The sequence below is a fragment of the Frankia sp. AiPa1 genome (genome assembly GCF_023243075.1).
Taxonomy (GTDB): domain Bacteria; phylum Actinomycetota; class Actinomycetes; order Frankiales; family Frankiaceae; genus Frankia.
This window is the reverse complement of sequence record NZ_JALKFZ020000169.1, coordinates 1-50,411: the sequence shown is the minus strand read 5'-3', so window position 1 is coordinate 50,411 and position 50,411 is coordinate 1. Positions and strand designations below refer to the sequence as shown.

Genomic DNA, 50,411 nt, shown 5'->3' with positions numbered 1-50,411 from the left:
CGCCGGCCGCGGCGCGGGGGGCCGGACCCGGCCGCCTCCGCTCGCGCCGCGCCCACGCCCACCGCCCGACGGTCGGGACGTGGCCGTTCCCGTCTGCGCACGCGTCCGCGCGCCACTAGTCCCTGTGGCCACCGTCGAAACGGTACACAGAGCGGAGGCCGAGTCGCTGCAACCCCGACGAACCGGGCGTGCCGCGACACGTGCGGCGGCACGTGCCGATCAGACCTCCAGCACCACGGGAAGGATCATGGGGCGGCGCCGGTAGTGCTCGTTCACCCAGCGGCCAACGGTGCGCCGCACGAGCTGCTGCAGCGCCGCCGAGTCGTTCATCCCGGTGCGCATGGCGTCGGCGAGTACGTCGGAGATCTGCTTCGCGACCGCGTCGAAGGTGGTGGGCGAGTCACTGAAGCCGCGGGCGGACAGGTCCGGCCCGACGACGACCTTGCCCGCCGCGGCATCCACCACCACCGTGATCGTGATGAACCCCTCCTCGCCAAGGATGCGGCGATCCTTCAGGCTCGGCTCCCCGACATCGCCGACCGCGGCGCCATCCACGTAGACGTAGCCGCACGGGACCACCCCGGTGATCCTGGCCCGGCCGTCGAGCAGGTCGATGACCATGCCGTCCTCGGCAAGCACGACATGGTCGGCGGGAACGCCGGTGGCCTCGGCGAGCTTTGCGTGCGCACGCAGATGCCGCCATTCCCCGTGTACCGGCATGACGTTGGACGGGCGGGTGGCGTTCAGGACGTACAGCAGCTCGCCGGCCGGCGCGTGGCCGGAGGTGTGCACCTTCGCGACACCCTTGTGGACGACCTTGGCGCCATGCCGGGTCAGGCCGTTGATGACCCGGAAGACCGCGTTCTCGTTGCCGGGGATGAGGCTGGAGGCGAGCACGACCGTGTCGCCGGCCTCGATCCGGATCTGGTGGTCGCGGTTGGCCATCCTCGAGAGCGCCGACAGCGGCTCACCCTGCGAGCCGGTCGAGATCAGGCAGATGTTGCGGTCCGGCAGCGAGTCGACGTCGCGGGCGTCCACGACGAGGCCCGGCGGGATCCGCAGCAGGCCCAGGTCCCGGGCGACACCCATGTTGCGCACCATCGAACGCCCGACGAAGCACACGGAGCGCCCGTGCGCCTCGGCGGCGTCAAGCACCTGCTGGACCCGGTGCACATGGCTCGCGAAGCAGGCGACGATGATCCGCTTCGTGGCGTCCCGGAAGACCCCGTCGAGCACGGGCGCGATCTCCCGCTCGGAGGTGACGAACCCGGGCACCTCGGCGTTCGTCGAGTCGGACAGCAGCAGGTCCACGCCCTCCCGGCCGAGGCGGGCGAATCCGCCAAGGTCGGTCAGGCGGCCGTCCAGGGGCAGCTGGTCCATCTTGAAGTCGCCGGTGTGCAGCACGAGGCCCGCCTCGGTGCGGATGGCGACGGCGACCGCGTCCGGGATCGAGTGGTTGACCGCGAAGAACTCGCATTCGAACGGCCCGTAGACGCGGCGTTCCTCTTCTCGGATCTCCTGCGTGACCGCCTTGATCCGGTGCTCGCTGAGCTTGGCGGCGAGCAGCGCCAAGGTGAGCCGGGTACCGATGATGGGGATGTCTCGGCGCTCCCGCAGCAGGTAGGGAACGGCGCCGATGTGATCCTCGTGGGCGTGGGTGAGGATCAGCGCGTCGATGTCGTCGAGCCGGTCCCGGATCGCGGTGAAGTCCGGGAGGATCAGGTCGACTCCGGGCTGGAAGTCCTCGGGGAACAGCACGCCGCAGTCCACGATCAAAAGGCGGCCGGAGTGCTCGAAGACGGTCATGTTCCGGCCGATCTCGCCGACACCCCCGAGCGGGATGATGCGCAGGCCGTCGGCCCGCAGCGGCGGCGGGGGACCGTAGTCAGGGTGCGGGTGGCTCATGCGGACTCTCCCGCGGCGAGGACGGCGAACCGGTGGCCGCTTAGTTGGTCGGAGGCAAGGGTGATGTCCAGGCCGGGCACGGCGGCGAGGTCGGCGCACAGCCGGGCGACCTCGCCCGGGGTCGCATCGACCAGCGGCAGACGGACCGGGCCGGCCGGCAGGCCTGCCGCCGTCAGCGCCGCCTTCGCGAGGATCACCCCCTGGTTACGGAAGATGCCTTCGAAGGCCGGCAGCAGCGCCTTGTGCAGCGCCCGGGCGTGCGCGGCGTCACCGGCAGCGAAGGATTCGATCATGGTACGAATGGCGCGGGTTGCCACGTGCGACACGACGCTGACCACCCCGCAGCCCCCGATGGCCAGCAGGGGCAGGGTGAGCGCGTCGGTGCCGCAGTAGTAGGCCAGGTCGCTGTGCGCGCACACTCGGGACGAGGCGGACAGGTCGTCCTTGGCGTCCTTCACGGCGACGATGCGCGGATGCTCGGCCAGCCGCAGCAGCGTGTCGGACTCGACCGGCACGCCCGTGCGGCCCGGGATGTCATAGATCATGATGGGCAGATCGGTCGCGTCGGCGACGAGGGTGAAGTGCCGGGCCAGGCCCGCTTGGGGTGGCTTGCTGTAGTAGGGCGCCACGACGAGCAGGCCGTCTGCCCCAGCCGCCGCGGCGGCGCGGGCAAGCTCGACGGTGTGTGCGGTGTCGTTGGTGCCGACCCCGGCAAGGACCCTGGCACGCCCTTCTACGGCGTCCGCGACGACCCGGATCATGCGGGTCTTCTCGACGTCGCTGGTGGTCGGCGACTCGCCGGTGGTGCCGTTGACGACAAGCGCTTCGTTGCCCACCTCCACCAGATGTACCGCGAGCGCCGCGGCACCCGCCTCGTCCAGGGCACCATCCGCCCGGAACGGCGTGATCATCGCCGTGATCATGCGCCCGAACGGCGCCGGCGGCAACACTGACATACCGGTCACGCTAGAGCGCACCTCCGACAATCGTCTCTCCTGGCCGGCTCACACCGCACGGCCCACCGAACCGCATCCACCCGATTCCACCAGTCCGCGCGACGCCCGGCCGGCCCATCGTCCGTCGTGCCGGCCGCGCCGGCCATACCGGCGGGGGCACCCGCGGCGCATGGCCGCCCGCACATGGACCCACACCGGCACAACGAACCGGTTGGACGGCCCGCGGACCGACGGCGACGAGGACGTAACGACAACGGCCGACACGGCGCACCTCACTGCGCGCGAACGGACCCCCCGGTCACCCGACCGGACAAGCGCGACGCCGAGCCGGCTCCCCGCCCACCGTCACCCAGCATGTTGCGATCCAGACGCAGCCACAGTTCCCGGCGCCCGAGACGTACCAGCGACCGCAGCCCGCCAGCCCGCGGTGCGCCAAGCGCAACCCCCGGGCCGTAGTTCTTCGGCATCCGCCACCGTCCCGTCCGCCGCGCCAGAGCTTTCAGAGTACCGCCACGAAGCCGGTCGAGGACGGTGTCAACGGGTTATCCGGTTGGCGCGTGCCAGCCACCGGCCCGTGCCCCCGCCAGCATGGCCAGGGCGACCAGCAGCACGAGCAGGCCCGATTTGGCCGGGCCGAGCACCCAGGCCGCCAAACTGGAGCGCTCCCGCGTGAGCAGCAGCGTCGCCGCGAACGACGACGGCAGGGTGATTACGGCTACCGCGTCGGGAGAGAGCGTAACCGGCAGCGTCAGGAGAATCACCGTGAGTAGCATCAGTATACCGATCGCGGCGGTGACCCGTCCGACGTCGGCCGACACGCTCAGTCCCACCACCAGGCGGCATCGGGGCAGGCGACGCGCGTCCGTGGTGTAGAAGGCGAACACCTCCCGATTACGCTGCAGATCCTCGATGTAGGTGCGGGGCACCGGATCGCCGAACTGGTCGACCATGACGGGCGTGTCCAGCTCGATGGAGGTGTCGTCGGTGCCGATACTGACGTGGTAGCTGCCGGTGCCGCCCGAGTCGATGTCGATCAGTACGGCGGGATGCAACGGCGCGCGCCAGCGGGCCAGCCGTCTCACCGGGCCGGCACCGCTGGTGGGGGCGCTGTGGCCAGGAACGGTCCGCCCACGCGCCAGGATGGTCTTCAGCTCCTCGCTGGATTTGATCAGGAACGGTCGGTACGGATCGATGGTGACGGCCGCCAGCGCCTCCCAGCGCCGGCCGTATTCGGCGACGGTGGTCAGCACCGGTTCGGCGGGGGGGCCGGCGAGCACCAGGGCGTCGATCCAGACGGCGAAGGCATCGAGGTAGGCCTCGATCGCGTCCAGGTCCAGGCCGTCGGGGACGTCGGGGTCGCGCCAGAGCTCACCGACCGCGAGCAGCAGGGTGTCGGCGCTGCTCAGCGCGTCGAACGGCTCAGCGAGCGCGGTAGCCAGCACGCGTTCGGTGTCGGCGACGCGCTCGCCCCACCGCCGCAGCCGCGGCATCGGCACGGCGAGATCGGATCCACGGTCAAGGTAGATCGCGAGTGCCTCCAGGCGCAGCGGCCGGCCGGCGGGGGCGAGCAGGCTCGGATAGTTCCCGGACAGCCGACCAGGACGGAATCGGGAGATCGCGTCGACGACGCGGCGAGCCGGCATCCCCAGTGGCACCCCGGCGGCCTCGGCGAGCCGTGCGACCAGGTTGCCCTGCACGGCCACGGACGTCCCGTAGGGCATCAGGTGGGCATCGGATCCGCCCGGGCCAAGAAGGTCGAAGGCGACCAGGGCGCGCTTGGACAGCGTCGAGACCGGAACCAGAACCCCAACCTCAGCCGGCAGCCGGCCGGAGGTGTCCACCCGGGCGCCGTCGACGGTCGGGACGATCTCGGTGAGCACCGCGTCCAGCGGGCCCCAGTTGACCGAGCGAGAAAGCCGGCAGCGGTTGGCGGACAGCACAGTGAACTGATCGACCACCCGACGGCGCAGTCCCTGATAGCGCGCCGGCGGTGCGAGCAAGCTCATCGTGACCTCGTCGACGTCGGTGAGGTCGAGCACCGGCGCGTGCTCGGCATCGTCGCGCCGACGCCACCGCCAGGGCCAGCCACCGGCTGGCCAGCCCGCTGGGCCACCACCGCCCCCCGCTGCACCGCCCGGCAGTCCGGCCACGCATCAGGACATTACCGGACACACGGAGACCCCTCCACGGGACGCGGAGTCCGTTTTGCCCCTACAGGGCAACTGCCACGCCGCCGTTGGTGATGTTTTCCGTCCCGAGATCGCCGATCTCAGGGCTCGCCGGTCACCGAGAGCACCGGTCGCCACGCTGGGCCGTCATGACGGAAACCGGACGTCACGACATCATGGTCGACTACCGCGACCGGGCGACTGTGCCACCGTCGCCCGCCTCGCCCAGCAGGGCTCGGACCTCGCGGGCGATCTCGAGGTCCTCCCGGGCGGTGAGAACAAGCGTGCGCACCGCCGCCCCCTCGGCGCTGATCTCGCGGTCCGCCGCGGCGCCGGGCAGCGCACCGAATCGCGCACCTCGCGCCGGGCCGACCGCACCCACCCTGGCGGCCTTGCGATCGGGGTCGTTGCGATCGGGGTCGATGGCCACGCCGAGATACCCGAGGCTCGCCGCGGTCCGGGCCCGCACGGTGGCGGAGTTCTCGCCGACTCCGCCGGTGAACACCAGGGCGTCCAGGCCGCCGAGCGCCGCGGTCATCGCGGCGATCTGCCCGCGCAGCCGGTGCAGATAGACATCGAGGGCGAGCACGCAGTCCGGATCGCCGCCCACGGCGCCAGCCTCGACGGCACGCATGTCGCCGGTTCCGGCCAGGCCTCGCAGGCCCGCATCGTGGACGAGCAGATCGGACAGCTCGGCCGCGCCAAGCCCGGCCTCGGTCTGCAACCAGAGCAGCGCCCCGGGGTCGACGCTGCCCGAGCGGCTGGCCATCACCAGGCCATCGAGCGGGGTGAAACCCATCGTGGTGTCGATGGACACCGCGTCCAGAACCGCGGCGAGCGAGGCGCCCGCGCCCAGATGGCAGGTGACGATCCGCCGAGCGCCGGTGATCTGCGCGGCCCGGCGCGCGGCGTGGGCGTGGGACAGGCCGTGGAAGCCGTATCGGCGGATGCCGTGATGCTCACGCAGGCGAGGCGGCAGCGCGTAGGTGGACGCGGCTGCCGGCAGGGAGTGGTGGAACGCGGTGTCGAAACAGGCGATCTGGACGGCACCCGGCAGGGCTGACCGGGCAACGCCGAGGGCGGCGAGTGCCACCGGCTGGTGCAGCGGCGCGAGCGCCGTGAGCTCCCGCAGCAGGTCGGCCACCTCGTCGTCCACTCGAACCGGTCCGGCGAACCGGGTGCCACCGTGGACGACCCGGTGCCCCACGACCAGCGACGCCTCGCCGACGCCGGCCGCCGTGGCGCGGGCGGCTAGCTCGCGCAGGGCCGCGTCCAGGGCCCGCGGGTCGGCCCGGCCGGACGGCGCGTCCAGGTCGCGACCATCGAGCAGAACGTCGTCCGGACCAACCAGACGGAGCTTGAGGCTGGAGGACCCGGCGTTCACCACCAGAACCGCCACGCCACGGACAACGGGCGCACCAGCCGAGGCCTGCCTGCCGGGCGAGGCCTGCCCACCACCGCGGGACGACTCGCCGCTGACGGCTCAGCCCTCGCCGACGAGCGGGCTGGAGGCGACCTGGGTGCCGTCGTCGAGAGTGGAGATCCGGAAGTCGGCAAAGACGTTCGGGGCGATGGCCTGCAGCTCCCGAAGAATCGTGACCGCGAGGCCGCGGATCTCCACGTCGGCGTGCTCGCTGGCCCGCATCGCGATGAAATGCCGCCAGGCCCGGTAGTTGCCGGTCACGACGATCCGGGTCTCGGTCGCGTTCGGCAGGACCGAGCGGGCGGCCTGCCGGGCCTGCTTTCGCCGCGACGTCGGCGCCGACACGTCGGCGAAGTGCTTCTCCAGCCCTTCCAGCAGCTCGTTGTAGGCGGCCAGCGACGCGGCGGTGGCCTGGTGGAACAGCGTGTGCAGCGCGGGGTCGGCGGCGACCACCTCGGGTTCCACGACCGCCGCGTCCCGCTCGGGGACGTAGCGCTGGGACAGCTGACTGTAGGAGAAGTGCCGGTGGCGGACCAGCTCGTGGGTGAGGCTGCGTGACACGCCGGTGACGTAGAGGGTGGCGGTGCCGTGCTCGAGGACCGAGAGATGCCCGACATCAAGGATGTGGCGCAGGTATCCGGCATTCGTGGCGGTCGCCGGGTTCGGCTTGTTCCAGCTCTGATAGCAGGCCCGGCCGGCGAACTCGGCGAGCGCCTGGCCGCCGTCCGCGTCGGTGCTCCATGGCACGTCCGGCGGCGGGAGGAACTCCGTCCTCGCGATCACCTGCACCCGCACGCGGGCCGACGTGGGTGCGGCGGGCTGCTCCGGAGCCTGCCCGGGCACCGGTTCGACTGCCGGCTGCGACACTGCCACCTCCATCCGTCCCGCGACCCGCGATCGGGCGCGGACTGCCACCACGGTAGACGGACCACGCCAGACCGAACACGGCAGCCGCCGAAGCCGCCGACGATCGGACACCATACGGCGCACCTCGCGAGGCCCCCGCGCACGGACCCCGTACCCAGCGGATCGCCATGGGTCGCGAACCGCCGTAACCGGCCGAGCGCCCGACAATTCCGGCGGCAGTCCGGCGGCAGTCCGGCGGCAGTCCGGCAAGAGGCCAAGCCGACCAGCAATCCGCCGACCAGCTGCGCAATCGCCCAACCCGGCCGGTGTCGGCATCCACTTACCCGTCCGGTCACGCGATCGACGCGCGACGGTTGGGCGCCCGGCAGCACGTGGTACACCGGAGATGGACGCCTCGCCGCACCCCAAACGGCAAGGGGTTCGCGCCGCCCGCACCCGCGGTACGGCCCGGTCTGGCCGGGGGTCTCCGCCCCCGTCAATCCCCGGCCGCCGGGCCCGCCCATGGCGGGCGACCCTCCCGCGATGGCGCGGCGGCCCGCCCGCCGCGCGCATCCGGGCCCGCTCGTGGATGTCGCTGGAGACCGCCATCAGACGTTTGCCTCGATCGCGGTCAGGTCCGTGGCGGCGGCGTCCAGGCGGCGGGATCGGCGGCGGTCTGGGCGCCGGTGGCCATGTCCTTCACCTCATGCGCGCGGCCATCGTCAAAGGGCGGGAACCAGACGAAGCCGATGCCCTTACGAGCGGCATACTTCACCTGTTTAGCCAGCTTGTCGGCCTGGTGGTAGGTCTCCACCCGCAGGCCTCGCCCGCGCAGCTCGGTCGAGGTCGCCAGGGCCACCGCGCGACGGTCCGTGGACGGGACGACGACGAGCACGTCGGCGGGGCTCGCCGCGCCGACGGGTAGCAGCCCCTCGGCGAGCAGCTTGGCGAAGATGCGGGTGAGGCCGATCGAGATGCCGACGCCGGGCAGACTGCGACGGATGAACGAGCCGGCGAGGTTCTCGTACCGGCCACCGGAGCAGATACTGCCGAAGTCGGGCCAGTCGACGAACTTCGCCTCGTAGACCGTGCCGGTGTAGTAGTCGAGCCCGCGAGCGATCGACAGGTCGGCGACGACGCTGCCGGCGGGCAGGTCGGCGAGGTCGTCGAGCACGGCGGCGAGCTCGTCGAGACCCTCGTCCAGCAGATCCGACTTCACCCCGAGCCGGCGGACCTCGTCGACGACCCCGGCACCGGACGCCCGGATCGCGGCCAGGTCCAGGCAGGCCCGCACCTGATCGGCGTCCAGTCCTGCCTGGGCGGCCAGCAGCTCCCCGACCCCGGCCGCGCCGATCTTGTCCATCCGGTCGGCGACGCGGATCACGGCGAGCGGGTCGGCAACCTCCAAGCCCTCGTAAAAGCCCTGCAGCACCTTGCGGTTGTTGATGTTGAGGGTCCACGGTGGGACGCCCAGCGTCGTGAGCACCTCGTACACGATTCGGGGTAGTTCGGCATCGAAGTGCAGGGGCACCTTGTCGATGTTGATGACATCGATGTCACACTGGGTGAACTCGCGGAACCGGCCGTCCTGCGGCCGCTCGCCCCGCCAGACCCGCTGCATCTGGTAACGCTTGAACGGGAAGACGAGCTCGTTGAAGTGCGCTGCGACGTAGCGGGCAAACGGCACCGTCAGGTCGAAGTGCAGCCCGAGCCTGGCGCTGTCGTCGTCCGCGTCCGCCTGCAGCCGGCGCAGCGTGTAGACCTCCTGCGAGGTCTCGCCCTTGGCCGCGAGCACGTCGAGGGCCTCGACCGACGGCGTCTCCACCGAGCAGAACCCGTATCGCTCGAAGGTCTGGCGGATCGTGTCCAGCCAGCGCTGCTCGACAACACGTACCTCGGGCAGCCACTCCGGAAAGCCACTGATCGGCAGTGGGCGGACGATCGGCGCGTCACTCATCGCCGCAACGTTCTCCTCGCTTGTCGTCCTGGTCGCCTGCCACCCTCGCCAGCCCTGCCATCCTCGCCAGCCCAGCCACCCTCGCCAGCCCAGCGGCCGTCGGACAGGCAGCCCGCTGGCCGCGGGGCGGATCGGTGTCCCACACCGGCACGGCGGCAGACCATTCACGTACCCTACCCGTGAATATCCACATCCATGGGAATCCTGGATCCAGGTTTCTGGACCGGCCAACCGGCGGCCCGGGCCCAGCGGATCAGGCCGGACCAGGTGGGTTCAGGATCTCCGGGCCACCCGCTGCTCGACCTCGCCAGCCAGCGAGGCCCCGGCGGCCGCCGGGGCGGTCACCCGGGCCGGCGTCGGCACCGGCCACTGCGCCGGGACGCCGGTGGGGATCACCCCGGTCGGTCGTCCGGGGGCGAGGTAGACCCAGCCGGACTGGCGCCAGCGGTCGCTGTCCAGGGCGTGCCGGGCATCGATGACCACCCGGCGACGCATGAGGGGGCCGAGCCGGGCGGGATCGAGCTCGGCGAACTGGCGCCATTCGGTGAGCAGCACGACCGCGTCCGCCCCGGCGACGACGCTGTCGTCGACCTGCTCGCTGTAGGTCACCGTGGGCAGGGCGCGCCGGGCGTTGTGCGTCGCGACCGGGTCCACCACGGTCACCTCCGCACCGGTGCGGGCCAGCAGGTCGGCAACGGCCAGCGCCGGCGAGTCGCGGACGTCGTCGGAGTTCGGCTTGAACGCGGCGCCGAGCACCAGCAGCCGGCGGTGGGCGAGCGTGCCATCGAGCGCGGCCGCGACCAGGTCGACGACCCGGTCGCGGCGGCGGTTGTTGATCTCATCGATCTCGCGCAGGAAGCGCAGTGCCACGCCCACACCGAGCTCGTCCGCGCGGGCCTGGAAGGCGCGGATGTCCTTGGGCAGGCATCCGCCGCCGAACCCAACGCCGGGGCGCAGGAAGTTTCCGCCGATGCGCACGTCGTGGGACAGCGCCTCGGCCAAGGTGAGTACGTCGGCATCGACCGCCTCGCACACCTCGGCCATGGCGTTGATGAACGAGATCTTGGTCGCCAGGAACGAGTTCGCCGCGGTCTTGACGAGCTCGGCGGTGGCATAGTCGGTCACGATCACCGGGACGCCCTGGGCGATCACCGGGGCGAACGCGGCCCGCAGCGCGCCTTCGGCGGCGGGCGAGGCCACGCCGAAGACCAGCCGGTCCGGACGCAGCGTGTCGGCGACGGCGAAGCCCTCCCGCAGGAACTCCGGGTTCCATGCCAGCTGAACACCACCGAGCTCAGCGGCCGCGCTGGCGGCACCGTTCGCCGGGCCATGCGTGCCGCCGGACGCCGTGCCGTTCGCGTGATTGGCCGGGGCGAGGCGGGCGAGGGTGCGAGCGATACCGGCAGCGGTGCCGGCGGGCACGGTCGACTTGCCGACCACCAGACAGGGGTGGGCGAGCAGGGGGGCCAGCCGCTCGATCGCGGCGCTCAGATGGCTGAGGTCGGCGCCATAGCCGTCGGCCCGTTGCGGGGTGCCGACGCAGACGAAGTGCACGTCGCCGAACTCGGCGATCTCCTCGAAGGAGGTGGTGAACCGCAGCCGGCCGGTGGCCAGGTTCGACCGCAGCAGTTCGGCGAGGTCGGGCTCGAAGAACGGGATCTCGCCCGCGGACAACCGCTCGATCTTCGACTGGTCGACGTCCACCGCCAGCACCTCGAAACCCAGCTCGGCCATGCAGACCGCGTGGGTGGCGCCGAGATATCCGGTTCCGATGACCGTCAGGCGCGGCCGGGGCTCGGAGCCCGGCGCCTCCGCGTGGCTGTCCGGCGTGCTCATCAGGCTCCCTCGTCGTTATGTTCGGCGGGGCTGCCGCCCCTGACCGGGTCGTCGTACCCTGATGGGTTGATGCGCTGGAACTCCCAGGCGTCCCGGCACATCTGCGCGACGTCGCGCTGCGCGGTCCAACCGAGGCTCTGGTGGGCGAAGGACGCGTCGGCCACGAGGGCGGCGACGTCCCCGGCCCGGCGCGGCAGGACGCGGTGCGGCAGCTCGCGTCCACAGGCCGCGGCGAAGGCCGCGATCAGCTCGAGCACCGATGTGCCCTGGCCGGTGCCCAGGTTGATGACCCGGTGCCCGGCCGCATCGCCGAGGTGGTCGAGCGCGAGGCGATGCCCCGCGGCCAGGTCGACGACGTGGATGTAGTCGCGGATACCGGTCCCGTCGGGCGTCGGGTAGTCGTCTCCGAAGACCGACAGTTCGGGCCGCCGGCCCACCGCCACCTGGGCGATGTAGGGCATGAGGTTGTTCGGAACGCCCCGCGGGTCCTCGCCGAGCAGGCCCGAGGGATGCGCGCCGACCGGGTTGAAGTAACGCAGCGAGGTGATGTGCCAGCGCGGGTCGCGGACGCAGACATCGGCGAGAATCTGCTCGCACATCCACTTGGTGCGCGAGTACGGGTTCGTCGGACGGGCCGGTGTGTCCTCGGTGATCGGAACCCGGTCGACCGTGCCGTAGATGGCGCAGGACGAGGAGAAGACCAGCTCACGCACGCCGCGCTCGTCCATCACGCTGACGAGCTCGAGGGTCGCGCCCACATTCGCGCGGTAGTACTCCAGCGGCATCTCGACCGATTCCCCCACCGCCTTACGAGCGGCGAAGTGCACCACGGCGTCGATCGGCCAACGGCGGAACACCTCGTCCAGGGCGGCTCGGTCCCGCACGTCGAGCTGGACGAACTCAAACTCGCGATCCGCAATCTTGCGGATGCGCTCGAGCACCCGCGGCGAGGAGTTGAGAAAGTTGTCGACACCGATCACCCGGTGACCGGCGTCCAGCAGCTCCACACAGGTGTGGGAGCCGATGAATCCCGTGGCCCCGGTCACCAGGACGGTGCTGGCGGTCCGCGTCGACGTCATCGTCGCGCCCCTTTCCTCGACACCGCCGGCATCCTCACCGCCGGCACCCTGTCGGCCGGCGCACGGCCAAGCGGAACCGGGACAACATAGCTCCCAGGTCTCGGGTCGACCCACCGGGGAATCGCAGCGGTGTGAGCCACCTGCCTGGTGTTCACCCGGAGGTCAGCCGACGGCCTGGCGACGCTCGGAGAGCTGCCCGGCGAACCAGGCGATGGTGCGGGTCAGGCCCTCGTGCAGGTCCGTCTTCGGCTCCCAGCCGAGCAGGGTGCGGGCCAGGGTGATGTCCGGCTGGCGCACCGAGGGATCATCGGTCGGGCGCGGGACGAAGGTGATCGGCGCGGACGAGCCGCACAGTTCACGCACGAGCATCGCGGTCTCGAGGATCGACAGCTCGTGCGGATTGCCGATGTTCACCGGACCGGGCAGGTCGGAGTGCAGCAGACGGAGGATCCCGTCGATCAGGTCGTCGACGTAGCAGATCGACCGGGTCTGTGATCCGTCACCGGCGACGGTGATCGGTTCCCCGCGCAGTGCCTGGGAAACGAACGCCGGGATCGCCCGGCCGTCGTCCACCCGCATGCGCGGGCCATAGGTGTTGAAGATCCGCACGATCGCCGTATCCACGCCGTGCTTTCGGTGGTAGGCCATCGTGACCGCCTCGGCGAAGCGCTTCGCCTCGTCGTAGACGCTGCGCGGGCCGACCGGGTTCACGTTTCCCCAGTACGTTTCGGGCTGGGGATTGACCTGCGGGTCGCCGTACGACTCCGACGTCGACGCGAGCAGGAATCTCGCGTTCTTCTCCCGGGCCAGGCCGAGAGCATGGAAGGTACCGAGCGAACCGACCTTGAGCGTCTCGATCGGCAACTCGTAGTAATCCACCGGAGATGCTGGCGACGCAAAGTGCAGGACCACATCTACCGCACCGGAAACATGGATGAAATCGGTAACATCCCGGTTGACAAGCCGGAAACCCGGATTGGCGAGCAGATGATCAACGTTCCCCGGCCGGCCCGTGACGAAGTTGTCGAAGCAGACAACCTCGTAGCCGTCGCCGAGCAGTCGCTCGCAGAGGTGACTGCCAAGGAAGCCGGCTCCGCCGGTGACTATCGCACGCACGTGAGGTGCTCCCGGAGCTGAATCAGGCAGGACGCAGACAGATGCTCTTCGACGGCCGGGCCGACGAACCGTGACGCCGACCGCTCACCCACCAACCAGGCGTGACCACGGCGGCCTGGCGTCGCTGCGCCTGCGCCTGTCACGACACGGACCGGAAAGCCGGATGCCAGATCATCCGCAATCGACCGGAAGGAGCAGACGCCGTGGCCGCTCGATGGGTGCCGTCAGACCGGCCGGTCCCGACCAGGGGAATCCTTCCCGACCTTTGCCGCACGACCACCCCCATGGTTCGACCAGATCGGCCCGACCGACCTCTTTGGGCATGGTACACAGGCCGTGAGCAGCTTCAGCGGACCCCTCCCCATACGTCAGAGCGATGCCGGGAAATCCCATGCGCACCGCCCGGGGCCGCCTGCCGCCGGCGATCGGCCACGGATCAATGATGAACGGAGCGAACAGAGACGCTGGCGCAGGCAATCCGCCCGACCGGCGACGGCGGCAACCCGGACCAATCCGGAAACTCCAGTGACACCTGCAATCGACGTGATCATTCTCACCTCGAATTCTCCGGTCGGCCTTCGACGGCATCTGTTCAGGGTGTCAGCCGTTCCCGGCACCCCCGTTCCCCGCGGCAACGGGGTTCCCTATGTCAGCTCCCCCGCCCGGACGCGGCGGGCGATGCCGGGAGCCGCAGCCGGGCGCCCGCGGTGGTCGCGACCACCAGGCGTCCCGCCAGCCGGGTGGCGCAGAACACGGCGACATGCAGCGGTCGCTCGGCCGGCAGGGCGACACCGCCGTCGATGTCGTAGCGGGCGTTGGTCACCTTCCGCAGGAACGCGTCGGCGTCGGCCGCCGAGCGGGGCGCCTCACCTGTCCGGGCTACCACCATCACCTCGGTGCATCCCGCCGGCCAGGCCCAGCGCAGCCGGTCGGCCTCGAATCTCAGCCCGACCGGCGCGGGCAGGGCATCGGCCACGTTCCCGGGTGATGTCGCGGGGTCGGCTGCCCCGGTGACCGGCGAAGCCGCAGGGCCTGGTGCGACCGCGGTGGCTGGTGTGCCAGGAGGCGACCCCGCCGCCACGCCGTGTTCAGAGGCGAGCGTCCGGACGACGGCCCGCGCGCGTGGCAGGTCGAGACCGTCCGCGCGGGCCTCGGCGACGAGTTCGGCCGCCACGGCCGGCAGCAGGGTGTCCTCGACGAGCACGGCGGCGGCGACCCGCGGGCGCAGGCGGGCGGTGGTCTCGGCGGCCAGCGCGTCCAGGTAGGCCTGTGGGTCGCCGTCGACCAGCAGAGCGCCGACCGCGGTCAGCAGGTCGTCGACCAGGGCACGGCGGCGATCCGGACGCCGGGCCCGGTTTCGGGCCACCGCCGCGTCCCGCCTGGCGCGGATCTGCTCCTTCGGGGTGTCGGGGGGCACGCCGAGCAGATCGAACAGGCTGCGCGGGGGTGCGGCCGCGGCAATGCGGCCAAGCTCGTCGAGGCCGGAGCGAATCTGGCGCAGGACCGCAGGTGGGATCGGCGCGCTTCGCGCGGCTTTCGCACCTGGTCGCGCCGTGGCGACCGGCAGGACGCGGTGGCGGCGGATCCGGGCGTCGAACGCGGCCGCCTCGATGCCCTCGGTCGCGGCCCACGCCCGCAGACCCTCGATCCGATCGCCGGGCAGGCCGCCGAAGCGGGCCACCAGCCGGTGCGCCGCCGCGTCGAGGGCGGCGAAGCGCTCGTCGTCGCGTTGGGCGCGGGCGGCGGCCACCCGATCACGTAACGCACGCCGACCAGCATGGTCGGCGAGTGCCGCGGCGAGTTCGGTGTGCCGGTCGAGCAGCCCGATGATCACGCCCCGGTAACGGGGATGGTCCCGGCTGCGCTGCCAGAACGCCCAGACCTCGGCGATGCGGAGCCGGACCTGGCCGTCGTCGAGCGCGTCGACGACGGCCAGGGGAATGTCGTAGATCTCGAACGGATCGCTGTGTTCGGCACCGCCACGGCGATGCACCTCGGCGAGCACTCGGCGGCGGTAGTCGTCCGGATCGAACCCGGGCAGGCCAGCGGCGGGCATGGCGCGGTCAGACCCAGGGACCCGGCGCGCCGAACGCGTCCGGATCATCCGGTGGGTTCGGCGCGTCCGGATGATCGGACCCGTGAGGCTGGTCAGGCGCGGCGGCCCGTTCCCGGCGGGCCCGGGCCACCTGCTGGCGCTCACGGGCGACGTCGGCCTGGCTCAGCGCCGCTGACGTCTCGACCCGGACGGTGAGCGGCCGCTCGGCCAAGCCCTCGTGCGCCGCGGTGACCTCGAGGATGCCGTCGAATCCCATCCGGAAGAGGATGTGGATCTGCGAGCCGGCCGGATACCCGGGCGGGATGCCGGTGATCTCCGCCTCGGCGATCAGCTTGTTGTCCTCGAGCCGGCGGGACTCGACACCACCGGCCTGCTCGACCACGGAGACGGTGACCGCCTCCTGGTCGTCGCGCACCGTCCCGAACGAACGGCGGACGGCAATCGGCAGTCGGTCGTTGCGATGCACCAGGAACACCGCGTTCCGCTCGCCGAACCGGTCCAGCGCGAGCACTCCGAACCCGCGGGAGACCACGCCCGCGACCTGCACCTCAACCGTGCGCCGCACCCGGGAGGCCGGCTGACCGAGCGCGTCGGCGAGGCGGCGGCAGGCCGCGTCCAGATCGGCGGGAGCGGCGGCGTCGACTCCGGCGCCGTCGACGAGCTGGCCCCGGGTGACCAGATCGGCGAGCACCAGCCGCTCGAGCGCCTTCTTCTCGCCGTAGATCGCCGCACCGCGGGCCACCGCGAGGTCCGGGTCGGTGAGCTCCACCGGTACGCCGAACTCGGCAGCCAGGCGTCGGGCGACCGCCGGCATCCGGGAGGCCCCGCCGACCAGCAGGATCCGGTCGATGTGAGACACCCCACGGGCGAACGCGGCGTCGCGGGCGGACCGGGTCAGCGCGAGGGTGCGCTCGAGCAGCCCGGCGGTGAGCTCCTCGAGCGCTGCCCGGGTCAGGAGCACCTCGGTACGCCGGCCGGCGTGCTCGACGACGACGCTCGTCTCCTCGGCGTCGGTCAGCTCCCGGCGGGCCCGCTCGGCGGCGAGTAGCAGCGCCTGCGCGGCCTGCCCGGAGTCCAGCGGATCCGCGGCGCCCGGATGCTCGGCGAGGAAGCGGTCACCGAGCAGCACCACGAGCTTCTCGTCCCAGTCGGCCCCGCCGAGCTGATGGTCCCCGTCGACGGCGACGACCGACACCCGGCGGCCGGCGAGCTCCACGACCGTCACGTCGAACGTGCCGCCGCCCAGGTCGTAGACGAGCGCCACCTCCTCGGACGCTGTGCCCGGTCCGCCCAGGGTGCGCCGAGCACCGATCTCGAAGCGGGCAAAACCGTAGGACAGCGCGGCCGCCGTCGGCTCGTTGATGACGTCGATGACGTTCAGCCCGGCGTACTCGCCGGCGAGCACCGTCGCGCGGCGTTCCTCATCGCCGAAGTAGGCGGGCACGGTGATCACGACGTCGCGGACCGGTTCGCCGGTCGCCAGTGCCGCGTCCGAGACCAGCGCCTTGAGGATCAGCCCGCTGACCGCCGGCGCCGACCAGGCCGCACCCTGGGTGACGAACCGCCAGTCGCCGTCGCCCATCCGCCGCTTCACCAGGGAGCAGACGTCGTCGGGCCGGGCGCGGGCGAGCTCGCGGGCCGGCTGCCCGGTGACGTAGTCGTCCGCGCCGAGGAACAGCACCACGCTCGGCAGCGTCTGCGCCTGCCCGGCCAGCGGCACGATCCGCGGCTCCCCGGAGTCGGCGACCCGGGCCAGGCAGCTGAACGTGGTGCCGAGATCGATGCCGTAGACGCTGTGCGTGCTTGCCGCCGAGCGGCGGTCCAGGTGTCCGACCACACCCGGAACCTATCTTTTGTCGGCCATCCGTCGATCGTGATGGCGTGGTGCCGACACCCGGGCCGAGGAGGAGGCGACCCAGGCCGCGCAGGCAGCCGGACAGTACGCCGCCAGCGGCCGGCTCAGCCGAGGTCGAGCAGGTGTTCCAGGCCGACGGTCAGGCCCGGCCGGTCGACGATCTGGCGCACGGCCAGCAGCACGCCGGGCATGAACGACGTCCGATCGTAGGAGTCGTGGCGCAGGGTGAGGGTCTCGCCGACACCGCCGAGCAGCACCTCCTGGTGGGCGACGAGGCCGGCCAGGCGCACGGCATGCACCGGCACCCCATCCACCCGGGCGCCACGAGCGCCCTCCAGCGCCGTGGCCGTGGCATCCGGGCCGCCCGGCTCGCGGCCGGCGGCGCGCCGGGCCTGCGCGACCAGCTCCGCGGTGCGCCGGGCCGTCCCGCTCGGAGCGTCGACCTTGTTCGGGTGATGCAGCTCCACGATCTCCACCGAGTCGAAGAACCGGGCCGCCCGGGCCGCGAAGGTCATCATGAGCACGGCCGCGACGCCGAAGTTCGGCGCGAGGAAAACACCGACCTTGGGCGCCGAGGCCAGCCAGCCACGCACGGTGGCCAGCCGGGCCTCGTCGAAGCCGGTCGTGCCGACGACGACGTGCCGACCGGCCTCGACACACCAGCGGATGTTGTCGAGCACCGCGTCCGGCGTGGTGAAGTCGACGACCACGTCGGCGGCGCGCAGCGGGCCCCGGTCGTCCCCGGCGCCGACGGCCGCGACCAGGTCCAGGTCCGGCGCGCCCTCGACGGCCGCGCACACCGTGCTCCCCATTCGGCCCCGAGCGCCGAGCACTCCGACCGCCAGCCGCTCGCTCATCCCCGCCCCATCCCGTCTGTCCGCCGAAACCCCACCGGAACCCACCGAAGCCGTCGTGCCCTCGACGTCCTAACGGGCGACGGTGGCGCTGAAATCGTGGTCGTCGAACGGCCCGATGACGCCCAGGGCCCAGGGCTGCGCCACGAGGGTCGCCGCGATCTCGCGCACGTCGTCGAGGCTGACCGCGTCCACCCGCGCGATGATCTCGTCCACGGACAGCAACTCCCCGTGCACGAGCTCGCTCTTGCCGAGCCGGCTCATCCGCGAACCGGTGTCCTCCAGGCCCAGCAGCAACGAGCCGTGGCTCTGCCCCCGGGCGCGGTCAAGCTCCTCGGCACTGATCCCGCGCTCGGCGATCGCGCGTACCTGCTCCCGGGCGATCGTCAGCACCTCGTCGGCGCGCCGCGGGGCGCAGCCGGCGTAGACACCGAACAGCCCGGCGTCGGCGAAGTGCGAGGTGAACGAGTACACCGAGTAGGCGAGCCCACGCTTCTCCCGGACCTCCTGGAACAGCCGGGAGCTCATCCCACCGCCCAGCGCCGTCGTGAGCACCCCGAGGGCGAACCGGCGCGGGTCGTGCCGGGACAGGCCCACCGTGCCGAGCACCAGGTTCGCCTGCTCGGTCGGCCGTTCGGAGACCACGATCCCCGGCGCCGGCGGATAGGCGTACTGCCCGCCACGCACCGACTGCGGTACGCCGGGCAGGCCAAGCCGCCCGCCGAAGGCCTCCGCGACGAGCGTGAGGGCGCGTTCGTGCTCCAGGTTCCCGGCCACCGAGACGACCATCGCCGACGGGAGGTACCGGGAGCGGTAGTAGTCCGCGATCGTCTCCCGGCCGAGCCCCTCGATTGACTCGATCGTGCCGAGCACGGGCCGACCGAGCGCCGAGGAGCCGAGCATGGCCTCGGCGAACACGTCGTGGACGACATCGCCCGGGTCGTCCTCGTGCATGGCGATCTCCTCGAGGATCACGCCACGTTCGGCCTCGACGTCGTCGGCGGTGACCAGAGAGCCCGTGACCATGTCGGCGACGACATCGACGGCCATCGCCAGATCGGAGTCGAGCACCCGCGCGTAGTAGCAGGTGTACTCCTTGCCGGTGAAGGCGTTCAGGTCACCGCCGACCGCCTCCACGGACGCGCTGATGGTCAGCGCGTCCCGCTTCGCCGTTCCCTTGAACAGCAGATGCTCAAGGTAGTGCGAGCAGCCCGCGGTCACCGGCGTCTCGTCGCGTGAGCCGACGCCCACCCAGACGCCGATCGCGGCCGAGCGCACGCCCGGGACCTGCTCGGTGATCACCCGCAGGCCGCTGGGCAGCACCGTGCGCCGCACGGTGCCGTCCAGCAGCGACTCGCTGCCCGTCCCACTGGTGAGCAGGCGGGATGGGGCCAGGTCGGGGGTCGGCATGTCACTCACGGCGCGGCCGTCAGGAACTCGTCGCCGCGTCCGCGGCCTCGGCCTCGGCGCTCGGGCTGAGCGAGATCTTGCCCCGGTTGTCAATCTCGGTGATCTCCACCTGGAGCTTCTGCCCCACGGTGAGCACGTCCTCGACCTTCTCCACGCGCTTGCCGCCGGAGAGCGTCTTGAGCTTGGAGACGTGCAGCAGGCCGTCCCGGCCAGGCGTGAGCGAGACGAACGCACCGAAGTTCGTGATCTTGACGATCGTGCCGAGGTAGCGCTCACCCACCTCGGGCATCTGCGGGTTCGCGATCGCATTGATCGCCGAGCGGGCGGACTCCGCCGACGGGCCGTCCACGGCGCCGATGTAGATCGTGCCGTCGTCCTCGACCGTGATCTCGGCGCCGCTGTCCGCCTGAATCTGGTTGATCATCTTGCCCTTGGGCCCGATCACCTCGCCGATCTTGTCGACCGGGATCTTCACCGAGATGACCCGCGGGGCGTGCGCGGACATCTCGTCCGGGCTGCCGATCGCCTCCGCCATGACCTCGAGGATCGTCAGCCGGGCACCACGGGCCTGCTGCAGCGCGGCGGCCAGCACCGAGGCGGGGATGCCGTCGAGCTTGGTGTCGAGCTGCAGCGCGGTGACGAAGTCGCGGGTGCCGGCGACCTTGAAGTCCATGTCGCCGTAGGCATCCTCGGCACCGAGGATGTCGGTCAGCGTGACGTAGGCGCCATCGGCGTGGATGAGCCCCATCGCGATGCCGGCAACCGGAGCCTTGAGCGGAACCCCGGCGTTGAGCAGCGAGAGCGTGCTCGCGCAGACCGAGCCCATCGAGGTGGAACCGTTGGAGCTCAGCGCCTCGGAGACCTGGCGGATCGCGTAGGGGAACTCCTCGCGGCTGGGCAGCACCGGCAACAACGCCCGCTCGGCTAGCGCGCCGTGGCCGATCTCGCGACGCTTCGGCGAGCCGACCCGGCCGGTCTCCCCGGTGGAGTACGGCGGGAAGTTGTAGTTGTGCATGTACCGCTTGGTGCGGTCGGGGTTGAGCGTGTCGACGGTCTGCTCCATGCGCAGCATCGCCAGCGTCGTCACGCCGAGGATCTGCGTCTCGCCCCGCTCGAACAGCGCCGAGCCGTGCACCCGCGGGATGTAGTCGACCTCGGCGGACAGCGCCCGGATCTCGGCCGTCGACCGCCCGTCGATGCGCACACCCTCGGTGACGATCCGGGAACGCACCAGCTTCTTCGTCAGCGCCCGATACGCCGGGCCGATCTCCTTCTCCCGCCCCTCGAACTGGGCGGCGACCTTCTCCAGAGCCAGCCCCCGGACCCGGTCGAGTTCGGTCTCCCGCTCGGCCTTGCCGGCGATCCGCAGCGCCGCGGACAGCTCATCGCCGACCGCGGCGGACAGCGCCTCGAGCACGTCGTCGTGATGGTCGATGAAGACCGGGAACTCGCGCGCGGCCTTGCCCGCCGCCGCGGCCAGCTCACTCTGCGCCCGACACAGCTCGCGGATGGCGGGCTTGGCGGCCTCCAGACCCGCGGCGACGACCTCCTCGGTGGGCGCGGGCGCGCCACCGGCGATCAGCTCCACCGTGCCCGGCGTCGCCTCCGCCTCCACCATCATGATCGCCACATCCGAGCCGTCCTCGACGACCCGGCCGGCGACGACCATGTCGAAGGTCGCCCGGGCGAGCTCCCCGTGGGTCGGGAAGGCGATCCACTCACCGTCGACGTAGCCGACCCGGGTGGCGCCGATCGGCCCGGTGAACGGCAGGCCCGACAGCGTGGTCGACGCGCTGGCGGCATTGATCGCGACCACGTCGTAGAGCGTGTCGGGGTCCAGGGCGAGCACGGTCGCGACAACCTGGATCTCGTTACGCAGCCCCTTGGCGAACGAGGGTCGCAGCGGCCGGTCGATGAGCCTGCAGGTGAGGATCGCGTCCTCACTGGGCCGTCCCTCGCGGCGGAAGAACGAGCCGGGGATCCGCCCGGCGGCGTACATCCGCTCCTCGACGTCCACCGTCAGCGGGAAGAAGTCGAGCTGCTCCTTCGGCTGCTTACTGACCGTCGTCGCGGACAGCACCATCGTGTCGCCCAGGTAGGCGACGGCGGAACCGGCGGCCTGCCTGGCCAGCCGTCCGGTCTCGAAACGCACCGTGCGGGTTCCGGCCGGGGTCGCGATGACCGCCTCAGCCGCATGTGTCGAGTCATCCACTCGAACTACTCCATCCTCGTCGTCGGCCGGGTCCACGCAGCCGATCATGTGTTCCGGCCGAGTCCGCGTCCCGAGGATGCCGGTGCTCAGTCGAAGCCCCCGGGAGCGCGAGCGAAGCACGCTCCCGGCAACCACGACCGAGGACCGGCGGATCTCGCCGCCGCGGGCTCGGTCAGGTCCTTACGTCTCGCCGACGGTCCCCCGCCGGCGGATGACACATCGGGTACCTCTGGTACCTACCCCCCGATGCGTCCCCCCGATGCGTCAGAGGGAGCGGCCCCGCGGGGCCGCTCCCTCTGGGCGCTACCTACCGACGTAGCCCGAGTCGCTCGATCAGGGCTCGGTATCGGCCGATGTCCGTCTTTGCCAGGTAATTCAGCAGCCGGCGCCGACGTCCGACCAGCAGGAGCAGGCCGCGGCGGCTGTGATGGTCGTGCTTGTGCACCTTGAGGTGCTCGGTCAGGTCGCTGATTCGCCTGGTCAGCATCGCGACCTGGACCTCCGGCGAGCCGGTGTCCCGCTCGACGGTGGCATAGTCGGACATGATCTTCTGTTTGACGTCGCTCGCGAGCGGCACGATCCACCCTCTCCTTCAGCTTCGGGACGGCGCGCGCCCGGGGTCTGCCTCACCCGGACCGAGTGCCGGTCCGCGGCCTGATCGCCGCTGAATCCGGACACGCCGCACCCGCCTGGTCCCGAAGCCTATCAACCGACGGGGAACCGCCCGGCCACCGGCCATCCCCACGCCACCTGCGGGTCGTCCCCGCACGCGCAGCTCACGGCGCCATAGCTCACATCCGGTACGGCTTTCTCCCCGCCGCGCCCACCGTCAGCCCCGGCACCGGCCCTGCCGCGCCGCGGCCCTGGCCCTGGCCCTACACGGCAAGGGTCACCGCCCGAGTCCTCTCGACGTCGGCCGCCATCTGGATGACCAGCTCGTCCACGGACTCGAAGCGCAGCGTCGGGCGAAGGCGATGGGTGAACTCGTAGGCCATGTACGCGCCGTACAGATCGCCGTCGAAGTCGAGCAGGAACGCCTCCACCCGCCGCTCCCGGCCCGCGAAGGTCGGATTCGTGCCGATGGAGATCGCCGCCGGCTGACGGCGGCCCGCCCAGCAGGCGAATCCGGCGTACACCCCGTCGGCGGGCACCGCGGCCCAGGGGGTGACCTCGACGTTCGCCGTCGGGTAGCCGATCGTGCGGCCGCGAGCGTCACCGTGGACAACGACGCCCTCGACCCGGTGCGGGCGGCCGAGCGCCGCCTCGGCCGCCTCGACGTCACCGTCCGCGACCCTGCGACGGATCTCCGTCGACGACAGCACCTGGGCCCCCGCCCGGACGAGGCGCACCCCGTCGACCTCGAACCCCGCTGCCGCCCCATCGGCGGCGAGCGTGGCGAGCGACCCGGCGGCCCGGTGGCCGTAGGTGAAGTTCTCCCCGACCACGACGACGCTCGCCCGCAACTGCCGCAGCAGGATCTCGCGCACGAAGTCCGTCGCTGACACCTGGCTGAACTCGGTCGTGAACGGCTGGACACACAGCGCGTCGACACCGATCGCCGCGAGCAGCTCCGTCTTGTACCGCAGGGTCGTCAGCAGGGCGGGATGACTCCCGGGACGCAGCACCTCGCCGGGGTGCGGGTCGAAGGTCAGCGCGAGCGCCCGCTGGCCGCGCTCGTGGCCGCGGGCCACCGCCTGGCCGATGATCCGCCGATGGCCAAGGTGTACCCCGTCGAAGAAACCGATCGTGACCACCCCGCCGCTCCAGTCGGCAGGGGTGTTCTCGGCGCCTCGCCACGTATGCACGCAGGGAAGCCTAGGACATTGCCTCGATCCACGGTCCGGGCACACCCACCACGAGTGGGTGGGTGTCGGGCCCGCGCCGCGGCCCACAGGTCAGGCCGGAGCGAACACGACGAGCGAGCGAACGACGTCACCGGCCTCCTCGACCAGCGCCAACACGGTCCCATCCGGGCCGAACACGCCGTAGGTGCCGGGCTGTCCCAGCGGCGTCAGGCGCCGGCCGTGCGTGACGTCGACGGCCTGCTGACCAGCAACGTCACGGCGAGCGAAGCTTGCCGTGACCGCCTGCCCGAGCGGTGTGAGCACCGCCGCGCCACGCTCGGCGAAGGTGTCGAGGCTCACCGCCTCGGCCAGTGAGAAGGGGCCTACCCGCGAGCGCCGCAGCGCCACCAGGTGCGCCCCGCAGCCCAGCGCCACGCCAAGATCACGGGCCAGCGCCCGGATGTAGGTGCCACTGGAACAGGCAACCCTGACATCGAGATCACACCCAGACGCGTCGGGCGCACCGTCCGGGTCGCGCCGGGCCAGCAGGTCGAACCGCCCGATCGTGACCCGCCGGGCCGCGAGCTCCACCTGCTCGCCGGCCCGCACCCGGGCATAGGCCCGTACGCCGCCGACCTTGACGGCGCTCACGCTGGAGGGGACCTGCTCGATCACGCCAGTGAGCGCGGCCACCGCGGCCGCCAGCGCCTGCGGCGCCACGTTGACGGGCCGGTCCTCGATCGGCTCGCCCTCGGCGTCGTCTGTTGTCGTCGTGCGACCAAGGCGGATGGTCGCGTCATACACCTTGTCGGTCAGCGCGAGGTGGCCGAGCAGCCGGGTGCCCCGCCCGGCACCGAGCAGCAGCACACCGGTCGCCATCGGGTCGAGAGTGCCGGCGTGGCCGATCCGGCGCTGCCCCAGGATGCGCCGGGCCCGCGCCACCACGTCATGCGAGGTACACCCCGCCGGCTTGTCGACGACGACCAGACCGTCCACCTGCGGGCGGTCGGCCCGCCGGCTCGCAGCCGGCCGACCAGCCGGTGACGGTCCGTGCTCAGGTGCGGCTGGACTCACCGGATACCCCGCGCCGCGGCGGGCACCGGCAGCGGGCCGGACGGCCCTGGCGAACCAGCCGCACCGGCGGTCCGTCGAGGTGCCCGCAGCAAGGCCACGCGCACCTGGTCCATCAGCGACGCGAGTCCGGACGCAGACCGAAATCCCGCGGCCACGCGATGCCCACCGCCGCCGAGTCCCACACACACCGCACCGACGTCCAGGTCGCCGCGGGAGCGCAGCGAGACGCTCCAGCCGGCGTCGTCCTGCCGGCAGATCAGGGCGACCTCCGCCTCCGACACCGAGCGCAGGATGTCGATGAACCCCTGCGTCTCGTCCGTGGCGAGCCTCACAGCACGCAGATCCCGCTGTTCGCACCAGCTCCAGATCAGGTCGTGCTCGGGCTCAAGGCGGGCCCGCTCCAGCACCTCGCCCAGCAGCTGCACGTAGCCGAAGGGATGATCATCCCACAGGGCCCGGCTGATCTGGTCGTGGTGGATGCCGGTCTCCAGCAGCCGGGCGGCCAGGCGGTGCTCCGCGGCGGTCGTCGCGGCGAACCGGAACGATCCGGTGTCCGTCACCAGCCCGGCGTAGAGGGCGGCGGCCATGTCGACGTCGAGCGGCACGCCGAGATCGTCGATGACCTCGACGACCAGCACACTGGTCGCCGGGGCCGCGCTGTCGACAAGATTGACCTCGCCGAACCGGGTGTTGGAGGGATGGTGGTCGATCACCGCGGTCCGAGTGCCGGGCATGCGGACACAGCGGGCCAGCCGGCCGAGCCTGGGCTGGCTGTCGGCGTCGAGCGCCACCACCAGGCCGGGAGCCGTGGTGATCGCCCCCGAGTCGACCAGCAGGTCCTGCCCGGCAAGAAAACGCAGGGTACGGGGCACGGCGAACGGCTCGGCGTCGAAGGACACCCGCGCCCGCGCGCCGAGCCGGCGCAACGCGAGCCCGAGCGCCAGCGCCGAACCAAGGCTGTCCGCGTCCGGGTTGACGTGCGCCACCAGGAGGATCTCGCTGCCGGTGTCGACGGCGTCACGCAGCGCGCGCACGAGCGCCGCCCGATCCGCCGCGAGGCCGTCCACATCGATCATCGCCAGTCTCCTCGCCGTGTCCGCCGGCCCGCCCGCAGATCTACCCTCAGTGGCCCGTCACATCGAGATTGTCGTCCTCGCCCAGCGACAGGTCCTCGTCCGTCGGTGCGTTCTCGTCGAACGGCCCGTCCTCGTCGTCGATCACCCGCGGGCGCCGATAAGGATCATCCTCCCCGGCCGGCCTCGCGTCGCGGCGGGCCTCCGCAAGGCGGGCGTCGCGTTCCCGGGCCACGCTGATCAGATCCTCGAGATGCCGGGCGTCGTCGGGCAGCCGGTCGTGCACGAAGGTCAGGGTGGGAGTGTTCTTCACCCCGGTGGCCCGGCCGACCTGGCTGCGCAGCAACCCGCGGGCCGAGTCCAGCGCCTCGGCGGAGGCCAACCGGTCCGCCTCGTCCCCGTAGACGGTGTAGAAGACCGTCGCGTCGACCAGGTCCGGCGTCACCCGCACCTCGGTGACCGTGACCATGCCCAGCCGGGGATCCTTGACCCCGCGTTCCAGCATGGACGCGACCACCTCACGGATGCGCACCGCCAGTCGGCGTGCCCGGGCCGGATCCGCCACCGTGCACCTCCTCGCCTCGTGTTCCTACCCGGATCGCAGCCTGCTGGACGACCTGGCCGGCGCCAAAGTGGCGGCCGGCCCGTCCGCGGTATGGATCCCTTTCTGGCACTCTTGCGCAGCCCTCGGCTCCCCGACCCGCTCCCCGGGGTGCCGGTCGGCCAGGGATCCCGTCCTGGCGGCGGCGTTTACCTCGACCGGCCAGACGACGGTCAGTCCGGTAGGGCCACGGCCTGACGGGAGTCGCCACCGGCGTCGTCCTTGGGAAACGGGCCTGCCGGGGAATACGCGTCATCCTCGGTGAAGGTGCGCTCGCGAGCGGAGAGCACCTCGACCTCCGGGCGCCCCGCGACGAGTCGCTCACATGCGCGCAGCACCTCCACGCAATGGGCCCGGTCGGCGGCCACGACGGCCATCCCGACCTCGGCCCGACGATGCAGGTCCAGCTGGCCGGTCTCGGCGACGCTGACCGCGAACCGGCGGCGCAACTCAGCGATGATCGGCCGAACCACCGACCGCTTCTCCTTCAGGGAATGCACATCACCGAGAAGAAGATCCAGGCTCAGGGTTGCGATCCACATGACTCGTCCCGCGACGCTACGCCACTGCCCGCCGGGGCCGGCCGGTTGGACCGGCCCCGGCGGCGGGTGACGCCTCAGACGCGGGGGACCTCCCGCTGTTCAAACGCCTCGATGATGTCGTCCACCTTGATGTCGTTGAACGACCCGAGACCGATACCGCACTCGTAGCCCTCGCGGACCTCGGTGGCATCGTCCTTGAACCGCTTGAGCGACTCCACCGTGAGGTTGTCCGCCACCACGACGCCGTCCCGGATGAGCCGGGCCTTGACGTTGCGCCGGATGATGCCCGAGCGGACCAGCGAGCCGGCCACGTTGCCGATGCGCGGCACGCGGAAGACCTCCCGCACCTCGGCGGTGCCGAGCTGGGCCTCCTCGTAGACCGGCTTGAGCATGCCCTTGAGGGCGTTCTCGATGTCCTCGATGGCCTGGTAGATCACCGAGTAGTACCGGACCTCGACGCCTTCGCGGTCGGCCAGCTCCGTCGCCTTGCCCTGCGGGCGGACGTTGAAGCCGATGATCACCGCGTCGGAGGCCGAGGCCAGCATGACGTTCGTCTCGGTGATCGCGCCCACCCCGCGGTCGATGATCCGCAAACCGACCTCATCGCCGACATCGATCTTGAGCAGGGCATCCTCGAGAGCTTCCACGGAACCGGAGACGTCGCCCTTGAGGATGAGGTTGAGCTGGGTCTTCTCGCCCTCCTTCATCCGCTCGAGGATGTTCTCCAGGGTCGGGCGGCCACGGCTGAGCGCGAGCTCGGCGTTGCGCTCGCGCGCCTGGCGGCGCTCGGCGATCTGGCGGGCCACCCGGTCCTCGGGCACAACGAGGAAGTTGTCCCCGGCGTCGGGGACACTCGTGAACCCGAGCACCTGGACCGGACGGGCCGGGCCTGCCTCGGTCACCTGGTCGCCATGCTCGTCGAGCATGGCGCGCACCCGGCCGAACGCCTCACCGGCGACCACCGAGTCACCGACCCGCAGGGTTCCGCGCTGGACCAGCACGGTCGCCACCGGGCCACGCCCGCGGTCGAGCCGGCCTTCGATGGCGACACCCTGAGCTTCGGTGCCGGTGGGCGCCCGCAGATCCAGCGAGGCATCGGCGGTCAGGATGATCGCCTCAAGCAGCCCGTCGATGTTGACCCGGTTACGCGCGGAGACGTCGACGAACATCGTCTCGCCCCCGTACTCCTCGGCGACCAGGCCGTACTCGGTGAGCTGGCCGCGCACCTTGGCCGGGTCCGCACCCTCCTTGTCGATCTTGTTGACCGCAACGACCACCGGCACGTTCGCCGCCTGGGCGTGGTTCAGCGCCTCGATGGTCTGCGGCTTCACACCGTCATCAGCCGCAACGACCAGGACCACGATGTCGGTGACCTGGGCACCACGGGCACGCATGGCGGTGAAGGTCTCGTGGCCCGGCGTGTCGATGAAGGTGATCGGCCGCTCGTCGCCGTCCACCGTCGCCCGCACCTGGTAGGCACCGATGTGCTGGGTGATGCCGCCGGCCTCGCCGGCGACCACGTCGGTGAACCGGATCGCGTCGAGCAGCTTCGTCTTGCCGTGGTCGACGTGACCCATGACGGTCACCACCGGCGGACGGATGGAGAGCTCGACGTCGTCGGCGTAGTCGCCACCGAAGGACAGGTCGAAGCTCTCCAGCAGCTCCTTGTCCTCATCCTCGGGGCTGACGATCTGCACCTCGTAGCCGAGGGTGACGCCAAGCAGCTGCAGCGTCTCGTCGGTGCAGGACTGGGTCGCGGTCACCATCTCGCCGAGCTGGGTGAACACGACCTGGACGAGCGCACCGGGATTCGCGTCGATCTTGTCGGCGAAGTCCGCGAGTGAGGCGCCACGAGGCAGTCGAATGGCCTGCCCGTTGCCACGGGGGACCATCGCGCCCATCCGCGGCGCCTCGAGGCCGCTCTCCCACTCCTGCCGCTTCGCGCGCTTGGACTTGCGCTGACGCCCAGGACGCCCACGGCCACCGGGGCCGAACGCGCCGGCCGTGGTGCCACCACGGCCGCGGCCACCCGCTGCCGGCCGACCGCCACCGCCGCCACCGCCGGGGCGACCCGGAGCACCGGCGCCGGCACCGCCGCCACCCGGACGGCCAGGCGCACCGCCACGCCCGGCGAAGCCGCCGCCGCCCCCCGGACGAGGACCGCCGCCACCGCCACCGGGACGGCCAGGCGCACCACCGCCGCCACCGGGACGGCCAGGCGCACCGCCGGCCGGACGAGGCTGGAACATGTTCGCGTTCGGGCGCGGACCGCCGCTGCCACCCGGACGCGGCGGCATGCCACCACCACCGGGGCGCGGACCGGGACGCTGGGGCGTCGAGCCGGACGATGGCCGGGGCCCACCGGGGGCACCCGAGCCACCCGGGCGCGGACCGCCCGGACGCGGACCAGGACGCGGACCACCCGGACGCGGCGACGATGACGGGGCTGGCCCGGACTGGCCGGCCGACTGGCGAGGCCCGGCCGACGGCGTCGTGTACGGATTGTTACCGGGCGAGCTCGGCCGGGGGCCAGGCCGCGGGCCAGGCCGGGGCGAGCCGGCAGCCGGGGCACCGCCGGGAGCGCCACCCGGAGCGGATGGCGCGGCGCCACCGGGACGCTGCCGGGCACCGGGAGGAGCCGGCACGCTGGGACGAGGCCCCGGGCGCGGCCCGGACGGCCCAGCCGGCGCGGGGGCCACGCTCGGAGACGGGGCGGCGCTGGCCGCCGCGGGACGCGGCGGTGCGACGGGCGGCGAGCTGCTCGGCGTGCTCACGGCCGGTGCCACTGGGGTAGCTGGGGTAGCTGGGGTAGCTGGGGTCGGTCCGGGACGGCCGGGAGCCTGACCCGGACCGGGCCGGTTCGGCACCGGCCGAGGGCCGGGACGCGGCGCGGGCCCGGGGCGGGGCGGGGCCGGGCGGGCGCCGTTACCGGCGGGCCGACCACCGGGACGGCCGCCTGCGGCGGGACCGCCCTCAGTCGGGAACGCTTCCTTGAGCTTGCGCACGACGGGGGCCTCGACTGTGGACGAGGCGGACTTCACGAACTCGCCGAGATCCTTCAGCTTTGCGAGGACGGTCTTGCTGTCGACACCAAGCTCTTTGGCGAGCTCGTGTACGCGGGCCTTTCCTGCCACGGTGCTCCTTCTTTCGGCCCGCGGTCCGTGCCCGCGTGACCTCGTTACCTGCCGGTCGTGATCATGGCTGGGTGCTCATTGAGCGATCATCGCTGTCTCGACCTGCTTCCCTGTCGACGTCATGTGGCGCCGCCCGCGTTCCCGACCGGGCTCCGGCCTCCGCCGGTGTCCGGCCTGTCCAGCCGGGGTACCCGCTGCCGCGGTGCCCCCCTCTTTCTTTACCTGATTTTTCCTTCACCTGGAGCCTCGATGACCGCTCCGGGCGAACAATCGGACTGACCGGACCGATCGCCGCGGAGCCCTGCTGCTCCAGGTACCTCCTGACCTGACCCAACCCGAGCGGACCTGGCACCCGCAGGGCCCGCGGAAACGCCCTGCGGCGATCCGCGAGCTCGAGACACGCCAGGCAGGGATGCACGTGCGCACCCCGGCCGCGCAGACGGCGACGAGCATCCGGCAGGAGCTCGCCGCCGTCCACGACGATACGCAGGAGGTCGGAACTCGGCGCACGGCTTCGACATCCGATACAGGTACGGACAGGCTCCGCACGACACGCCACCATTAGTCTATCCCGCCCGCCCCCGGGTGTGGCCGCCCGCCGCGGAAGACCGGCGTGGCTGCCCCGCCGAACCCGTGCGCGGCGGGAGCCCCGTACGCGGCGGCGGACCTGATCGGGGCGGCGGACCAGAGCGCGGCCCAGCCCCGGACGGCGGCGTCCCGGAACCATCACCCGGCCCGGAACCATCCCCGACCACGGCCGCCCCGCGTTCGTCGGCGGGGCCTTCCGCATCGGAGTGGATGTCGATGCGCCAGCCGGTCAACCGCGCCGCCAGCCGGGCATTCTGCCCCTCGCGGCCGATGGCCAGCGACAGCTGGTAGTCGGGAACGACCACCCGAGCCGAGCGGCTGGCCAGATCCGTGACGTCCACCCGGGCCACCCGGGCCGGAGACAGGGCGCTGCCGACGAACGTCGCCGGATCCGCCGACCAGTCCACGATGTCAATCTTTTCGCCCCGCAGTTCGGCCATGACCGCCCGCACCCGGGCGCCCATCGGACCGATACAGGCCCCCTTCGGGTTGACACCCGCCGTCTTCGACCGCACAGCGATCTTGCTGCGGTGGCCGGCCTCCCTAGCGATCGCGGCGAGCTCGACCGTGCCGTCGGCGACCTCCGGCACCTCCAGCCGGAACAGCCCCTTGACCAGTTCGGGATGGGTGCGCGACAGCGTGACCGTCGGCCCGTGCGGACCGCGGGCGACGTGCACCACATAGCACTTGATCCGGTCACCGTGTTCGAGGCGCTCGCCGGGAACCTGCTCGGCCGGTGGCAGCACTCCCTCGACCGTGCCGAGGTCCACGAGCACCACGCGGGAGCCGGCCCGCTGCTCATGGTGCTGCACCACACCAGAAACGATCTCGTGCTCCCGGTCGGCGTACTGCCCGTAGGTCACCTCCTGCTGGGCCTCGCGCAGCCGCTGCATGATGACCTGCTTGGCAGTCATCGTGGCGATCCGGCCGAAGTCAGCCGGAGTGTCGTCATACTCGCGGCTTGTCCCGTCGGGACCGTCCTCCCGGGCGAGCACTGCGACCTCGCCCGTCGTGCGGTCGATGACGACCCGGGCGTCCGGCGCCGAGCCCGCGGTGTGGTGGTAGGCCGTGAGCAGGGCGGTCTCCATCGCCTGCACGAGGGTGTCGAAGGCGATGTCCTTCTCCCGCTCGATCCCGCGCAGCGCGGCCACGTCGAGCTTCACCGGGTCATCTCCTCACCGGCCGCGCCCTGGGCGTCGACCTGACGGCCCTCGTTGTTGGTCACCTGGCCTGGGGAGGCCGGAAGATCTAGATCGTCCCGCATCGCGGCACCGGGCGTGGGGACGGGCGCCGCGGACGGCGCATCGTTAAGATCATCATACTCCGTGGCGGTGAACTCCACTTCGACGGTGGCCCGCGCCACCCGCTCGAAGAGCACCCGGTCGGTCCGGTGCCGCGCCGGACGGCCTCGCCGAGCCGGGCCGACCGGCACCGAGAGATCCGCCCCGGCCTCGTCGGCGGACAGCACGCGCCCCGACACCTCGCCCCCGTCAAGATCACGGATGGTCACCAGCCGACCGACGGCGCGCCGCCAGTGCCGCGGCGCCGTCAGCGGGCGGTCCACCCCAGGCGAGGTGACTTCCAGCACGTACGGTCCACCGATGAGGGCATCTCCCGCCGCCTCGGCGGCGTCCAGGAGCTCCGACACGGTCCGGCTCGCGTCAGCCACCGCGTCCAGGTCGATCCCACCGTCGCGGTCCACGACGACCCGCACCAGGCTGCGTGCGCCCGCCTTGGTCACCGCGACATCCTCGAGATCAAATCCCGCACCGCTCAGTGCGACCGCCAACCGGTCGCGCAGCTGCGGCCGGATCGCACCCGAGCGCCGTCCCCGCTCGGCCGCGCCCCGGTCTCGACCGGATCCGGTCTCCCCCGTGCCTGACACCTGCCTTGTCCCTTCCCACGTCCGTACGTCCGATCATCCCGCCGGACCGGCCAGCGGGCCGCCCGCGCGCCCCGCACTCCTGCGGATGCCACCACGCCGCGCGGTGCGTGCCGACGTCAGCCACCCGCACAGCAGTCCGCCATCCACACAGCACGACCACCCACACAGCACGACCACCCACACAGCACGACCACCCACACAGCACGACCATGCACACGGCGCGGCGGCACAGGGCCGACACAGAGCCACATCGGGGGCGAGCGCGAACGGACGAGATCCATAGCCTACGTCCACCAGCGCACGGGTCCGGCGCCGCCTGCCTCGGTACCGGGACGTCCCCCGGTTCATGGGCCGCCCGGGTCCGCGGACGGGCTCGCCCCAACCGGGCTACCGGGCTACCAGGGCGGGACAGGACCCGGGCAGGACCGCCGCGGTGTGCAAAGCTTGCGCACCGTGGACTCCGCACAGCGCATATCGGCCTCTCGACGGCGGGTCCTGATGGGATTGGGCGGGTTGGGCGGCCTCTCGCTCGTCGGTGTCGCCGAGGTCGGCTGTGCTCGGACCGGTTCGAGCACAGCCGGAGCCGCCGGCCAACAACTGACTACCCAGGATCTGTCCGCGGCACGGTCTGCCGTGGCCCGGGCGACGGCGCTGGCCGCCGCCTACCGCGCGGCGGCAGGGCGTCATCCCGCGGAAAGCAGCCTGTTCGACACTTTGCGCACCCATCATGAGGTGGCGGTGGCCACGGTAGGCGCCCAGGTTCCAGCCACGGTTCCCACCAGCACAGCGACTCCTGGCGCCGGCAGCACCGCCGAGCCCCCCGCGGCGACCGGGGCTGGATCCACGGCCCCGGTCGCGGGCGTCACGCTCCCGCCAGGAAACGGCGACTCGCCAGCGGCTCGCGCCGCGACCATGGCGGCACTTCATGGCGCCGAGACCCGCGCCGCCGCTGCCGCCCGCACAGACGCCCTGCGGGTCAGTGGGCTGCTCGCACCCCTGTTCGCGAGCCTTTTCGCCGCCGGCAACGCGCAGGCGGACCTGCTTGCCACCGCGGCGGGCGGACCGGCGGGCAGCGGTGTCGTCCGATGACCGGGCACAGCCGAGCCCTGCGCCTCCTCGCATCCGGTCCCACCGACGGATCCAGCGGTCATGACGCACGGGCCGCGATCACGGTACGGGCGCTGAACACCATGCTCGCGGCAAGCCACGCAGCGATCTTCGCCACCGCGGCGGCGGGCGGAGCACTGGCTCCGCTGGGTCAGCCCGCGGCCGGGCAACGCCAGCAGGCCCGGGACAGCTGGCTGGCGCACCTGCGGCTGCGCGATGAGTTGACGGCCATGATCCAGGCACGCGGTGGCACGCCGGCACCAGCACTGGCGGCCTACCGGCTCCCGACCAGGCCCGTTGACGTGCCCACCGCCCTGCGCCTGCTCGCCCAGATCGAGGATGTGTGCGCCGCGGTGGCCCACGACGCCACTGCCAGCCTCGGTGCCGACACTCGGGCCGTCGCCGTGGACGGGTTGGCCGGCATGGCGCTGCGAGCCCAGCGGGCCCGGCTGGCTACCGGTGCGCCCCCGGCCACCGCCAGCCGCGCGCTGCCCGGCGCGTCCTGACCGCACAGCGGCCCCGGCCGCCGCGCCGGCTCACCGCGGCGCCCAGGCTCCAGGTTCGCTACTCAGCGTCGTGACGATCTCGGGAAGGCGGCCACCCGCGACGTCCGCCAGAGTGACGTTCTCCAGGACCCGCCGCAGATTCACCCGCACGGCGATCCACACGTCCTGCAGGTTCTTGGCCGCGCCCTCGTAGTTGGCATCCTCGGGACGCCGCCCACGGATACTGGCCAGCGGACCGTCGGTCACCCGGATGACCGCGGCGATCGTGATGTCGCCGGGGGGACGGCCGAGCTGGTAGCCGCCATCGGCGCCACGGCGGCTTTGGACGAATCCCGCACGCCGCAGATCGGTGAGGATGTTCTCGAGGAAGCGCAGCGGCAGATCCTGTGCCTGGGCCAGCGACTCGCCCTTGACAAGCTGGCCGTCACTCGCGGCCAGCGTCAGGAGCGCACGCAGTGCGTAGTCGGCGCGAGCGGAGATCTGCATCCACCCATTGTGCCGCCGGTACCCACCGATGTGCCGGCCAGGCCAGGCTCGGGTTCGACTCGGCGCCGTCAGCGCGCGAGCCCGCGGTCAGGATGCGTGGCCACCTCCGCCCCCAACGTCTCCGTCTCCACCCGGACCGCCGACATGACCTGCGTGGTGACCGCCTGAGACATCACCAGTGCCCGCGGACGGATCACCCGACATAGCCCCGGCCGCCTCCGGCAGTGGCGCCGATCCCCGGCCCCGGGCGGCCCGCACCGCCGAGTTGCCCTCGGCGACCAGTCCGCGGCGAACCCGCAACTGCCGGTCGGCGGCGTTGAACGCGGCGTCCACCACCACTCCGATGAGGAAAATTGTGATCATTGACGCCATCACGCCGACCGTGTCGAGCAGTTCCCGGGAGTTCTGCAGATCGGCGCCGATCGAGGGGTGCCCAGGCACGATCACCAGCAGCTCGCCGGCCATCAGGCTGCGCCAGGCGAACGCCCAGCCCTGCTTGAGCCCCGCGAGCACCGACGGCAGCGCCGCCGGCGCCACGACATACCGGTAGAGCGAGAAACCGCGCGCCCCCATACTGCGCCCGACTCGCACCAGCAGCGGCGGCACGTAGTCGACCCCGTAGATCACTCCGTTGGCGATCGACGGCGCGGCCCCGAGGATCACGACGAACATGATCGCCGCCTCGCTCAGCTTGAACAGCAGGATGGCCAGCGGGAACCAGACGATCGACGGCATCGTCTGCAGCGAGGTGATGAACGAACCGACCGCCGTGCGCAGCACGGTGGACCGGGACACCGCCACCCCCACCACGCCGCCGATCACCACGGCGAGCGCGTACCCCTTGAGGGCCCGCACGACAGTCCGCAGGAGCGCGTCCCAGAAGTGACCACCGGTCACGCGATGGCCGAACTCACGCAGCGCCGACATCGGGCCTGGCAGTACATAGGTGGGCTTCCAGCCGGACCAGACGACGATCTGCCAGAGCAACAGGAACAGTACGAGTGCGCCGATCTTTGGCCAGGCCGCCGACCAGGTGCGGGCCGCCAGTGGCCGATGCTCAGCGGTCGGGATGTCCAACGCGTCGAGACCGGCGAGCGCGTCGGGACCGGGGCCGGCCGGACCGTCGCTGTCCCGCCGGGCGTCGACGCCGCCCTTGGCCAGGTCAATCCGGCCGAGGCCGCTTTCAGGGATGTCGGTCTCAGTGGCCATGGCGGCCCACCTCCTCACGCAGGCGAGCGGTCACCCGGGTGGCGAGGTCTGCCACTCGGGGCGAGTCGATCCGCCGTGGGCGGTCGATATCGACGTCGAAGACCTCGGCCACCCGGCCCGGCCGGGAGGACAGCAGCACGATGCGATCGCCGAGCCGGACGGCCTCTCGCACGTCGTGGGTCACGAAGATGACCGTCACGCCGGTCTGCCGCCAGATCCGTTCGAGTTCGTCGTGCAGCAGGTCCCGGGTCATGGCGTCGAGCGCACCGAACGGCTCGTCCATGCACAGGATGTCGGCCTCCTGCGCGAACGCGCGGGCGAGGCTCACCCGCTGACGCATCCCGCCAGAGAGCTCGTGGGGACGACGCTGGGCCATGCCCGCGAGGCGGACCATCGTCAGCAGCTCGTCGACCCTGGCCCGGCGCTCGGTCCGCCCGATGCCGCGCAGGCGCAGCGGCACCTCGACGTTGCCGCCCGCGGTCAGCCACGGCAGCAAAGCCGAATCCTGGAACATCATCCCGACCCGCCGGCCGGTGGTGTCCACCGTGCCGGCGCTCGGCGAGTCCAGCCCGGCGATCAGGCTCAGCAGGGTCGACTTGCCGCAGCCCGACGCCCCGAGCAGACAGACGAACTCGCCGGGCCGGGCCTGAAGCGAGATATTGTCCAGCGCCTGCACCTGGGCGGCGCCACCACCGAAAAACCGGCTGACGCCGTCGATGCGAAGGGCAGCGTCAGGCAGGACTGCGGTCATATGTCATTCCCCCCGTGGGTCTGACGACGGGCTCCGGTCGGCCGGAGCCCGTCCTTGCGGGTGGTCAGGAATCGGAAACCGTGGGCTTGCCCTGCTTGGTCAGGATGTCGTTGAGCGCGGTGAGATCGAAGATCCCCTCCAATTTCGCGCTCTTGAGCAGACCAAGATCCACCGCGTGCTGAGCCGAGAGGAGCAGCGACTTGGCGATCGGATCCGGGGTGAAGGTCAGCGACTTCCAGGCGGAGTTCAGCACGCGGTCCGTCAGTGGCTTGCCGGCCAGCTTGCCCAGCTCGGTGTTGACGACCTTCGCCGCCCCGGCCGAGTCCGCGTTGATCCCGTTGATCGAATCCACGTTCGCCTGAAGGAACCGGCGGACGATCTCCGGGTTCTTCTTGAGGTAGTCGGTCCGCACAACCACCAGCGTGGTGACGAACTGCCCCTTGGTCTCGCCCCACTGGTCCGCCTCGTTGACCAGCACCTTGCCGCCCGCGTCAACCAGCCGCGATGCAGTCGGCTCGGGCACCCACGCACCGTCGATCGCCTTGTTCTTGAAGGCGTCGACCGTCAGGGAGTTGTCCTGGGGCTTGATCGAGACATCACCGCCGCCCTGGGTGTCGGCCTTCAGGCCGTTCTTCTTCAGGTAGTAGCGCAGCGCCACGTCCTGGGTGTTGCCAAGACTGGGGGTCGCGATCGTCTTGCCCTTGAGCTGGGCGACCGAGGTGATATCGGAGCGCACCACCAGCGACGCGCCGCCCGAGGCCGCACCGGAGATGATCCGGATTGCGTCACCGTTGGACTTGATGAAGCTGTTGACGGCCGGGTTCGGCCCGATGTAACCGATGTCGATCGCCCCGGAGAGGATCGCCTCGGCCTCCTGCGTTCCGGAGTTGAACGTCGCGGTCTTCAGCGTGACCCCGGAGCCGAGATCCTTGGCGAAGATCCCCTTCGCGACCCCGTAAAGCGCGGGCGCGTGGGTGAGGTTCGGAAAGTAACCCAGGTGAAGCGTTCCGCTTACCTGGCCAGGCGTCGAGCTGACCGAGGAGCCATCGCTGCCCGAGCTCGAGCAGCCGACCAACGCCAGCGCAACGGCGCTCGCGGTGAACAGCGGCGCCAGGGCACGCCACAGTCGGCTCGGTCTCATGTAAACCCCCAGTTCGCGCAGGCTGACGCCCGCGCCATGCAAGTCGATCGAAGTCATCGGGATGGTAAGCATGCCAGATGGCCGGGATGCGGGCTATGTGCGGCCATCGCCCCGACATAGTTCAGCAACAATTAACCCTGCATGAGCCCCAGACACGCCGCAAAAGAGCGCAAAAAGGGCAGCGAGCTGCCGACATCACCCGGGGCTGCGGGCGACTGGAGACGCGCAACGCCACGGGACAGGCGGATCTGAGCTCGGCGAGGGGCCGGAGAATCAGCCGCCGCCAGACGCGCCCGCTGGGATGAGGCCGGGTTGCGTCAGAACAGGGCCGGCTCAGAACAAGATCGAGGCGAACGTGCCGATCCGCTGGAAGCCGACCCGCTCGTAGACGCACCGGGCGGCATGATTGAAGTCGTTGACATACAGACTGACCCGCGGCGCGAGGGTGGCGCGGGCCAGCGCCACGACGCTGGCGGTGCCGGCCGCGCCGAGGCCACGACCGCGCAGAGCCGGGTCGACCCAGACGCCCTGGATCTGGCAGACGTCGCCCGCGACCGCGCCGATCTCCGCCTTGAACAGGACCCGCCCGTCGGCGATATGGGCGAACGAGCGGCGTTGGCCGATGAACTCGGCGACCCGGGCCCGGTAGAGGGCGCCGCCGTCGGCGAGCACCGGCGAGACGCCGATCTCCTCGGTGAACATGGCGATACAGGCCGGCATCAGGATGTCCAGCTCATCCGGCCGCACGGGACGGACCTGCCGGTCGGGAGCGACCAGCGGTGGGCCGTCGATGACGAGCAGAGGTTGTTCGGCGCGGACCTCACGGGCCCGACCCCAGGTGGGTTCCAGGTGGCGCCACATCGCCATGACCGACGAGGAGAGACCGACGATGGACGAACATCGCCGGCCCTGGCGACGGGCCCGCTCGGCGAAGAGTCTCGCCGACGCGGGGCCCGCCGCGACGGGCCAGAGGTTGGCCCCGGAGTAACAGAGCGCGGCCAGATGCCCGTCGACCATGTGACCCCACATCTCGGCGCCGAGCCGCCATGGGTCAAGCCCGGCGGCCTCGATGCGGGAGGCCACGAACACGTCGGCGACGGGATCGCGAGCCAGCAACTCGCGCACCGCGGAAAGGTCCCGATCGTCGAGCAGACGCGTCGGCGCGGAGCGCAGCGGCAGGCCCATCCGGCAGACCTGCTAGCTGACGGTGACAGTGGGCTCGCCGGAAGCGGTGCCCGCATCCGTCATCTGTTCGGCCAACCGCATGGCCTCCTCGATGAGGGTCTCCACGATCTGCGCCTCCGGGACCGTCTTGATCACTTCGCCTCTGACGAAGATCTGGCCCTTGCCGTTTCCAGAGGCGACGCCCAGGTCAGCCTCGCGCGCCTCACCCGGCCCGTTCACGACACATCCCATGACGGCGACGCGCAACGGAACCTCCATGCCTTCCAGGCCGGCACTGACCTGGTTCGCGAGAGTGTAGACATCGACCTGAGCCCGCCCGCAGGACGGGCAGGAAACGATTTCCAGCTTACGCTCACGCAGTCCCAGGGACTCCAGGATGGCGGAGCCGACCTTCACCTCCTCGACCGGCGGCGCCGAGAGGGACACCCGGATGGTGTCGCCGATTCCCTCCGAGAGCAGCGCGCCGAAGGCCACCGAGGACTTGACCGTCCCCTGGAATGCCGGGCCCGCCTCGGTGACGCCGAGGTGCAGCGGGTACTCGCAGGCCTGGGCCAACAGACGGTAGGCCTGGATCATCACGACGGGGTCGTGGTGCTTGACCGAGATCTTGATGTCTCGGAAGTCGTGCTCCTCGAACAGCGAGCACTCCCACAGCGCCGACTCGGTCAGCGCTTCGGGGGTGGCCTTGCCGTACTTGGCCAACAGGCGCTTGTCCAGGGAACCGGCGTTCACGCCGATGCGGATCGGGACACCGGCGCCCTTGGCCGCGCGGGCGATCTCGCCGACCTTGTCATCGAACGCCTTGATGTTGCCGGGGTTGACCCGGACCGCGGCACAGCCGGCGTCGATGGCGGCGAAGACGTACTTCGGCTGGAAGTGGATATCGGCGATGATCGGGATCGGTGACTTGCGGGCGATCTCCGGCAGCGCGTCGGCGTCGTCCTGGCTCGGCACGGCCACCCGGACGATCTGGCAGCCCGACGCGGTGAGCTGGGCGATCTGCTGCAGAGTCGCGTTGACGTCCGAGGTCAACGTGGTGCACATCGACTGGACGGAGACCGGAGCGTCACCCCCGACCGGGACGTTGCCCACGTGGATCTGCCGGCTCTTGCGCCGCGAACCGAGCGGTCGGGCCGGAGCGGATGGCATGCCCAGAGTAACGGTCACGTTGTCCTCACTGGCGAATCGGAAAAAATGATCGACGTGCGACTGATTCGGCCTGTCGACTGCGGGACGCAGGCAGTGGGGCGCAGGGCAGTGGGACGCAGAGGCCGCAGCGGGCCCCGCGCGGAGTCACTGGTGCGACATCACTGGTTCAGGCGGATGGGATTAACGATGTCGGCGGACAGGAGGAGCAGGCTGAACCCGAGCAGGACGAAGACCGTGGCATACGTGGCCGGTAACAGCTTGGCGAAATCCACCTTCTTGACCGGTCCACGGTATCCCCGCAGCCGGCGCAGACCATGTCGGGCCTGCTCGAAGCCCAGGACGGCGATGTGGCCACCGTCCAGTGGAAGCAGCGGCAGCAGGTTGAAGATCCCCACCGCCAGGTTGATGGCGGCGACCAGGATGAGGAACTGACCGACCCGGTCGACCCTCGAGCTGTCCGGGGCCGAGACGACGTCCCCGCCGATGCGGGCCGCGCCCACGACGCTGATGAAGCCCTCGGGATCCCGGTTGTTGCTGAAGATCTTACCCAGGTCGCCGATACGATGAGTCAGCGTGTCGTACATCCCGGTGAAACCGGAGCCGATCACCGAGAAGGTGCGCGGAACCGCCTCGGCCGGGTTGTAGTGCACCGCGTCGAGCCCCGGCCGCACGCCGAGCGCGCCGACCGGGTCGTTGCCGGAGCCACCGGTCACCCGGTTGCGCCGAACCTCGACGAGGTTCGGGGTCAGGGTGAGGTCCTTCCCGTCCCGGCGCACGACGAGCGTCGCCGGGCCCGGGCCGTGCGCGCGCACCCGGCGGGTGAAGTCCGCCCAGGTCCGCACGGCGGTGTTGTCGAAGCTGATCACACGGTCACCTGGACGCAGCCCGGCCGCCGCGGCGGGACCGGGCCCGGTGCAGCTGGCGGTGGCGGCCACGCAGCTCGTCGACCCGATCTTCGACTCGCTGATCTTCGTGGTCCCGATCGTGACCAGAACCCCATAGATCAACACGAGCGCGATGACGAAGTGGACGAACGAGCCAGCGGACATGACGACCAGACGCGCCCTGGCGTGGGCGTTGTAGAACGCCCGCGGCTCGTCAGCCGGCTCGATCTCCTCGAGCGGCGTCATCCCCTCGATCTTCACGAAGCCGCCGGCCGGGATGAGCTTGACGCCGTACTCGGTCTCGCCGCGCTGGCGTGACCAGATCGTCGGCCCGAAACCCACGAAGAACTTCGAGGCCTTCATGCCGTAGTGCCGCGCGGTCACGAAGTGCCCGCCCTCGTGCGCCACCACCGACACGAGCAGCGCGGCGGCAAACGCGACGATGCCGAAGATCTCCATCAGGCCGGCCTCCGCCGGAAACGACAGCTCACACCGTTTCCCGTTCGCTCTCGCGCCGGATCAGCCGCTGCGCCGCCTCGCGCGCGGACCGCTCGGTGGCGAAGACCTCCTCGAGCGAGGGGTGGTCGATCACCTCGTGCTCGGCGATGACCTCGGCCACCAGATCGACGATCCGGACGAAGGGCAGGCGCCCGGCGAGGAAGGCGGCGACCGCCTCCTCGTTGGCCGCATTGAACACCGCGGGTGCCGTCCCACGCCGGCGACCGGCCGTGCGGGCGAGGTCCACCGCGGGGAAGGCCGTCCCGTCCAGCGGCTCGAAGGTCAGTGCCTGCGCCCGGGTCCAGTCCATCGGCGGCTGCGCCTCGGCGACCCGGTCCGGCCAGCCCAGGGCAAGTGCGATGGGCAGGCGCATGTCGGGCGGGGAGACCTGGGCGATCGTGGAGCCGTCGGTGAACTCGACCATCGAGTGCACCAGGGACTGGGGATGCACGACGACCTCGATGTCGTCGTAGGGGACACCGAAGAACAGGTGGGCCTCGATGAGCTCCAGGCCCTTGTTCATCAGGGTCGCCGAATTGATCGTCACCACCGGCCCCATGTCCCAGGTGGGATGCGCCAGGGCCTGCTGCGGGGTGACCGCGGCGAGTTCGTCGCGCCGACGGCCACGGAAGGGCCCGCCACTGGCCGTGAGGACCAGCTTGCGCACCTCCTCCCGACGCCCGCCACGCAGGCACTGGGCCAGCGCGGAGTGCTCGGAGTCGACGGGGACCAGCCGGTCCGGGTCTCCGCCGAGCGCGTCCAGCACCAGCGGGCCGCCAGCGACCAGCGACTCCTTGTTCGCCAGCGCCACGGTGTGCCCCGCGGCCAGGGCCGCGAGCGTCGGCGCCAAGCCCACCGACCCGGTAATGCCGTTGAGCACGGTGTCGCAGGGCCAGGCGGCGATCTCGCTCGCCGCATCCGGGCCGGCGAGGATCTTCGGCACCGCGAACTCGCCCTTGCGGTAGCCCCGCCGGCTCGCCTCGGCGAAGAAGGCGAGCTGCAGATCCTGGGCGGCGGACGCGGCGGCCACCCCCACCGCCTGCACGCCGAGATCGAGCGCCTGGGCGGCAAGCAGATCCACCCGGGATCCGCCGCCCATGAGCGCCACGACCCGGAAGCGCTCCGGATTGCGGCGTATGACGTCTATGGCCTGGGTTCCGATCGAGCCGGTGGACCCGAGCAGAACAACTTCACGCAGGTTCGAAGCCTCCACCACACCTACATTCTCGCAGGCCGCTCGCCAGCCCGGTGCCCGCCTGTTCGGTTCATGACAGGTACCACCCGATGATGCGCAATGGGTCCGAGGGGTAACCGTGATCATGACGTCCTGCCTCACCCAGCCCGGGCCGCCCGGACCGGTCGGCCGGGTCAGCCGGCCCACGCGGGCCGGGCCGCCCGGACCTTGCCGGCTCATCCGCTGGCGGCCGGCCCGTTCTGGGCCGTCGCCGAGGGTGTGGCCGGCGTCGGGGAGTCCGTGGGCGAGGGTGTGTTCTGGTCCCGGTCTCCCGTCGGCGAGGCCGACCCGCTCGCGCCCGGCGCGGACTGGGTGGGCGCCGGGGATGGCCCGGACGGGCCGCCCGTCGCGGTGGCTCCGGGGGCCTGCGGGGCCACCGATGGGCCCGGCACCCCGGTGCCCCCGGTGCCCCCGGTGCCCCCGCCTACGTCGTCCGTACTCGGCGTATAGCCGAAGAAGGTGAGCACGACGACGGTGCCGCTGAGCGCCTGCGAGGTCGGGCCGCGGTCGGCACGAGCCTGCGCGCCAGGCCAGGTATGCCCGCCGCCCCGCATGACGATCAGGCCCACATCCCGGTTGTCCGGGCAGCCGGCCCACACTGTCCGGCTCCAGTCGGCGGTGTCCTGCGCGGTGGACCGCGCCCCCGAACACCCGAGCGCCGAGGCGTAGCGGGCGAGCTGGTCGGATGCCGCCTGGGCGACGATCCCCGTGTACGGGGCCGCGCGGGGGGCGCCGCCACCGGCCAGCGGAGCGATCGGATCGACCGCACCGTGTATCTCCAGCAGGCTCGTCGTCGGCCGCGCGCACGACGTCGACAACACGCTCGACGCCACCGTCACCGCAGCCGCGAACCGGTCGGGCAGCGCGCACAGCGCGGTGAGCACCATGTTCGCGCCATCACCGTATCCAGCGGCGAAGATCCGGCCGGCATCCAGGCACATCCGGCCGGTGAGCTCGTTGAGCAGCAGGCCGGTGAACAGGACGTCGTCCGGACCCACTGCCACGGAGCGGGAGAAGTTCCAGCGGGCCCGCTCCCCCACCGGCACGGCGACCACGAAGCCGGCCTTCGTCCCCTGATCCGCCAGATGGGTGTAGGCCTCGAGGTCGAATGGGCTCTGATCGAGATCGTGATAGTTGACGATCAGTGGCAGTGGCCTGGCCGCGGAGCCCGCAGCGCGAGCGGGCACCGCGAGCACATAGGTACGTTGCACGCCGGCCACCTGCAGGGTTCGGGTGCTGGTCCCCGACGGCAGGGTCTTCCCCGTCACGCAGCCGCTGGCCGGTGCCGGCGGAACGGTGGGAGTCGGCGTGGGAGAAGCCACCGCGGCAGCCCGTTGGCCATCGGTGCCACTGGTCCTGCTCTGCGCGGCAGTGGACTTCGCCGGACCAGGGCCACGCGACATCGCATACCACAACAGCAACAGCAGCACGCCCAGCGCAGCGACGATCGGCAGCCACACGGTGTTCGAGGTGCGGGTGCGGTGCCGCAGCGAACCGCGATGCCGACTCGGCGGACTACCGGAGACCACGGCTGCCGTCGGCTACCCCATCCGCCACGATCACTCCGTCACCGGAAAGCCGCATGATCTCGAGCGGCCCGCGTACCTCCGGCGAGGGCAACATCTCGGGCGACAGCAGCACCTCGGGCGACAGCAGCACCTCGGGCGGCTGTGCGGCCAGCTGGCCGCAGGCCGCAGCGATCTCGCGACCGCGGGTGTCTCGCACCGTCGTCGCGATGCCGCGTTCCCGCAACCGGCGTACGAACGCGCGCTGCCCTGGCGCGGCGCTGGCCTGCCAGGACGATCCGGCCGTCGGGTTGAGCGGAATCAGGTTGACGTGCGCGAGCCGGCCGGCGAGCAGGGAGGCCAGGGCATCTGCCCGGGCCACGTCGTCGTTGACGCCATCGATCAGCGCGTACTCGATGCTCACCCGTCGCCCGGTGTGCTCGGCATACTCCCAGGCGGCCGCCAGCACCTCGGCCACCGGCCAGCGATTGTTGACCGGAACCAGTTCGTCCCGCAGCTCGTCGTCCGGCGCGTGCAGGGAGAGGGCGAGCGTGACCGGCAGTCCTTCCCGGGCCAGCCGCCGCATTGCCGGGACCAGGCCGACCGTGCTGACCGTGAGGCCACGGGCGGAGATACCGAGCCCCTCGGGTGGCGCGGCGACCAGCCGGCGCAGTGCCGCGACGAGGGCACCGTAGTTGGCCAGCGGCTCACCCATCCCCATGAAGACGACGTTCGACAGGCGGCGGTCACCCACGCCGAGCTCCCCACGCCGCAACACCCGCGCCGCGTGCACCACCTGTTCCACGATCTCCGCCGTCGACAGGTTGCGGGTCAGCCCGCCCTGGCCGGTGGCGCAGAACGGGCAGCCCATCCCGCAGCCCGCCTGGCTGGAGACGCACACCGTGGCACGATCGGGGTACCGCATGATCACTGATTCGATCATCGCGCCGTCACCCGTCCGCCAGGCGATCTTGCGGGTCTGCCCGTCATCGCAGGCCAAAGACCTGGCCGGGGTGAGCAGCGGCGGAAGCAGCGCGGCAAGCAGCGGCCCGCGGTCCCGCTCGGGCAGATCGGTCATGGCGTCCGCGGTGGCGGCGTCCAACAGCCGAGTGAAGTAGTGCCGCGAGAGCTGGTCGGCGCGAAAGGCCGGTAGGCCCAGCGAGGCTGCGACCTCGCGTCGCTCGTCCCTGGAGAGATCCGCAAGGTGACGGGCAGGTCGCGTCACCCGCCGCGCGGGCGAGGAACGGACCGGCTGGCCCGCACCGGCGGACGCCGGCCGGCCGGAGGGCACGGATTCGGCGGTCGTGGAAGTCATCGCGCTCCCAGTGTGCCAGGCCGCTGGCACCGAGACGAATGTGACGATCAGTGCACGAAGGCACTCAGCAGCAGCCAGGCGACCGGTGCGGTGCACAGCAACGAGTCGAGCCGATCCATGATCCCGCCATGGCCGGGTAGCAGATTACCCATGTCCTTGATGCCGATGTCCCGTTTGAGCAGCGACTCGCCCAGATCACCGATTGTCGCCGCGCACGCGGTCGCGAGGCCCAGCAGCACTCCCTGCCAGGCATGCGCGCCGAGCGGCCAGGCCACCACAACGCCGGCCACGACAACGCAGCCAAGCACCGAACCGGCGAAGCCCTCCCAGGACTTTCCAGGCGACACGCTGGGCGCCATCTTGTGCCGTCCGCCAGAGAGCACCCCGGCCGCGTAACCCCCGACGTCACTGGCCACCACCGTCCCGATGAACGCCAGCACCCGCCAGCTCCCATCGGACGCCTCGGTCAGCAGCGCCGCGAACCCGGCCGGAAAACCGACGTACGCGGCGACGAACGCGATGCCAGCCAGATCACGGACGAGTCCGTCGCCCGGTCCGGCGAGCCGCACGACGATCCCGGCGGCCACCGTCGCCGCAACCGCGAACAGCAGGCCGTCCGTTCCGCCGACATAGGCCACCGGCGGGATCGCGAGCGCCCCGGCGGCCAGCGGCACGATCGGCACCCGCAGGCCGGTGAGCCGCAGCGCGCGAATCACCTCGACCGTCCCGATCGCGACCGCAGCACTGATCACGGCGGTGAACGTCGCGCGGACGGTGAACAACGCGACCAGGTTGATCGCGCCCAGCAACGCCCCGACGCCGATCGCCGCCGGCAGGTCACGTCCCGCCCGCGAGCGTGTGGGCGCAGGCGCCTCGGGGGCCGGCCGGTCCTTGCCCGGAAGCCCGGGGCTCGCGAACTGCCCGCCGTCAACCACGGTCGGGCCGTTGACTGCCGTCATGAAGGCACACATCTCGACAGAGGGGAACGGATCGGGCCTGATCTCCCGCGGATCCCGGCCGGCTCCACCGACAGCCTGTGCCCGGGACCGGCCAGGGTACCGAGCATCTCGGCGCCGTCGGGGCTGCGGACCTGCCGCGCGAGCAACGCACGGCGGCGGCCGGGATGCGGCGAATCACACCGACAGCAGGTCCGATTCCTTGAGGCGAAGCAGCTCGTCGACCTGCCCGACATAGCGATGCGTCGCCTCGCCGAGGTCCTTCTCCCCCCGCCGCCCCTCATCCTCACCCGCGTCACCATCGCGCACGATGCGGTCGATGGCGTCCTTGGCGTGCCGACGCACGTTGCGGATGCTGACCCGGGCCTCCTCCGCCTTGCTCCGGGCGACCTTGACGAGGTCCCGGCGACGCTGCTCGGACAGCTCCGGGAAGACGATCCGGATGATCGTGCCGTCATTGCTCGGGTTGACGCCCAGGTCGGAGTCGCGCACGGCCTTCTCAATCGAGCCCAGCGACGATTTGTCATACGGCGTAATGATCACCATGCGCGGTTCGGGGATATGGAACGACGCAAGTTGTTGGACGGGGGTCAGTGCCCCGTAGTAATCCACCACGATCTTGGAGAAGACGGCGGGAGTGATGCGGCCGGTACGAATGTTCGCGAAATCCTCCTTGGCGACCGAGACGGCCTTCTCCATCTTCTCCTCGGCATCGAGAAGTGTGTCGTCGATCACCGTAGTTCCTTCCGTCCACTCTCACTCGCCGACAACGTGTACGACCCGGGCGAGCGCACGCCACCCGGCCGGAACTCAACCGCCCACCGATCCTCGACGACGCGGGCTGCCCGGGCACGTCCAAGCCTCGTTCGACGCGATGGCCCGCATGGACGATGCCCGTTCCCACCCAACCGCCCCATGACCATCTGATCCAGGCCGAAGCCTGCTCCACCGCGGCGCCTGCTTCATGCGCGAGCCTGGACCACTACAGGGCAGCACTCACCAGAATGCTCGCACAGCCGTCGCGAGCAGTGTCCCGTACCGGGCCACCGCCGGTTGGCCCGGGGTGGCACGCCACGCCGGGCGGATCGATCTCACGGGCCCGTCTGAGAAGCACGAAACCGGCGGGTGGTCAGTTCGACCCCCCGCCGGTTTGTCCGGGCGTCGCTGGCCGCGGATGTCCCGCCTGCCTGACGCCAACGGCGCGCTGCGCTCAGGCCTGCCGGATGTTGAACCGGGCGAACCGGGCGACCTCGATCTTCTCGCCCAGCGACGCACCCGCCTGGTCCAGCATGCCCCGGATCGTGATCTTACTGTCCTTCACCCAGGGCTGGTCGAGCAGCACGCTGGCCTTCACGTAGCCGTTGATCCGGCCCTCGACGATCTTCGCGATCGCCGGCTCGGGCTTGCCCTCCTCGCGCGCGGCCGCCGCGTAGATCCTCCGCTCCGCCTCCAGCACCTCGTTCGGGATCTGGTCGGCGGTGACATACAGCGGGTCCGCCGCAGCGACGTGCTGTGCAAGATCACGGGCGAGCTGCTTGAAGCCCTCGGTCTTGGCCACGAAGTCCGTTTCGCAGCGCAGCTCGACCAGCACGCCAAGCGTCGGCGGAAGCTGCGGGTCGGTGCGGTGCAGATAGGACTCGACCAGCCCGTTGGCGGCGCTGCGCGCCGCGCGCTTGGCGACCTGTGCCTTGCCCTTCTCCCGCAGCCAGGCCTTCGCCTTCTCGAAGTCGCCGCCGTTGTCGACCAGCGCCTTCTTGACGTCGCTCATCCCGGCCCCGGTCAGTTCGCGGAGCTTGCGGATGTCAGCAACTGGGATGTCTGCCATGGTGCTCTTCTCGTCGGTGAGGATCGAATGCTGTGGTTGTCCTGGCCCAGGCACTGTCTGCCAGCCGTGCGCCGGGTGCGGCGAGCGGCTGGCGCCGGCCCGCGGCGCGGGGGCATCCCGCTGTCTGCGCCCGTCCTGCCTGGCGCCATGTGACGGCCGGGCAGGCACACCGCGGGAGACGGATCGACGGTCTCACGAGCGGCGTGCCCGTGCCGCGGCAGGCCTGTTCACCTCCGGGGGCCACCAGGCCCCGGCGAGATCAGACCGCCGAACCGACCGGCGCGTCGGACGGGGCCTCGACGGCCGGAGCCGGCTCGCTGCCCGCGGCTGCCTCACTGACCGTAGCTGCCTCACTGGCCGTAGCTACCTCGCCGCCCGCAGCTGCCTCGCCGCCCGCGACGCCCTCGCCGCGCAGGACCGCCTGCTCCCATTCGGCCAGCGGCTCGTCGCCGGTGGACTGCTCGGGCTTGGCCTCCGCCGAGCCCGAGGCGCCGGCCCGGGCCATCAGACCGTCGGCAACCGCGTCCGCGACCACCCGGGTCAGCAGCGCCGCGCTACGGATGGCGTCGTCGTTACCCGGGATCGGGTAGTCCACCTCGTCGGGATCGCAGTTGGTGTCGAGGATGGCGACCACCGGGATACCCAGCTTGCGCGCCTCACCGACGGCGATGTGCTCCTTCTTCGTGTCAACAACCCACACGGCGCTCGGCACCCGGCTCATGTCGCGGATTCCGCCCAGGGTCCGCTCCAGCTTCACCTTCTCCCGGGTCAGCACGAGCTGTTCCTTCTTCGTGCGAACCTCGGTACCGCCGGTGACCTCGATCTCCTCGAGCTCCTTGAGCCGCTGGAGCCGCTTGTAGACAGTCGAGAAGTTGGTCAGCATGCCGCCGAGCCAGCGCTCCTTGACGTACGGCATCCCGACCCGCGCCGCCTGCTCCTCGATCGCCTCCTGCGCCTGCTTCTTCGTGCCGATGAACAGGACCGTGCCACCGTGGGCGACGGTCTCCTTGACGAAGTCGTAGGCGCGGTCGATGTACGAGAGGGTCTGCTGCAGGTCGATGATGTAGATGCCGTTGCGCTCGGTGAAGATGTAGCGCTTCATCTTCGGGTTCCAGCGCTTGGTCTGGTGTCCGAAGTGCACGCCGCTTTCCAGCAGCTGCTTCATGGTGACGACGGCCATCGCGCGTCGCTCCTCTCCGCCCGGCCGCAGCCGGACGCCTCGGTTGTGACGGCGCCGCCCTGCGGCCGGCGCCCCTGACGCCCTGAGTCATGGCCGCCGCATGCGACGGACCGAGGCGACCCTTCCGGTGACCCACGCGGGCGGACCGGATTGGGCGTGCGAGCTGGGCCCATGTGTCGAGCCCTGTGGTCATGATACCCGCCCGGACGGCAGGGGCCGTGGGACGCACGGCTGCCGGGCCATCCACAGCCTCACTGCCGCACGGCGTGCCGCGGCGTACACATGCCTCGCCACGGGCCGGTGTCCACGTGAGGACTCCCAGCACCGGTCAACGACCCGCCGACCATCGATGCAAAGCAAGTTATCCACAACAGACAACATCGCACTACCCAACCAGGGCGAAAAGTCTCACCGTGGAACCCGGCCGCTCCGCCGCTCTCGCGGGCCGGCCCGCGGCGGCCGGGACCACCCCGGACCGCTCCCGGCCGCCGCACCTCCCCCGACCCCGGAGGTACCCGTCGCATGCCCAAAATGCCCGTTCTCGACCCATGGTGGCTCGTCGTCCCAGCCATCGCGATCCTGATCGCCCTTGGCTGGCCGACACGCGTCCCGGTCAACCCGCGGGCGCAGCAGTCCACTGCTGTGCTGGCCGGCCGTCCCACACCCGTCGGGAAACCCTCCGGCCCGGCTGCGGGGCGTCTCGTGTCCGGCCCGCGTGACACGGGTACCGGCAACCCCATGCCCGGCGATCCCATCGCCAGAGCCCTCGTTCACCCAGCCAGTCAGGCGACGGCCACACTCGGCGACACCGACGGGCCCGGAGCCGGGGCGCTCCCGCGGGCAGCCGCGTCGGTGCTGTCCGCCCCGCCCAGGTCGGCAGCCGTATTTCCCGGCTCCGGGCCGACGCCCGCTGTCGGTCCACCGACCACGGGTGGCCAGAGCCCATCCCCCTGGCGCACCCCCACTGCGCCCGCCGCCCGCCTTCCCGGACCGTCTCCCGCCAGGTCCGGGAGTACCTGGCGACCGGCCCTGCCCCCGCCGGTCGCCATCCGGCCGGGGGGGGGGGGGGGGGGGGGGGGGGGGGGGGGGGGGGGGGGGGGGGGGGGGGGGGGGGGGGGGGGGGGGG

Annotated in this window: 40 protein-coding genes and 1 pseudogene; 2 read left to right on the top strand and 39 right to left on the bottom strand. The window is 71.4% G+C overall.

Annotated elements, in window-relative coordinates; translation table 11 throughout:
- Positions 1-219: 219 nt before the first annotated feature.
- From MXD95_RS20250 to rimP, 24 genes are all read right to left on the bottom strand, one after another.
- Entirely contained in the window at positions 220-1,905 is a 1,686-nt protein-coding gene (locus tag MXD95_RS20250) for a ribonuclease J (protein ID WP_250642244.1), read from the bottom strand.
- A complete protein-coding gene (dapA, locus tag MXD95_RS20245; RefSeq protein ID WP_250642250.1) occupies positions 1,902-2,861 on the bottom strand; it encodes a 4-hydroxy-tetrahydrodipicolinate synthase in 960 nt (319 codons plus the stop codon). The genes MXD95_RS20250 and dapA overlap by 4 nt, the downstream gene beginning before the upstream one ends.
- Positions 2,862-3,403: 542 nt before the next feature.
- A complete protein-coding gene (locus MXD95_RS20240; RefSeq protein WP_250642249.1) occupies positions 3,404-4,867 on the bottom strand; it encodes a hypothetical protein in 1,464 nt (487 codons plus the stop codon).
- 346 nt (positions 4,868-5,213) lie between these two features.
- Positions 5,214-6,413: an acetate/propionate family kinase gene (locus MXD95_RS20235; protein ID WP_374122087.1), complete on the bottom strand. Its 1,200-nt coding sequence runs from the start codon at positions 6,411-6,413 to the stop codon at positions 5,214-5,216.
- A gap of 99 nt (positions 6,414-6,512) precedes the next feature.
- Positions 6,513-7,331, bottom strand: coding sequence for an FAD-dependent thymidylate synthase (thyX, locus tag MXD95_RS20230; protein ID WP_250642242.1), 819 nt, complete (start codon positions 7,329-7,331; stop codon positions 6,513-6,515).
- A 598-nt stretch (positions 7,332-7,929) separates the two neighbouring features.
- Positions 7,930-9,255, bottom strand: a complete 1,326-nt coding sequence (gene hisS, locus MXD95_RS20225; RefSeq protein ID WP_250642241.1) for a histidine--tRNA ligase — start codon at positions 9,253-9,255, stop codon at positions 7,930-7,932.
- A gap of 273 nt (positions 9,256-9,528) precedes the next feature.
- The gene (locus tag MXD95_RS20220) at positions 9,529-11,091 is read right to left on the bottom strand and encodes a UDP-glucose dehydrogenase family protein (RefSeq protein WP_250642240.1); all 1,563 of its coding nucleotides are present in this window, start codon (positions 11,089-11,091) and stop codon (positions 9,529-9,531) included.
- Positions 11,091-12,170: a UDP-glucose 4-epimerase GalE gene (galE, locus tag MXD95_RS20215; RefSeq protein WP_250642239.1), complete on the bottom strand. Its 1,080-nt coding sequence runs from the start codon at positions 12,168-12,170 to the stop codon at positions 11,091-11,093. Before galE ends, MXD95_RS20220 begins: the two co-directional genes overlap by 1 nt.
- A 162-nt stretch (positions 12,171-12,332) precedes the next feature.
- Positions 12,333-13,286, bottom strand: coding sequence for a UDP-glucuronic acid decarboxylase family protein (locus tag MXD95_RS20210; protein WP_250642238.1), 954 nt, complete (start codon positions 13,284-13,286; stop codon positions 12,333-12,335).
- Positions 13,287-13,935: 649 nt separating this feature from the next.
- Positions 13,936-15,342, bottom strand: a complete 1,407-nt coding sequence (locus MXD95_RS20205) for a hypothetical protein (RefSeq protein WP_308301536.1) — start codon at positions 15,340-15,342, stop codon at positions 13,936-13,938.
- 7 nt (positions 15,343-15,349) lie between these two features.
- Complete coding sequence (locus tag MXD95_RS20200) at positions 15,350-17,179, bottom strand: Hsp70 family protein (RefSeq protein ID WP_250642237.1); 1,830 nt, start codon at positions 17,177-17,179, stop codon at positions 15,350-15,352.
- A 122-nt stretch (positions 17,180-17,301) separates the two neighbouring features.
- The gene (gene dapB, locus MXD95_RS20195; RefSeq protein ID WP_250642236.1) at positions 17,302-18,054 is read right to left on the bottom strand and encodes a 4-hydroxy-tetrahydrodipicolinate reductase; all 753 of its coding nucleotides are present in this window, start codon (positions 18,052-18,054) and stop codon (positions 17,302-17,304) included.
- A gap of 69 nt (positions 18,055-18,123) precedes the next feature.
- Positions 18,124-19,461, bottom strand: coding sequence for a M16 family metallopeptidase (locus MXD95_RS20190; protein ID WP_250642248.1), 1,338 nt, complete (start codon positions 19,459-19,461; stop codon positions 18,124-18,126).
- A 19-nt stretch (positions 19,462-19,480) separates the two neighbouring features.
- Entirely contained in the window at positions 19,481-21,673 is a 2,193-nt protein-coding gene (locus tag MXD95_RS20185; protein WP_250642235.1) for a polyribonucleotide nucleotidyltransferase, read from the bottom strand.
- 307 nt (positions 21,674-21,980) lie between these two features.
- Positions 21,981-22,250 carry a 30S ribosomal protein S15 gene (gene rpsO, locus MXD95_RS20180; protein WP_250642234.1) on the bottom strand — a complete coding sequence of 90 codons (270 nt, stop codon included), beginning with the start codon at positions 22,248-22,250 and terminating at the stop codon, positions 21,981-21,983.
- 298 nt (positions 22,251-22,548) lie between these two features.
- Entirely contained in the window at positions 22,549-23,478 is a 930-nt protein-coding gene (locus MXD95_RS20175; protein ID WP_250642233.1) for a bifunctional riboflavin kinase/FAD synthetase, read from the bottom strand.
- Positions 23,479-23,568: 90 nt separating this feature from the next.
- Positions 23,569-24,531: a tRNA pseudouridine(55) synthase TruB gene (gene truB / locus MXD95_RS20170; protein ID WP_374122086.1), complete on the bottom strand. Its 963-nt coding sequence runs from the start codon at positions 24,529-24,531 to the stop codon at positions 23,569-23,571.
- Positions 24,528-25,607 carry a DHH family phosphoesterase gene (locus MXD95_RS20165; protein ID WP_250642232.1) on the bottom strand — a complete coding sequence of 360 codons (1,080 nt, stop codon included), beginning with the start codon at positions 25,605-25,607 and terminating at the stop codon, positions 24,528-24,530. Before MXD95_RS20165 ends, truB begins: the two co-directional genes overlap by 4 nt.
- Positions 25,608-25,653: 46 nt before the next feature.
- Positions 25,654-26,169, bottom strand: coding sequence for a 30S ribosome-binding factor RbfA (gene rbfA / locus MXD95_RS20160; RefSeq protein WP_250642231.1), 516 nt, complete (start codon positions 26,167-26,169; stop codon positions 25,654-25,656).
- A gap of 209 nt (positions 26,170-26,378) precedes the next feature.
- Entirely contained in the window at positions 26,379-26,747 is a 369-nt protein-coding gene (locus tag MXD95_RS20155) for a DUF503 domain-containing protein (protein ID WP_250642230.1), read from the bottom strand.
- Between the two features lie 74 nt (positions 26,748-26,821).
- Positions 26,822-29,881, bottom strand: coding sequence for a translation initiation factor IF-2 (gene infB / locus MXD95_RS20150; RefSeq protein ID WP_250642229.1), 3,060 nt, complete (start codon positions 29,879-29,881; stop codon positions 26,822-26,824).
- 61 nt (positions 29,882-29,942) lie between these two features.
- On the bottom strand, positions 29,943-30,443 hold the full coding sequence (locus tag MXD95_RS20145; RefSeq protein WP_250642228.1) for a YlxR family protein: 501 nt from the start codon (positions 30,441-30,443) through the stop codon (positions 29,943-29,945).
- 4 nt (positions 30,444-30,447) lie between these two features.
- Positions 30,448-31,632: a transcription termination factor NusA gene (nusA, locus tag MXD95_RS20140; RefSeq protein WP_250642227.1), complete on the bottom strand. Its 1,185-nt coding sequence runs from the start codon at positions 31,630-31,632 to the stop codon at positions 30,448-30,450.
- Positions 31,629-32,354 (bottom strand): ribosome maturation factor RimP, encoded by a 726-nt coding sequence (rimP, locus tag MXD95_RS20135; protein ID WP_250642226.1) that lies wholly within the window; start codon positions 32,352-32,354, stop codon positions 31,629-31,631. The genes nusA and rimP overlap by 4 nt, the downstream gene beginning before the upstream one ends.
- A 513-nt stretch (positions 32,355-32,867) precedes the next feature.
- On the opposite strand from rimP, the gene MXD95_RS20130 reads away from it, so the two are divergent.
- Complete coding sequence (locus tag MXD95_RS20130) at positions 32,868-33,443, top strand: hypothetical protein (RefSeq protein ID WP_250642225.1); 576 nt, start codon at positions 32,868-32,870, stop codon at positions 33,441-33,443.
- On the top strand, positions 33,440-33,967 hold the full coding sequence (locus tag MXD95_RS20125) for a DUF4439 domain-containing protein (RefSeq protein WP_250642224.1): 528 nt from the start codon (positions 33,440-33,442) through the stop codon (positions 33,965-33,967). The genes MXD95_RS20130 and MXD95_RS20125 overlap by 4 nt, the downstream gene beginning before the upstream one ends.
- 30 nt (positions 33,968-33,997) lie before the next feature.
- Here the strand turns inward: MXD95_RS20125 and MXD95_RS20120 are convergent, their stop codons facing one another.
- The 15 genes and pseudogenes from MXD95_RS20120 to MXD95_RS28640 form a co-directional block, all read right to left on the bottom strand.
- Entirely contained in the window at positions 33,998-34,453 is a 456-nt protein-coding gene (locus MXD95_RS20120; RefSeq protein WP_250642223.1) for an RrF2 family transcriptional regulator, read from the bottom strand.
- Between the two features lie 87 nt (positions 34,454-34,540).
- Entirely contained in the window at positions 34,541-35,662 is a 1,122-nt protein-coding gene (locus MXD95_RS20115; protein ID WP_250642222.1) for an ABC transporter permease, read from the bottom strand.
- Positions 35,652-36,413, bottom strand: coding sequence for an ABC transporter ATP-binding protein (locus MXD95_RS20110; protein ID WP_250642221.1), 762 nt, complete (start codon positions 36,411-36,413; stop codon positions 35,652-35,654). Before MXD95_RS20110 ends, MXD95_RS20115 begins: the two co-directional genes overlap by 11 nt.
- Before the next feature lie 64 nt (positions 36,414-36,477).
- Positions 36,478-37,554, bottom strand: a complete 1,077-nt coding sequence (locus MXD95_RS20105; protein WP_250642246.1) for an ABC transporter substrate-binding protein — start codon at positions 37,552-37,554, stop codon at positions 36,478-36,480.
- A 333-nt stretch (positions 37,555-37,887) separates the two neighbouring features.
- Positions 37,888-38,739, bottom strand: a complete 852-nt coding sequence (locus MXD95_RS20100) for a GNAT family N-acetyltransferase (protein ID WP_250642220.1) — start codon at positions 38,737-38,739, stop codon at positions 37,888-37,890.
- 12 nt (positions 38,740-38,751) lie between these two features.
- Positions 38,752-39,906: a flavodoxin-dependent (E)-4-hydroxy-3-methylbut-2-enyl-diphosphate synthase gene (ispG, locus tag MXD95_RS20095; protein WP_250642219.1), complete on the bottom strand. Its 1,155-nt coding sequence runs from the start codon at positions 39,904-39,906 to the stop codon at positions 38,752-38,754.
- A gap of 140 nt (positions 39,907-40,046) precedes the next feature.
- Positions 40,047-41,231, bottom strand: coding sequence for a M50 family metallopeptidase (locus MXD95_RS20090; protein ID WP_250642218.1), 1,185 nt, complete (start codon positions 41,229-41,231; stop codon positions 40,047-40,049).
- 28 nt (positions 41,232-41,259) lie between these two features.
- Positions 41,260-42,483, bottom strand: coding sequence for a 1-deoxy-D-xylulose-5-phosphate reductoisomerase (gene dxr, locus MXD95_RS20085; protein ID WP_250642245.1), 1,224 nt, complete (start codon positions 42,481-42,483; stop codon positions 41,260-41,262).
- 197 nt (positions 42,484-42,680) lie between these two features.
- On the bottom strand, positions 42,681-44,033 hold the full coding sequence (locus MXD95_RS20080; RefSeq protein ID WP_250642217.1) for a CE1 family esterase: 1,353 nt from the start codon (positions 44,031-44,033) through the stop codon (positions 42,681-42,683).
- The gene (gene rlmN, locus MXD95_RS20075) at positions 44,020-45,324 is read right to left on the bottom strand and encodes a dual-specificity RNA methyltransferase RlmN (protein ID WP_250642216.1); all 1,305 of its coding nucleotides are present in this window, start codon (positions 45,322-45,324) and stop codon (positions 44,020-44,022) included. Before rlmN ends, MXD95_RS20080 begins: the two co-directional genes overlap by 14 nt.
- A gap of 47 nt (positions 45,325-45,371) precedes the next feature.
- Positions 45,372-46,283, bottom strand: coding sequence for a phosphatidate cytidylyltransferase (locus tag MXD95_RS20070; RefSeq protein ID WP_250642215.1), 912 nt, complete (start codon positions 46,281-46,283; stop codon positions 45,372-45,374).
- 174 nt (positions 46,284-46,457) lie between these two features.
- Positions 46,458-47,015, bottom strand: a complete 558-nt coding sequence (gene frr / locus MXD95_RS20065; RefSeq protein ID WP_250642214.1) for a ribosome recycling factor — start codon at positions 47,013-47,015, stop codon at positions 46,458-46,460.
- Between the two features lie 475 nt (positions 47,016-47,490).
- A complete protein-coding gene (locus tag MXD95_RS20060; protein WP_250642213.1) occupies positions 47,491-48,105 on the bottom strand; it encodes a translation elongation factor Ts in 615 nt (204 codons plus the stop codon).
- A 259-nt stretch (positions 48,106-48,364) separates the two neighbouring features.
- The gene (gene rpsB / locus MXD95_RS20055) at positions 48,365-49,285 is read right to left on the bottom strand and encodes a 30S ribosomal protein S2 (protein ID WP_250642212.1); all 921 of its coding nucleotides are present in this window, start codon (positions 49,283-49,285) and stop codon (positions 48,365-48,367) included.
- A gap of 782 nt (positions 49,286-50,067) precedes the next feature.
- Positions 50,068-50,411, bottom strand: a pseudogene (locus MXD95_RS28640) (hypothetical protein); the annotation flags it as partial.

What these genes read in the sequence shown, in the direction of transcription:
- MXD95_RS20250 (WP_250642244.1), bottom strand. Translation starts at nt 1,905, where the DNA reads ATGAGCCACCCGCACCCTGACTACGGTCCCCCGCCGCCGCTGCGGGCC.
- dapA (WP_250642250.1), bottom strand. Translation starts at nt 2,861, where the DNA reads ATGTCAGTGTTGCCGCCGGCGCCGTTCGGGCGCATGATCACGGCGATG.
- MXD95_RS20240 (WP_250642249.1), bottom strand. Translation starts at nt 4,867, where the DNA reads ATGAGCTTGCTCGCACCGCCGGCGCGCTATCAGGGACTGCGCCGTCGG.
- thyX (WP_250642242.1), bottom strand. Translation starts at nt 7,331, where the DNA reads ATGGAGGTGGCAGTGTCGCAGCCGGCAGTCGAACCGGTGCCCGGGCAG.
- hisS (WP_250642241.1), bottom strand. Translation starts at nt 9,255, where the DNA reads ATGAGTGACGCGCCGATCGTCCGCCCACTGCCGATCAGTGGCTTTCCG.
- MXD95_RS20220 (WP_250642240.1), bottom strand. Translation starts at nt 11,091, where the DNA reads ATGAGCACGCCGGACAGCCACGCGGAGGCGCCGGGCTCCGAGCCCCGG.
- galE (WP_250642239.1), bottom strand. Translation starts at nt 12,170, where the DNA reads ATGACGTCGACGCGGACCGCCAGCACCGTCCTGGTGACCGGGGCCACG.
- MXD95_RS20205 (WP_308301536.1), bottom strand. Translation starts at nt 15,342, where the DNA reads ATGCCCGCCGCTGGCCTGCCCGGGTTCGATCCGGACGACTACCGCCGC.
- dapB (WP_250642236.1), bottom strand. Translation starts at nt 18,054, where the DNA reads ATGAGCGAGCGGCTGGCGGTCGGAGTGCTCGGCGCTCGGGGCCGAATG.
- MXD95_RS20190 (WP_250642248.1), bottom strand. Translation starts at nt 19,461, where the DNA reads ATGCCGACCCCCGACCTGGCCCCATCCCGCCTGCTCACCAGTGGGACG.
- MXD95_RS20165 (WP_250642232.1), bottom strand. Translation starts at nt 25,607, where the DNA reads ATGATCGATGTGGACGGCCTCGCGGCGGATCGGGCGGCGCTCGTGCGC.
- MXD95_RS20155 (WP_250642230.1), bottom strand. Translation starts at nt 26,747, where the DNA reads ATGTGGATCGCAACCCTGAGCCTGGATCTTCTTCTCGGTGATGTGCAT.
- MXD95_RS20145 (WP_250642228.1), bottom strand. Translation starts at nt 30,443, where the DNA reads ATGGTGGCGTGTCGTGCGGAGCCTGTCCGTACCTGTATCGGATGTCGA.
- MXD95_RS20125 (WP_250642224.1), top strand. Translation starts at nt 33,440, where the DNA reads ATGACCGGGCACAGCCGAGCCCTGCGCCTCCTCGCATCCGGTCCCACC.
- MXD95_RS20120 (WP_250642223.1), bottom strand. Translation starts at nt 34,453, where the DNA reads ATGCAGATCTCCGCTCGCGCCGACTACGCACTGCGTGCGCTCCTGACG.
- MXD95_RS20115 (WP_250642222.1), bottom strand. Translation starts at nt 35,662, where the DNA reads ATGGCCACTGAGACCGACATCCCTGAAAGCGGCCTCGGCCGGATTGAC.
- MXD95_RS20110 (WP_250642221.1), bottom strand. Translation starts at nt 36,413, where the DNA reads ATGACCGCAGTCCTGCCTGACGCTGCCCTTCGCATCGACGGCGTCAGC.
- MXD95_RS20105 (WP_250642246.1), bottom strand. Translation starts at nt 37,554, where the DNA reads ATGAGACCGAGCCGACTGTGGCGTGCCCTGGCGCCGCTGTTCACCGCG.
- MXD95_RS20100 (WP_250642220.1), bottom strand. Translation starts at nt 38,739, where the DNA reads ATGGGCCTGCCGCTGCGCTCCGCGCCGACGCGTCTGCTCGACGATCGG.
- MXD95_RS20090 (WP_250642218.1), bottom strand. Translation starts at nt 41,231, where the DNA reads ATGGAGATCTTCGGCATCGTCGCGTTTGCCGCCGCGCTGCTCGTGTCG.
- rlmN (WP_250642216.1), bottom strand. Translation starts at nt 45,324, where the DNA reads ATGACTTCCACGACCGCCGAATCCGTGCCCTCCGGCCGGCCGGCGTCC.
- MXD95_RS20070 (WP_250642215.1), bottom strand. Translation starts at nt 46,283, where the DNA reads ATGACGGCAGTCAACGGCCCGACCGTGGTTGACGGCGGGCAGTTCGCG.
- MXD95_RS20060 (WP_250642213.1), bottom strand. Translation starts at nt 48,105, where the DNA reads ATGGCAGACATCCCAGTTGCTGACATCCGCAAGCTCCGCGAACTGACC.
- rpsB (WP_250642212.1), bottom strand. Translation starts at nt 49,285, where the DNA reads ATGGCCGTCGTCACCATGAAGCAGCTGCTGGAAAGCGGCGTGCACTTC.